A 55217-nucleotide genomic window follows, 5' to 3' on the forward strand; every position below is an offset into this window, starting at 1 on the left:
TGATGACCGCCCCCGGAGAAGCCCCGGCCGGCCGGCCGGCGTTCCAGCGGCCGGTCGTGATCGGCGCGACCGTGATCGCCGTGCTGCTGGTCGGCGCGGTGGTCGGCATGTTCCTCACGCAGCTCGCGACACGGGACGACGCGGCATCGGCCACACCCGCGGCGGGCTCGGTCGAGGTCGGGTTCGCGCAGGACATGTCGGTGCACCACCTGCAGGCCGTGACGATGGCGAGCTGGGAGCGGGACCACACCGCCGACCAGCAGCTCAGGCAGCTGGCGTTCGACATCGAGTCCACGCAGCGCGAGCAGGTCGGGCGGATGAAGGGCTGGCTGATGCTGTGGGGCCAGCCCGAGCAGGCCACCGGCGAGTACATGACCTGGATGAACTCCGGCGCCGGGCACGGGCACATGGCGATGGCGCCTTCGGTCGCGGGCACGGGCGGTTCGGACGGCGCGGTGATGCCCGGGATGGCGACGAACACGGAGCTGGCGAAGCTGCGGTCGCTGTCCGGGCAGGAGCTGGACGTGTACTTCCTGCAGCTGATGCTGCGCCACCACCAGGGCGGCACGGACATGGCGCAGTACGCGCACGACAACTCGCCGAACCCGGCGGTCAAAGCGCTGACGCAGAGCATCCTCACGTCGCAGGGCGCGGAGGTGACGCTGATGCGCGACATGCTCACCGCGCGCGGCGCGCAGCCGCTGCCGTTCCCCTGACGCTCCCCCGCGAGTCCCACGCTCCCGCACGCGAGTCCCGCGCCCCGGTGCGCGAGTTCCGCGTTCAGCGGTTCGCGGTGGTCACCAGCTGAGTTCCTGACAGCGGGCCGCGGATTCGCGGGGCTCGCACTGCAGGGTGGCGTGCTCGATCGAGTAGTGCTCGGCGAGCAGGCTCTGCGCGGCGGCCAGCACTTCGGCCGGTTGCGCGGCGCGCTCCAGGGTCAGGTGCGCGGAGGCGACCTCCATGCCGGAGGTGAGGGTCCACACGTGCAGGTCGTGCACGTCGCACACGCCGGACAGCCCGGCGAGGTCGGCGCTGATGCGTTCGACGTCGACCTCCGCGGGGGCGTGCTGGAACAGGATGCGCAGCGCACGGCGGGCGAGCGTGAAGGTGCGCGGGAGCACGAACAGTCCGATCGCGACACCGATGAGGGCGTCGGCGTAGCGCCAGCCCGTGGTCAGTGTGACGAGGCCGCTGACGAGGACGCCGATCGAGCCGATCATGTCCGCGAGGACTTCCAGGTAGGCGCCGCGAAGGTTGAGGCTCTCCTTGGAGCCGCTCCGCAGCAGCGCGAACGCCACGAGGTTCGCGGCGAGCCCCCCGACGGCGACGAGCAGTACGGGCAGCCCGGGCACCTCCGGCGGGTCCTGGAGGCGTTGGATCGCCTCGAAGAGCACGTACGCGGCCACCCCGAACAGCAGCACGGCGTTGGCCAGCGCGGCGAGGACCTCGGCCCGGTACAGCCCGAAGGTCCGCCGGTAGGTGGGTCCGGACCGCCGCGCCAGGACGATCGCCGTCAGCGCCATCCCCAGCCCCAGAACGTCCGTGAGCATGTGCCCGGCGTCGGAGATGAGCGCGAGCGACCCGGTCGCCACACCGACGACGACCTCGGCGAGCAGGAACGCGACGCCGATCCCGAGCGCCGCCGCGAGCCGCGGAAGGTACCGGGCGGACGCGCTCGCGGGCGGCTGGTGCCCGTGTCCGTGTCCCATGCGCGTTCCTCCCTTTTCCCCGCATGCGGAATATATAGTGATATGCGCATGTCTGCAAGAGAAAGTTAGGCTACCCTTCCTCTGCCGAGTCTAGCCGATCACGAGATTCCCCGCCCTGCCCGAAGGGGTGCCGCTCACGGGGTGGAAACGCGGTGCGCTAGGCTGTGTCACGTCGCCCAGCGATGGGCCCTCGTAGCTCAGGGGATAGAGCACTGCCCTCCGGAGGCAGGTGTCGCAGGTTCGAATCCTGCCGAGGGCACCCTTCCCGAAATGCGAAAACCGGCCCCTACCAGCGAAAACGCGGTAGGGGCCGATTCATGTTCTTCACGGTCCGCCGCGGACCGTGATCATCCGCGGAGCAGGTCCGGCGCGGCGGTCAGAGGTTCCCGGCGCGGTCGTAGAGTTCCTTCACCTCGTCGGTGAAGGCAGCCGCGGCCAGGGACGTCGTTTCGAGGTCTTCGTTGACCGTGCCCTTGCTCGTGACCCCGAAGATCGTGCCGGTGCCGGTGGCGTCGTCGAAACCGGTCAGCCACGGGCCGCCGCTGGAGCCGCCCGCCAGATCGCACGGGGAGGTCCAGCTGTCGGCCACCGAGTTGGACGTCAGCTACGCCGTCACGTCGCACTGCTGGACCTTCTGGCCGTGCGCGAGGCGGGACACCGGGTAGCCCAGGATATCCGTCGCCACCGGGGACGGCGGGCGGTCGAACGACACCTGCTGGGTGCCGGCCGCGTCGGCGACGTGCGTGCCCCGCACCGGGTCCAGCGCGAGCACCGCCACGTCGTCGCGGGAGCTGCTGGGGCCCCGGTAGGTGCCGGGCCACGCGAACGCGCGCACCGGATACACCCCGTGCGGTGCGGAACCGTCCGCATAGGACGGTACGAACACCAGGTTCGTCACCTCGACGGGCACGCCCTGCGGAGTCAGCCCGCCGTTGACGCAGTGTCCCGCGGTGAGTACGACATCCTTGCTGGCACTGGGCACCGCGGTCGCCGTGCAGGACGAGTCTCCCCTGGGAACGGAGGTGAAGTACAGCTTGCCGACCCCGGCGGGCACCGGGCCGGGCCGCACCGTGCCGATCGTCTCGGGCGGCGGCTCGGTCGAGGGATCGGACGCGGTCATCCGCTCGGGCGTCCAGTACGCCAGCGCCGCCGCGCGGTCCCCGGTGCTGACGGTCGTCACCACGTCCTCGTCCGCGACCGCGGCCGGTGCCGCCACCGCGACGAGCGCGGCCGCACCGGCCACAGCGATCAGGCTCCGCTTCACCGGCCGACACCCTGCACGTAGGAACCGGGATGCGTCGCGCCGTCCTGGCGCAGCACGGGCAGGTCCGCGGGCCACTCGGAGATCAGCGGGCTCGTCTGCCCCGGAGGCGTGACCTGAATGGTCCGCGGCGTCCAGGTCTCACCGCCCGGCCCCGGGGTCAGCACGGTCACTTCGGCGACCGGCTCGGCCTCCCCCGGCACCAGCGCGACGAAGTCGCCCTTGTCCGCACCCTCGGTCAGCCGGAAGGTGCCGCCGAACGTGGGGTCTTCCGGGCCCACCAGGTCGACGGTGGGCAGACCGTCGACACCGCAGGTGCCACCGGAGATGTTCTTGAGCGTGAGCGTGGTGGCGTACTGCGAACCCGTGCCCGCGACCGGCTGGGGCGCGGCGACCGACACCTTGAGCTGATCGCTCGTGCACGGCGGCACCTCGCCGCCCTGCTGCGGAACGGTCCACGATCCCACGGCCCCCAGCGCCAGAACCCCTGCTGCTGAGGCGGTGATGATCCCCGACATCTCATCCCTCCACAATGGTCTGTTCAACTGTCCACAATGGCTCATCTGGACTGAACCACACACGGGAGACGTGTGCTCGCGCCACAGGGTTGACCGGGAGTGACCCGGGCCACAATCACCGGGAACCGTGCAACCCGGCAGAATCGGCGCATGGGAACACCCGCATTCCGCCAGGTCGTGCTCGACTGCACCGACCCACGGCGACTGGCCGAGTTCTACCGGCACCTGCTCGGTCTCGTCTACCGGCCGGGCGACGAGGAGGGTGACCGCGACTGGCTGGTGCTGCGGACGGCCGACGGCATCCCCCAGCTGGCCTTCCAGCAGGTCGACCGCCTGCCCGAGGTGACCTGGCCGGACGGCGCCGTGCCGCAGCAGCTGCACCTCGACCTCACGGTGCCCTCGGTCGGGGAGCTGGACGAGCAGCACCGGCGGGTCCTGCGTCTCGGCGGCCGTCTGCTGCGCGACCGCAGCGACGACCCCGAGGAGCCGTTACGCGTGTACGCCGATCCCGCCGGACATCCGTTCTGCGTCTTCGTCGGCTAGACCGTCAGGACGATCTTGCCGCGGGTGCGGCCGGACTGGCTCAGGCGCCACGCCTCGGCTGCTTCGGCGAGCGGGAGGGCCCGGTCGACGTGCACCGTCAGCTTGCCGTCGTCGGCCAGGCGGGCCAGGTCGGCCAGCTCGTCGCCGTCGGGGCGCACCCACACGTAGTGGCCGCCCTTCGACTCGACCTCGGCGTTGGCGATCGACGCGACCCGGTCCGGCGATACGAACTCCAGCGACACGTCCGCCGCGTCGCCGCCGACGAAGTCCACCGCGGCATCGATCCCGCCGACGGCGCGGAGGCGGTCCGCGAGCCCGTCACCGTAGGCCACCGGTTCGGCGCCCAGAGACCGCAGGTAGTCGTGGTTGCGTTCGCTCGCCGTGCCGATCACCCGTGCACCCAGCGCGACCGCGATCTGCGTGCCGAACGAACCGACGCCACCGGCCGCCGCGTGGATCAGCACCGTGTCGCCTGCCCCCACGCCGACCCGCTTGAGCGACCGGTACGCCGTCTGCCCGGCCAGCGGCACGCCGGCGGCCTGTGCCCAGTCGAGCGCGCGCGGCTTCTTCGCCAGCATCCGGACGTTGGCGGACACCAGCTCGGCGTACGCACCCTGCTGCACCCAGTCCTTGCGGATGTAGCCGAAGACCTCGTCACCGACGGCGAACTCGCCGGCGTCGAAACCGACCTGTTCCACGACGCCTGCGACGTCCCAGCCGGGCACCAGCGGGAACCGGACCTCCATCACGGCGTCCAGTCCCCCGGTGGCGAGTTTCCAGTCGACCGGGTTGATGGCGGCGGCCTTCACCCTGATGAGGACTTCGGCAGGCCCGACCTTGGGGTCGGGAACGTCGATCAACCGGAGGTCGTCCGCCGATCCGTACTCGCGCAGTGCAATTGCCTTCATGCTCTGCGCAACGAGGACCACGCGGAGCGGTATTCCGCGGATCCGGGGTTTCGCGCGTCCGTGGCCGGGGCACTCCACACGCGGGCCGTCCAGCCTCTCCGAGTGAGACGATGGGGCCATGAAGGATGCATCAACCGCATCGGACGACCGGTATCGCGCCGCGGACGCACGCGATACGGCAGCTGACGCGCGCGACCGGGCGGCCGAACTCCGCGACCGGACCGCTCTCGACCGCGACGAGGTGGCCGGGATCCGCGCGAGGCACGGCGCGGTGGAACGCCACGGGCTCCGCGACAAAGCCGCCGCCGCACTGGCGCGGGACGCGGCGGCGGCCCGGCGGGACGAGGACGCCGCGAAGCGCGCCGCCGACCTGCGCGGCGACGATCCGCAGGCGCTGGACGACCTGCTGGAGCGGGCCCGGGAGGACCGGGACGCCGCCGCGGCGGACCGGGTCGAAGCGGCGGACGACCGGGCCGCGCTGCGGACGTACCTCGACCGGATGGGGATCGAGCAGGACGCCGCTGAGCAGGCACGACGGCGGACGGCGTGGGAACGGGGACAGTCCCGGGCGGATCGCGCCGCCGCGCGCGGGGACCGCGAAGCGGCGGCTTCCGACCGCGAGCAGAACGCGATCGACCTGAACACGACCAGCTACCCCGAGATCCCCCCGCTGCCCTGACCCGGCGGGCGACGGCACGGATATCGTCCACCGGGTGAGCAAGGATGAGCCCGTCACGCTGATCGCCGTGGCGCGAGTGGCCGGGGTGTCGAAGACGACGGCCTCCGACGCGCTCCGCGACTCGGGGCGAGTGTCGGAGCGGACGAAGCAGCACGTGATCGCGGTGGCGCGGCGCCTCGGCTACAGCCCCAACCCGGCGGCGCGGTCCCTGCGGCGCGCCAGCACCGGCGTGATCGGACTGCACCTGCCCGAAATTCTCACCCGGTCCGAGTACTACATGTCGTTCGTGTTCGGCGTGGTCGACGAGGCCGCCCGGCACAACCACGACGTCACCCTCCTCACCTCGAACCACCTCCCCGGCTCGTTCCACCGCGTCGACGGCGTGATCCTGGGCGATCCGCTGGAGACCGATCCGGTGGTGCGCGGCCTCATCGATTCGAGCGTGCCGGTGGTGACCTGCGAACGCTTCACCGGCGAGGGTGCACCGGCGGGTGTTGTCCTGTCCGATCACGCCGCGATGCTGGAGGAACTGCTGGACCACCTGGTCGCCGCCGGGGCGCGGCATGTCGCGTTCCTCGCCTCCAGCACGGTGACCGACTGGGGCCGCACGCTCCAGCGCACGTACCTGGACTGGTCGGAGCGCCACCGGCGGCGGCCGCGGTTGCGTGAGATGGCGTTCGGCTCGCCGAGCACCGTGACGCAGGACAACGTCCGGGCCCTGCTCAACGCCGATCCCGAGGTCGACGCCCTGGTGTGCGCGCCGGACGGCGCCGCGGCGGCCGTGCTGCCCGTCGTGCGCGCGGCGGGACGGACGATCGGCCGCGACCTACTACTGGCGTCCTGTGTGGACAGTACCGCGCTGGCGCACACCGACCCGCCGATCACCGCCATCGACCTCCGGCCCCGCGACGCGGGCAGCGAGTGCGCGCGGCTGCTGTTCGACCTGCTGTCCGGTGAGGCGGAGACGGGCACCGTCCGGACGCAGCCGATCGGGCTGGTCGAACGCGCCTCGACCCGGATGGCCTGACCGCCACCGGACCGCGGGGTCAGCGAGGGATAGCGGTGAAGGTGTGCCAGGAGTCCGCTGTGACGGTGCATGGTCCGCCGGTGTGGACGTGCATCCGGGCCGCTGTCACGTCCAGGGACACCGTCGCCAGGCTTTCCCAGCGTTCGTGGGGCGGCAGACCCGGGTCGGGGTGCGCGCAGACCGCCGCGCCGTCCTCGGTGTGCGCGCACAGTGCCCGTGCGCGGGCGGTCCGATCGGAAACAGCCAGCGCGTCCGCGTGCGAGCGCAGCCAGCCGGCCCGGGCCAACGTCGTCGAGACGGCCACCGTCGTGCGTTCGCCCGGGGACAGCGCGGGGTCGAGGAAGTGGTTGGTGTGCACCAGGAATCCGTCCACCGGGTCGATCACGCCGATGCCGGCCGGGCTCAGCTCCAGGCACCGCGCCCGCCCGCCGGCGACGACCGTGACCACCGACGACGCCGACATCCGGGCCGAGCTGGCCAGCTCGGTGGCCTCCTCGACCGTCCGTGCCTCGTCCAGGATCCGCCGCGCCACGACGTGCACGGGGACCCCGATGTCCGGGCTGTCCGACTGGTGCCGCAGCACGTTGAAGTGCACGCCCAGCCCGGCGCTGTTCACGCCGATCTTGCCGACCAGCCCGAACTCGGTGAACGTGCACAGCCCCGGCCACGCCACGACGGTCATCCCGCCACGCAGCGTGTCGTGCCAGTCCCAGGTCTGCACGGTCCGCGGCGGGCCGTCGGCGGGCAGCACGACCGACGTCGAGCATTCACCCTCGCCCGTCACCGCCGCGGCGGCCAGGATTTCCGTGCGGCCGTTGAGCGCGCCGAGCTGCCACGGCTCCAGGCCGCTGCCCTCCGCGACACCGGTGATCTCCGCCGCCAGCGAGGGCGCCCACGAACGGGTCGCCTCCAGCGCCGCGTCACCCCACTCTCGCACCTGCCCGGCGCCGACGCCGTGCGCCGCGAACAACCCCAGGTATCCCTCGAAGGTCGCCCGAATCTTCGCGGCGCACTCAGCGCCCAGAGCCTTCGGATTCTCCGGCGTCACGAGCTTCATCGCGTGCTCGCCAGCACGGCGTCCCACGCCACCTCCGAGGCCAGCGCGCCGAGCCCGGTCGCGGGGATGCCTTCCAGGTCGACCGCGTCGGTGGTCAGCGCGTACAGCGTGTCGCCGTCCAGCTCGGTGTGGAACGGGTGGATCGCGCGGTGCATGGAGCTGTGCACCTGCGTCGCGAACTGCCGCAGGGCAACGTCGGTCAGGCGCGCGTTGGTGATCACCACGGTCAGCGTAGTGTTCCCGGACGCCGTTCGCGTCGTTTCCGTCCCTCCGCACGCCGATTCGTAGTCGAACGCGGGCATCCGCCGCTCCCCCGTGTCCGCGTGGTAGTTGCCGCGCACCACGTTCCCGGACCGGTCGACGATCACGCCGACCGCGTTCACCACGGTCGCGACCAGCACTTTCACTGCACCGTAGGACGCGAACGCCGCGCCCTGGCCGGCGAACTCGGCGCGCGTGAAGTCGACCTTGCCCACCGACGCCGAACGCCCGGCCCCGCAGCGCCCGACCGGGAATTCACCCTCCACGGCGTTGCGCAACGCAGCCCGGCCGAGCGCGGTGTCCGGCGCGATCGCGGTGTCGCGCACGGAGAAATCGTAGATCACCGAGCCGGACACGTGGGCCAAAGCCGCCCAGTGCGTCCGGTTTTCGGCGCGGTGCAACAGTTCCGTCGACACCCCGGCCGCGGCCTCCAGGCCGTAGACCGATCCGCCCGCCAGCACGATCGCGTGGTGGAAGTTGTAGCCGCCGCTGATCCCGACCGCGCCACCGCGCGCGTCGACCGCCGTGCGCGCACCCTCGGGCAGATAGATCACCGTGCAGCCGGTCGGGCCCTCCGCGTATTCGGCGGTGCCGACGTGCACGCCCGGGATGTCGAACGGCACGACCGCGCTGCCCGGACTGGGCTGCGGGACCAGGTCCAGGTCGTCGTTCGTCAGCGCACCCGGCGCGTACTTCGACGGTGCGACGGTCACAGTGCCTCCACTAGTTGTCGCGAATACTCGTGTTCCGGCCTTCCGTAGAAGACCCGAGCGTCGGCGGTTTCGACGATCTCGCCGTGCCGCATGACCGCGATCCGGTCGGCGACGTAACGCACCGCACCGATGTCGTGGCTGATGAACAACGCGGCGAAGGAGAACTCCGCCCGCAGGTCCTTGATCAGGTTGAGGATCTGCGCCTGCACCGACACGTCCAGCGCGCTGACCGCCTCGTCGAACACCACGAACGGCGGCCGCGTGATCAACGCGCGGGCGATGGACACGCGCTGCCGCTGCCCGCCGGACAGCTCGTGCGGGTAGCGCCGCGCGAACGATTCCTCCAGCCCGACCTGGGCGAGCGCTTCGCGCACGCGGCCGGGCAGATCGTCCTTGCGCCCCAGCACGACCAGCGGTTCGGCGACGCTCTGGCCGACGCGCAGACGCGGGTCGAGCGACCACTGCGGGTGTTGCAGCACCGCCTGCATCCGGCCGGCCAGCGCGCGGCGCCGCTTCGGGAACGGCTCACCCGCGAAACGCACCGTGCCGCTGTCCGGGGCGCGCAGGCCGAGCGCCACCGTGCTGGTGGTCGTCTTGCCCGAACCGGATTCGCCGACCAGGCCGAGCACCTCGCCCTCGGCGATGCTCAGCGACACCCCGCGCATGGCGTGCACCGCCCGTCGTTTCCAGGGCGCGCCGGAGGCGAAGGTGACGTGGACGTCGTCGAGTTCCAGGATCATCGGCCCGCTCCCGCCAGGTGGCACAGCACGTCGCGTTCGTCCACCGATACCAACGGCGGCCGGTGGGTGCCACAGGTTTCCAGCGCCTGGAGGCAGCGCGGGGAGAACGCGCAACCCGCCGACGCGCCGGTGAGGACCGGTGGCTGCCCCGGAATCGGCTCCAGGCGCTGCCCGTCCGAGGCCGCGGCGGGCACCGCGCGCACCAGTGCCGCCGTGTAGGGGTGGCGCGGTTGCGCCAGAACGGGGGCCGCGGCGCCGGACTCGACCACCCGCCCGCCGTACATCACCACCACGTGTGAGCACCGTTTGGCGACCGCGGGCAGGTCGTGGCTGAGCCAGAGGATCGTCGTCCCGGCCTCCGCGGCGAGGGTGAAGATCACGTTCAGCACGTCCTCGCGCACCTGGCTGTCCAGCGCGGCCGTCGGTTCGTCGGCGACCAGGATGTCCGGGCTGCTCGCCATCGCCATCGCGATCGCCACGCGCTGGGCCATGCCACCGGACAGCTGGTGCGGGTAGGACCGGGCCACCCGCTCCGGATCGGTCAGCCGGACGCGTGCCAGGTGCTCCAGAACCCCGTCGCGGGACCCGAGCACCAGCGCCATCTGCTTCCCGACCCGCATCGTGGGGTCGAGCGAGCCGATCGGTTCCTGGAACACGAACCCCAGCCGCTCCCGCCGCACAGTGCGCAACTCCTTGGGGCGCAAGCGGTGCACGTCGGCGCCGTCGATGCGGACCGTGCCACCGTCGATCCGCGCCGAGCGCGGCAGCAGGCCACCGACCGCCGAACCGAGCGTCGACTTGCCGGACCCGGATTCGCCCACGACGCCGACGGTCTCGCCGCGCGCGACGGTCAGTGCGGCGCCGTCCAGCGCGCGCACCGCGCCGTAGGAGACCGTGAGGTCCTCGACCTCCAGCACAGGTGTCATGTCAGCGACCGCGCCTCCCTCGGTTCGAGGCTGTCCCGCAGCCCGTCGCCGATCACGTTGATGGCCAGGATCGCCACGACGAGCACGATCCCCGGCACGATGACCAGCCACGGCGCCGTGAGCAGGTAGGTGATGCCCTGCTGGATCAACGCGCCCAGCGACGACTGCGGCGGCTGCACCCCGAACCCGAGGAAGCTCAGCCCGCCCTCGACCAGGATGCCGACCGACAGCGCGTAGGTGCCCTGCACCGCGATGGTGCCGGAGATGTTGGGCAGCAGATGCCGGAACAGCACTCGCGGCCACCGCGCGCCGCTGATCACCGCGGACGTCACGTAGTCGCGCCGCGACACGGTCACCGCGGCCGCCCGCACCAGCCGGGTCATCAGCGGGATCGTCACCAGCACGATGCTGCACAAAGTGGCCGTCTGCCCCGGCCCGACCACGGCGGCGACCAGGATCGCCAGCACGATCGTCGGGAACGAGTACAGCACGTCGGTCAGCCGCGACACGACTTCGCCGAGCCAGCCGCCCCAGTAGCCCGCGGCGAGCCCGAGCAGCGTCGCGAGGACGGCCGTCACCACCACCGCGATCGCCGACAGCAGCAGTGTCGTGCCGACGCCCTCGAACAGCCGCGGCAGCAGTGAGCGGCCGAGCTGGTCCGTGCCGAGCAGGTGATCCCCGCCGGGCGGGGACAGCCTCGGACCGGTCATCGCCTCCGGATCGCCACCGGCCAGACGGCCGGCCACGGTGCCGAGCACCAGCACCGTCAGGCACACCACGCCGGTTCGCGTCAGCCAATCGACCCTGCGCCACCAGTTCATCGCTTGCCCTTCGCCGTACCGAACCGCGGATCGAGGACACCGGCCACCGCGTCGGTCAGCACGTTGAGCACGATGAACACGAACGCCGCGAGCAGCACCCCGGCCTGCACGACGGCGTAGTCGCGGCGCCCGACCGCCTGCACCACGTAGGACCCGACACCGGGCAGGTTGAACAGGTACTCGATGATCACCGCGCCGCCCAGGAGATACGCCGTGACGGTCGTGAGCACGGTCAGCACCGGGATCGAGGCGTTGCGCAGCACGTGCCGCACCACGATCGACCCGGGGCTCTCGCCGCGCGCGACCGCCGCCGTGATGTGCGGTTCGACCAGGACGTTCAGCACCGCGTCCCGGGTCGTGCGGGCCGTGGCCGCGATGACGAACACCGACAGCACCGCCGCCGGCAGCACCATCGCCCGCAGGTTGCCGCCCGGATCCCGGCCGAACGGCACGTACCCGCCGACCGTCAGGCCCAGCGCGTAGCGGGAGAACAGGAACACGACGATGCTGCCCAGCACGAACTCCGGCACGCTGACGCCGAAACCGCCCGCGAGCCGTCCCGCCGCTCCCCCGCCGCCACCGGAGCGCACCGCCGTCCAGACCCCCAGTGGAATCCCGATCAGGACGGCGGCGCCGACACCCAGCAGCGTGAGTTCCGCGGTCACCGGCAGCCGCAGCCCGAACTCGGTGGTCACCGGCTCACCGCTGATCATCGAGATACCGAAGTCGCCGGTCAGCGCGGTGGTCAGCCACAGCCAGAACTGCACCGGCAGCGACGAGTCCAGTCCGTACTTGGCGGCGACCTCGGCCTTCTCGGCCGGTGTGGCGAACGGGCCGAGCACGACGTCGGCGAAGCTGCCCGGCATCAGCCGGGACGCCGCGAAGATCAGCACGGCGATCAGGAACAGCGTGACCGCCGCGCTGAACACCCGGCGGGACCACCACGACAGCAGGCGCATCACTTCGTCAGCAGCCGGAAGTCGCTGATGCCGCGCAGCACGTTGCCGTAGCCCTCGGTGGCGTAAACGGTCGGGCTCAGCGCGTCCTTGCGGTAGCCGACCAGCGCGGGACGGGTGACGAGCGGGATCATCTGCGCGTCGGTGTCGACCGCCGCGCACAGGTCCTGCAACGCGCTCCGCCGCTGCGGGCCGGAGGTGGCGATCGCCTGGTCGATCTTCGCGTTGAGCGCCGGATCGGGCTTCATGAAGCCCGCGTTGAACCCGGCCTGCTCCGGGTTCCACCACTTCGCGGCCATCCCGGCGTCGGCGTACCCGGCGAACCAGGACATCGCGGCGTCGAACGTCGCGGGCGCCGCGCCGTAGACCTTGCCGGACCAGCTGCCCTCGTCGAGCTGCTCGATCGTGACGGTGATGCCGATGCGTGCCAGGTTCTGCTGGATGACCTGGGCGATCGCGGGCGCGGGCTCGGTGTTGAAGATCGTCAGCTGGAACGCCAGGTTCTCGGCACCGGCGTCCTGGAGCAGCTGCTTCGCCTGGTCCAGGTTCGAGGTCGCGGACGGCAGCCGCGCCGGGTCGCACGCGCCGGGCAGCCCGGCCGGGGTGACGCCGGTCGGTTTGCCGAACCCGCCGAGTGCGGTGGTGGCGATGGTGTCGCGGTCCATCGCGATGGTGATCGCCTGCCGCACGCGCGGGTCGGCGAACTTCCCGCCGGGCGCGTTGCCGTTGAGCATCAGGTAGTAGAAGTCGGTGGTCGCCTGGGTGGCGACGGCGGCCCCGGGCAGTCCCTGCACCAGTCGTGGCGAGTCCACATTGCCCAGTGTCACCAGGTCCGCGCTGCCGTTCTGCAGCGCCGCCATCCGCGCCTGTTCCTGTGCCGCGATGGTGATGTTGACGGTGTCGACGGACGGTTTGCCCGCGGCCCAGTAGCCCTCGCGGCGCGTGAACCGCCACGACACGTCCTGCCGGTGCGACTCGACGACGAACGGGCCGGTGCCGAGCATCGTGGTGGCCAGGTCGAGCGAGCCGTTCCGGATCTCCTGCATCGGCAGGATCGCGGCCGGGACGTTGGCGAGCGAGGCCAGGAACGGTTCGTAGGGTGCGGACAGCTTCACCTCGACCGTCCGATCGTCCACCTTGGACACCTGCCGCACGGGGCCGATCTGCGCGCGCCAGATGCTCTGGCTCCCCAGCAACCGCTCGAAGCTGCCGACGACGTCGTCGGCGGTCATCGCGCGGCCGTTGGAGAACGTGACACCGTCACGCAGGTGGAAGACGTAGGTGGTCGGGTCCGGAGTGTCCCACGAGGTGGCCAGCTGCGGCTGGATGCTGAAATCCGGGCCCACGGTCACCAGCGTCTCGTAGACCAGCGACATGATCTGCCATGAGGTGGCGACCTCGGCGAGCTGCGGGTCCAGCCCGGTGGCGGCGCCGTTGTCGACGGTCATCTGCACGTCGAGGGTACCGCCCGCGGTCACCGCCGGGTCGGCGAGCGCGAGGTAGCCGGGCGCGACCTGTGCGTTCGGGGTGGCCCGCGGAGCCGCCGAACACGCGGCGAGCACGACCGCCGCGGCGGCGAGGGGAAGAACTCGGGGAATCCGCATGGCGCCTCAGCTTTCGGCGGGACGTGGGGCCGACCGGAATGCCGGAACGTTCCGACATGGGCAGTGATTCAACCGACAGCCCCACGCTCAAGTCAAGGGTCTTTTTCCGTCATTGACCGAATGCAAGCCGCGAACTAACCTCCGAACGCAGTGCCGGAACGTTCCGGCACCCTGCGACCTCAGGAGAGTCACGTGACGGATCGTCGCTCCCCGCACCCGCTCGCACCGCTCACCGCGGACGAGTTCACCACCGTGCGAAACATTCTGGAAACAAGCGGAGCCCTGCGGAATTCGACGCGGTTTTCCTATGCAGGACTGGTGGAACCGCCGAAAGCCGCGGTCGCACGGTACGAAACGGACGGTGTGCCGGTGCCGCGGACGGCACGGGCACTGCTGCTCGACACCGCCACCGGCGACGCCGAGGAGGTGCTGGTCGACCTCACCGGCTCGATCGCCGCCCGGACCCCGGTCACCGGCGAGCACGGTCAGGTGCCGGTGCTCGCCGGTGAGCACGACCTGGTGCGTGAAATCGTCGCCGCCGACGAGGAGTGGTGCGCCGCGCTGCGCAAACGGGGCATCGACGATCCGGCGCATGTCTACCTGGCGGCGCTGTCGGCGGGCCGGTTCGACGGCGACGGGGGCAGGCGGCTGGTCCGCGTGCTCGCCCACCACCGCCCGGAGCCGTCCACCATGGTCTGGGCGCATCCGGTGGACGGACTGGTCGCCTACGTGGACCTGATCGCGCGTGAGGTGGTGGACCTGGTGGACACCGGCGCGGTCCCGGTCCCGCGGGAGTCGGGCGACTACGACGATCCGGCGGTGTCCGGTCCGGCGCGCACCAGTCAGCGGCCGATCGAGATCACCCAGCCGGAAGGCCCCAGCTTCACCCTCGACGATGGGCTGCTGACCTGGGAGAACTGGCAGGTCCGGCTCGGGTTCGACATGCGTGAGGGGCTGGTGCTGCACCAGCTGGGCTTCACCGACAGCGGCCGGCTGCGGCCGGTCGTGTACCGCGCGTCGGTGGCCGAAATGGTCGTCCCCTACGGCGATCCCGGCCCGATCCGCTTCTGGCAGAACTACTTCGACACCGGCGAGTACCAGCTGGGCAAGCTGTCGAACTCGCTGGAGCTGGGGTGCGACTGCCTCGGCGATATCACCTACGTGGACGCGATCGTCGCCGACGACGAGGGCCGCCCCGTGACGCTGGCCAACGCGATCTGCATTCACGAGGAGGACGCCGGGATCCTGTGGAAGCACACCGACCCGGCCAACGGCAGCAGGCAGACGCGGCGGCAGCGGCGGCTGGTGGTGTCGTTCTTCGTCACCGTCGGCAACTACGACTACGGGTTCTACTGGTACCTCTACCTCGACGGCACGATCGAGCTGGAGTGCAAGGCGACCGGCATCGTGTTCACCGCCGCCTACGACGAGCGGATCGCGCCGTACGCGTCGCAGGTCTCCCCCGGCGTCGCGGCGCCCTACCACCAGCACCTGTTCAACGTGCGCCTCGACATGGCGGTGGACGGCGACGTGAACGCGGTGGAGGAGGTCGAGGTGTCGCGGGTGCCGATGGGGCCGTCGAACCCGCACGGCAACGCGTTCACCCGGTCCGCCCGGCGGTTGACGAGCGAGTCCGCGGCGCAGCGGATGGCGGCACCGGAGCGCGGGCGGGAGTGGCACATCGTGAACCCGTCACGACGCAACCGGATCGGTGAGCACCCGGGGTACGCGCTGGTGCCGGAGGGGTTGCCGGTTCTGCTGGCCGACGAGGGTTCGTCGATCCACGGCCGCGCGACGTTCGCGACGAAGCACCTGTGGGTCACGCGGTACGCCGAGGGTGAGCGGTATCCGGCGGGCGAGCTGGTGAACCAGAGCCCGCCCGGGCAGGGCTTGCCCGCGTACACCAGCGGCGACCGGGATCTCGACGGCGCGGATCTGGTCGTGTGGCACACGTTCGGGCTGACGCACTTTCCGCGGGCCGAGGACTGGCCGGTGATGCCGGTGGACCGGTGCGGGTTCACGTTGAAGCCGTCCGGTTTCTTCGACCGCAACCCGACGCTGGACGTGCCCGCACCGGGCGGACACTGCCACGCGCACGGGGGCTGAGGTGCACGAGTTCGCCCGGTACGCCGCACCGTCGGTCGCGGACGAGATCGATCTGGTACGGCGCAACCCGTTCGCGCTACTGGTGACTCCGTCGTCCGGCGCGCCCGTCGCGACGCACCTGCCGGTGGTGTTCCCCTCCGGTTCAGTACCTTCGTCGTGGGATGACGTGGTTCTGCTGGGCCATCTGGCGCGCGCGAACCCGCAGTGGGAGGTGTTCGCCTCGCGTCCGCCGGTGCTGCTGGTGTTCTCCGGCCCGGACGGCTACGTCTCCCCGAGCACCTACGGTTATACCCCGGCCGTCCCGACGTGGAACTACGCGGCGGTGCACGTGACGGGCGAGCTGGAGCCGGTTCCGGATACCGCGTCCACTTTGGACGTGGTCGAGCAGACGGTGCAGCGGGCGGAAGGGTTGCGGGCGTCTCCGTGGGACATGTCCTCGTCGCGGGGACGGTTCGAGTCGCTGATCGAGCACGTGGTGGCGTTCCGGGTGCGAGTGCGGGAGGTGCGCAGCGTGTTCAAGCTGAGCCAGGACATGTCCGCGGACGTGCGGGCGAGGGTGCGCGCTGACGTGGGCGGCTCGCTGGCGGAGATCATGGAGCGCTACGACGGACCTCCGCGATGATCCGCACGCCCTCCTCGATCTCGCCCGGTGACCGGGCGCCGTACCCCAGCACCAGGCCCGGCTCACCGGGGAGCTGGCGGTGCCAGGACAACGGCTGCACCTTGACCCCCTCCGCCAGCACCGCCACGGCCAGATCCACATCGGACAGACGCGCGTCGAACGTGATCATCAGGTGCAGGCCCGCTGCCGCACCGTGCACGCGCGCGTCGGGAAGGTGCCGGGACAGCGCGGCGATCATCGCGTCACGGCGCTGGCGGTGACGGCGCCTCAGGAAGCGCAGGTGGCGTTCCAGCTCTCCTGAGGCCATCAGATAGCCGAGCACCAGTTGGGGCAGCACCGCGTTGCCGAGGTCGGCGTAGCGCTTCGCGTCCACCAGGTCCCGCTGGTACCGCGCCGGCACCAGCATCCAGCCGATGCGCAGCGCGGGCGCGAGCAGCTTCGAGATGCTGCCCGCGTACACCACCCGCTCCGGCAGCATCGCCCGCAGCGCGGGCACCGGCGGGCGGTCGTAGCGGTGTTCGGCGTCGTAGTCGTCCTCGACGATCAGCCCGTCCCACCGCATCAGCTCCCGCCGCCGCTCGCCGCCGAGCACCACACCCGTCGGGAACTGGTGGGCAGGCGTCACCAGCACCGCGGGCGAGCGCAGCGCGTCCACCCGGATGCCGTCCCCGTCGACCGGGACCGGCGGCGTGACCAGGCCACCGTGCCGCAGGTGCTGCCGCGTGCCCAGCGAACCCGGCTCCTCCACCGCGATCTCGGAGATGCCGTCCGCGCGGAGCACCGCCGCCAGCAGCCCCAGCGCCTGCGCGACCCCGGCCACCACCACGACATCGCCGGCGTCGGCGCGGATGCCGCGGTTGCGGGCCAGCTAGTTCGCGACGGCCAGCCGGAACGACGGGGCGCCGCGAGGGTCGCCGTAACCGAAGTCCGGCGCGGACAGATTGTTGAGCACCGCGCGTTCCGCCCGCAGCCACACGGCCCGCGGGAACGCCGCCAGGTCCGGCACCCCTGGCGTGAGGTCGATGCGGGCCGGCGCCGCCCGCAACCGGTCGAAGACATCGGGATGCGGCTCGAACCCCACGTCCTCCGGCGCCCGCGGTGGCGAGGGTGACGCCGCGACCGGCACGGCCACCACCACCGTCCCGGCCCGTCCCCGTCCGGCGACATGCCCGTCCTCCACCAGCCGCTGGTACGCCTCGGTGACCATGCCCCGAGACACGCCCAGCTCCGCCCCCAGCGTCCGCGTCGCGGGAAGACGGCTGCCGACCGGCAGGCGCCCGTCGGCGATCGCGTCCCGCATCCGGGCCGCCAGCCACGCCGACCGCGCACCGGCGGGCGCTTCGCCGATGTCCAGCTGGAGAAAGTCCGAACCCGTTATGGTCCGGTGAGATGCCCCGGGTTTGGACCTGTTCACCGGACCAGTATGGGGTCAGAGTGGGTGCCATGTCCTTCGAGTTCCTGCTCACCGCGCTGGTCGTCGTGGCCACGCCGGGCACCGGGGCGCTACTGACGATGAGCGCGGGCCTGGCCCACGGCACGCGGGCGAGCGCGATCGCCGCGCTGGGCTGCACGCTCGGCATCGTCCCGCACGCCGTCGCCGCGATCACCGGGCTCGCCGCGCTCCTGCACACCAGTGCGGTCGCGTTCCAGGCGATCAAGTACGCGGGCGTGGCGTACCTGCTGTACCTGGCGTGGTCGGCGCTGCGGGAGAAGGACCAGCCGCCGGAGGCCCCGGCGCCACGGTCGGCGGTTCGCGTGATCGTGTCGGCGGTGCTGGTGAACGTGCTCAACCCGAAGCTCACCCTCTTCTTCTTCGCGTTCCTGCCGCAGTTCGTTTACACCGCCGATCCGCACTCGCTGCTCACGATGATCGAGCTGAGCGGGGTGTTCATGGCACTGACGCTGGTGGTGTTCCTCGGTTACGGCGCGGGTGCCGCGGCGATGCGGGACCGGGTGCTGTCCCGGCCGCGGGTGCGGGCGTGGATGCGGCGGGTTTTCGCGGGCACGTTCGTCGCCCTCGCCGCGCGGCTGGCGGCGGAATGATCACCTTCCGGCACCCCGAGCGAGTGCGGCCGGACTTCCCGCGGCGTTCTCCGGCGAGACCGAGCACCCGGCTCGGCAGCCGCGACGTGTCGGAATTCCGGGTCCCGGCCCGCCGTTGACGTCGCCGTGGTTCAGTGCCCCGCATGGACCTTGAGCCCTCCCCGGACACCACGACCGACGTCCTCAGCCGCGACACCCCACCGGTGCTGACGGTCGACCCCGGCGAGACCGTGAGGGTCCGGTCGCTCGACGCGCACGGCAACCTCGAACCGCAGCGGACGCCCGGTGAACGCTGCCCGCGGATGTTCCCCGAGTCGCGAGGACACTGCCTCACCGGCCCGATCGCGGTCCGCGGCGCCCGGCCCGGTGACGTGCTGGCCGTGCGCCTGCGGTCGTTGCGCCCGGACGGCTGGGGCTTCACGGTGGCCGCCGCGAAGGAGAACTGGCTGACCCGCCGATTGGGTGTCGCCGGTGGTGACCCGGCCTGGCTGCTGTGGGAGCTGCGGGATGGTACCGGCACGAACCAGTTCGGCCAGCGGGTGCGGCTGGCGCCGTTCCTGGGCGTCATCGGGCTGCCGCCGGACGAGCCGGGCGAGCACTCCACCATCCCGCCGCGGCCCGAGGGCGGCGGCAACATCGATTGCCGCGAGCTGGTCGCGGGTTCGACGCTGTACCTGCCGGTGACGGTGCCGGAAGCGTTGCTGCACCTCGGCGACGGCCATGCGGCCCAAGGTGACGGCGAGGTCGCGGGCACGGCGATCGAATGCGGGATGACCACCGAGGTGACCCTCGACCTGCTCACCGAGGCGGCCGTGCCGGGAATCCACGCGGAAACCCCGGCAGGCCGCGTCACGTTCGGCTTCCACACCGACCTCAACGAGGCGAGCGCGACCGCCCTCGACGCCATGCTGACCTGGCTGGAGGCGCTACACGGCGTCGACCGGACGACCGCGCTGGCCCTCGCCGGCCCGACGGTCGACCTGCGGGTCACGCAGATCGCCAACGGCACCTGGGGCGTGCACGCCCTCCTCCCCTGGGATGCGATCGGTTAGGCGTTGGCCAGCAGGCCGTGCGGGTCGAGGACGTACTTGCGTGCCGCGCCCTGGTCGAATTCCTGGTAGCCCCGTGGAGCCTCCGCCAACGGGATCGGCGTCGCGTTGACGGCCTTCGCGATCTGGACCCGGTCGTGCAGGATGGCCATCATCAGTCGGCGGTGGTAGCGCATCACGGGGCACTGCCCGGTGGCGAAAGCGTGCGATTTCGCCCAGCCCAGGCCGATCCGGATGGACAGCGAACCCTGACGTGCGGCTTCGTCGGACGCGCCCGGGTCGCCCGTCACGTACAGGCCCGGAATGCCGAGCGCACCACCGGCGCGGGTGATGTCCATCAGCGAGTTCAGCACCGTCGCCGGGTGCTCGGTCGCCGCCTCCCTGCCGTGCCCGCGTGCCTCGAACCCGACGGCGTCGACACCGCAGTCGACCTCGGGCTCGCCGACGATCTCCGCCAGCTGCTCCTTCGGATCGCCCTTCGAGACGTCCACCGTCTCGCACCCGAAGCTGCGGGCCTGCGCCAGCCGCTCCTCGTTGAGGTCGCCGACGATCACCACGGCCGCGCCGAGCAGCTGCGCGGACGCCGCCGCCGCGAGTCCGACCGGGCCCGCGCCCGCGATGTACACCGTCGAGCCGACGCCCACGCCCGCGCTGACGCACCCGTGGAACCCGGTCGGGAAGATGTCCGACAACATGGTCAGGTCGAGGATCTTCTCCATCGCCTGGTCACGGTCCGGGAACTTCAGCACGTTCCAGTCGGCGTAGGGCACCAGCACGTACTCCGCCTGCCCGCCGACCCAGCCGCCCATGTCGACGTAGCCATAAGCCGACCCGGGCCGGTCCGGGTTGACGTTCAGGCAGATCCCGGTCTTGCCCTCCTTGCAGTTGCGGCACCGCCCGCAAGCGATGTTGAACGGCACCGACACCAGGTCGCCCTGCTTCACGAACTCGACGTCGCGGCCGACCTCCACCACCTCGCCGGTGATCTCGTGCCCCAGCACCAGACCTTCCGGCGCGGTCGTGCGGCCCCGCACCATGTGCTGGTCACTGCCGCAGATGTTGGTCGCGACGTTCTTGAGGATGACCCCGTGGTGCACCTCGCGCCCCACGTTGGCCCGGTTCACGCCGGGGCCGTCCTTGAGGGAGAAGCCCGGGTAGTCGATCGTGTCGACCTCGACCTTGCCCGGTCCGAGATAGGTGACCGCTTTGTTGCCCGCCATGGCTGTGCGCCTCGATTCGTTCGCCGTTGAACGCCGGAACCCTTGATGCTAGGAACCAGCGGGGCGCACGGGAAGGGCCGGAAGACCGATCCGCGGGGCGCGGGCGCTCAGGGCAGCAGGACCACCTGGATCGCGGTGAGAACGCCGGCCGCGGCGACCGCCAGGGTGGCCGCGGCGAGAATGCGCCGCGCGCTGCCGGTCGTGGACGGGCGGCGCACCGCGATGAACCACAGCACGACGACCGCGGCGGCACACCCGGCGGCGGCGATCTCCAGCGGCGCACCCCGCACCAGGCCGCTGCGCAGCAGCAGTACGGCCGCGACGGCGGCGGACAATGCGGTGCGCTGCCAGGCCAGCGCGGTCCGTTCGGGCTGGAGCCCCGGATCCCTCATCGCACGGTGGCCAGCACGACCACCACCACGATGGCCCCGGCGATCGCGGCCGCCCAGCCGACGACGAACGGCAGCCACGTCATCGGCAGCGGGCGCTTGTGACGCATCGCGCGCTGCACCCGCGCCCACCGGCGGTAGGCGAAGGCGGCGAGCAGGGTGCCGGTGACGGCGAGCAACGCGGCGAGCGCCGCGCGCAGCCCGGAGATCGAGAACTGCGGGACGAACTGCATGAGCGCCACGGCCCCGGCGACGAGCGCGAGAGCGGTCCGCAACCACGCGAGGAACGTGCGCTCGTTGGCGAGCGTGAACCGGTAGTCGGGTTCCTCTCCCTCTTCGTACCAGCGGGGGCTCATGCTTCTCACGTTACTGTTCGCCCTGGTGACGCACGCCGGGGGTGGCTCGCCTGTCAGCGGGCCCGCGGAAGCTTCACCGGGTCTTCGTGGAGGTCGCCGAGCAGATCGCCGAACTCGTCGACCCGGTCGAGGACGTCGTCGCTGAGGAACTTCAGCTGAGCGGGTTTCGTGCAGGCCGCGACCTCGTCCCAGGTGAGCGGCGTGGACACGGTCGGCTCGTCGCGGCCGCGCAGCGAGTACGGCGCCACGGTGGTTTTGTGCGGGTTGTTCTGGCTCCAGTCGATGAACACCTTGCCGGGGCGCAGGTCCTTCTTCATGACGGCGGTGACCTCGGCCGGCGTCTCCCCGGCGAGCTTCTTCGCCGCGGCCTTGGCGTAGCTGGAGGTGTCCTCGGGAGTTGTCGTCTTCACCGCGGCGTAGAGCTGCATGCCCTTCGAACCGCTGGTCTTCGCGTACGGCCGGAGTCCGTCGGCCTCCAGCAGGTCCCGCAACCGCTCGGCGACACGGCAGCACTCGACGATCGAGGCCGGCTCGCCCGGGTCGAGGTCGAACACCAGCAGGTCGGGGTTGCGGCGCGCCCCGCGCGGGCCGACCTTCCACTGCGGCACGTGCAGCTCCAGCGCGGCGAGGTTGGCCGCCCATATCAGCGTCGGCACGTCGTTGACCAGCGGATACAGGTTGACGTCGTCGCTCTGGCCGCGTCCGCCGCCCGCGATCTTCGCGGTCTTCACCCACGACGGCGCGTTGCGGCCGGCGTTCTTCTCGTAGAACGGGTTCGAGCGGACGCCGCCCGGCCAGCGGCGGAAGGTCAGCGCCCGGTCGCGCAGGTGCGGCAGGATCACCGGGGCGATGCGGGCGTAGTAGTCGATCACCTGCCCCTTGGTGAACCCGGCGTCGGGGTAGAGGACCTTGTCCAGATTGGACAGCGAGAGGCGGCGCCCGTCGACGTCCACGGTCACCCTGTCCTCGGCCATGCTCCCCACCCTGCCTCAGCGCCGCTGCGCCTGCACGCCGGACAATGTGTCGCTCAACGGAACATTCCTTGCTTCGAACCGGTACAGTGGGGGCGAAGCTGCACCAATACCGTTCCTTTCAGCGGAACGCTACCCCGAGGACCTTCGGCTTTGACGACCAAGAGTACCGCCGGACGCAAGCCCGCACCGGCCACCGACAACACCGGCACGGAAGCCGCCGCCCGGGTCGCCGACGTTCTCCTGCTCTTCGCCGGCGGTCCCCGTTACCTCGGGGTGAGCGCGATCAGCCGCGAACTGGGCCTGTCGAAGGCGGTGGTGTTCCGGATCCTGCAGTCGCTGGTGTCGCGTGAGCTGCTGGCCACCGATCCCGACGTGAACGGCTACCGCCTGGGTCAGGCCGCCGCCGCGCTGGGAGCGAGCGCCCTGCGCCGCTTCGACGCCCGAACGGTCGCGACGCCCATACTGCGCCGGCTGCGGGACGAGACCGGCGAGACCACGACACTGTCGGGCCTGGTCGGTGACGAGCGGGTGTACCTGGACCAGTTCGAAAGCCCGCGCGAGATCAAAATGACGGTGGAAATCGGCCGACGTTTCCCGTTGCACGCGGGCTCGTCGGGCAAGGTCATCTTGGCATTCCTGCCCGAGGAGCGCCAGGAAGCGCTGCTCCACCGCCCGCTGGACTCGTTGACGGACAAGACGATCACCGACCTGGGCGCACTGCGAACGGCTCTGGCGGAGGCAGCACGCGAAGGCGTGGCGGTGTCGTTGGGCGAACGTCAGGCCGGCGCCGGTTCGGTGGCCGCGCCCCTGTTCGGCCCGGACGGCGAGGTGCACGGTTCGATCAGCATCTGCGGACCGCAGTACCGCTTCACCCCCGAGGCGATCGACCGATACCGGGGTCTGGTGCGCGCGGCCTCGGACGAGATCCGCGACAACTGGACCTGGCTGCGGGAGTCGAACGCGAACGGGTAGCGCGGGCCAGCGAGCTGCAGTAAACACCCGGAGCTGGGTGGTCATCCCGTCGCCTGACACTGGACGATCACCTTGAGCCAGGGCCGCAACCTTTGTGCTCGCGTGAGTTGACATGCCGACCTTGCGGCCCTGGCTCAAGGTGATATGCACAAACCGGAAGGCGACGGGATGACCGCACAGCGACCCCCTGCCCGAGGTGAGCCGGACTCGAAACCCCTGATCATCCCGGAGCCTGACTGTCCGGCGAGGACGCTTTTGATCTTGAGAGCCGCGCCTTCGGCTGGCGGGGAAGCGCCTCCGGCGCTGACCGCTGGGCTCGCCGCCGCGCAGTAGTCGGTCGGCTCGTGCGCGACCTCCCCCACCCCTCCTCGCGGAGGGTTCCAGTCGCCGAGCAGACGCGTCAAGGCGGGAAAGAGTACCTTGACCCGCCTGATCGGCGACCGAAGCAGGCTGGGGATGAGGGGCGGGGAAGGTCCGGGCACGTCTTGGGTCGGCTTGCGTTGCCGGGTGGCGGTTTCCGGGGGGGGCGCCGGGCTTGCGTTGCCGGGTGGTGTGTCCCGGAAGGGCAAACACGCCAGCGGGAACAGCCAACACGCTGCCCGGAAGGGCCAACACGGCGACGGGAACGGCCAACACGCGCGTGTTTGCCGCTCCGGGCGGCGTGTTTGCCGCTCCGGGCGGCGTGTTGGCTGCGGCGGGCGGCGGGGTGGCCGCGTTGCCCGTGCCGCAGTCGGCTGGAGCAAGTCGTCAGATCTGTGAACCGCCTCCGTCGACGGGCAGTTCGGCACCCGTTGTGAAGGTTGCTTCGAAGGCCAGGAATGCCACGCCCTTCGCGACCTCCTCGGTGGTGCCCATTCGCTGCATCGGGCTGTCAGCCGCCATGTGCGTCTTCATCTGCTGCGTCTGCTCGGCGGGCATCGATTTTTCCAGGATTCCGGAGTCGATCGGGCCGGGGCTGATGGCGTTCACCCGGATGCCCGCCGGGAGGAGTTCCCTCGCCAGGCTGCGGGTCATCGAGCGCAGTGCGGCCTTGCTCGCGGCGTAGGCGCTGAGCATCGGCAGGCCGAGGACGTTCGCGACGGAGGTGGTCAGGACGATGCCCGCCCCCGAGGTCAGCAGCGGGGCCAGCTTCTGGACCGTGAAGTACGGGCCCTTCGCGTTGACCCTTTGAATTTCGTCGTACAGCTCCTCGCTCGTGCCCTCGAACGGAGCGAAACCGTTGATGCCGGCGTTGACGAACAGGGCGTCGACCGTCCCGAGCTCACTTTTCACCCGGTCGGCCAGGTCCTCGATCTCCGCCACCGACGATGCGTCACTCCGCACCGCGATCACGTTGTCGCCCAGCTTGGCCTTCGCGGCGTCCAGCCTGGACTGGTCTCGGCCGGTGATCAGGACGCGTGCACCTCCGGTCGCGAGCAAGGCCGCGGTGGTGAAACCGAAACCGCTGCTGCCCCCGGTGATCACGACGTTCTTACCGTCGTACTGTCCCATCGTCATCTCCTCGAATTCTCGTCCGTTGGGGACAAGATCGAGTCAACGCCGCCGGAGCGCGGGCGTCCAAGACCTGTTCGGCACCCCGTCATGCACCGGGCGTATACCGTGGACGACATGGATCTCGACCTGCGGTTGGTGCGTTACTTCACCGTCGTCGCCGAGCACCTGAACTTCGCCAGAGCCGCCGGGGCACTGCACGTCGCCCAACCGTCGCTCAGCAGGCAGATCCAGCGGCTCGAAGACGAAGTCGGGGTGCGGCTGCTGGAGCGCACCCCACACGGCAGCAGGCTCACCGCGGCCGGTGCGGCGTTCCTGCCGAAGGCACACGCGGTCCTGCGCGCGGCCCACGAGGCGGTGGCCACCGCACGAGCCGCCGCGCCACCCCGCACGGTCATGATCGGCTACACCGAGGACCTGGTGATCACACCCGCGGTCCGCGACCTGCGCCGCCGCCACCCCGAGGCCCACGTCAGCACCCGGCACCTCGACTGGAACGACTCCCGCGCCCTCGCCGACCACCGGGTGGACGTGCTCGTCGCCCGCGCGCCGCTGCCCTTCGACACCGACGGCCTCGACGTCACCACCCTCTACGACGAGCCGCGTGTCCTCCTCGTGCCCGCCACACACCCGCTCGCGGGCAAGGAATCGGTCACCCCGGACGACTTCGCCGCCGAACCCCTCGTCCCCTGCACCGGCGGCGGCGCGCCGTGGACCGGGTTCTGGCGGCTCGAACCGCGCCCCGGCGGACAACCGGCACCGCTCGGCCCCGAGGTCGTGGAGACCCACGAGGACAAGCTCGAACTGGTCGCCGAGGGCCGGGCCGTCGCCGTCCTGCCCGCGCACGACCGGCGCAGCACCCTGCGCGACGACCTCGCGGTGATCCCGGTCGAGGACGTCGAACCCGCCCGGGTTGTGGTCGTCAGCCGGGCCGACGACCACAACCCGCTCGTCACCGGGTTCCGGGAATCCGCGGAGGCACTGCTCAGCGGCCCCGCTTGAGGAACCGGCCCACCGGCTCCCCCACGACCTTGCCGTCGGCGAAGACGTGGTTGCCACGCACGAACGTGTCCGTCACGCGCGCCGTCATCGGGAAGCCCTCGAACGGCGTGTACTCCTGCGTCGACTCCGATTCCGCGGCCCGCACCGTCCACTGCACGTCCGGGTCCACGAGCGCGAAGTCCGCATCGTAGCCTTCGGCGATCGTGCCCTTGCGCAGCAGGCCGTAGCGCTGCGCGGGGTTCCACGACAGCATCTTCGCGATCTTCTGCAGCGACAGGCCCCGCTTCGTGCCCTCACCGACCAGGCCGGGCAGCAGGTACTCGGCACCGCCGAAACCGGACTTCGCCAGGAAGACGTCGCCGCGGTCGGAGCCGAACTTCAGCTCGTCCCGGCAGCACGCGTGGTCGCTCACGACCCAGTCGACCTCACCGGCCAGCACGTGCCGCCACAGCGCCTCGACGTCCTCGCGCTCGCGCAGCGGCGGGTTGACCTTGCCACCGATGCCGGACGCGGTGTCCACATCGGCGAGCAGGTGCCCGATGGTCACCTCGCGGCGGAAGTCGATGTGCGGGAACGCCTTCGCCATCGTCAGCGCGGCCGACAGCGCCTTCTCCGACGACAGGTGCAGCAGGTTGATGTTCGGCAGTCCGGTCTCGTGCGCCAGGTACGACGCGATGGTGACCGCCAGCCCCTCCGAGTGCGGCGGCCGCGAAGCGCTGTAGGCGCGCAGGCCGGTCAGCGAACCGTCCTGCTCCACCAGCTTCGTGTAGGCGGTCATGATCTCGGCCGTCTCGCAGTGCAACGACAGCGACAGGTGCGGCGCGTACTCGGTGAGGATCTCGCGTGCCTTCTGCACCCCGCGCATCACGAACTCGAAGTGCGCGATGTCGTAGCGCTCGTCCGGCGGGATCATCAGGAAGTCGCTCTGGCTCGTCGACCGGCCGTGCAGCCCGTGCGAACCGTAGAACATGAAGATCTTGAACGAGGTGACGCCGTGTTCCTCCACGAGGTACGGGATCTCCTCGATGTGCTGCGACGACATCGGCGCCAGGTGGAAGGCGTAGTCCACATAGGCGTTACCGGCCGACTTGCTCAGCACCTCCGGGAAGAAGTCCCGGTAGCTGCCGCCCTTGTTGAGGTAGTACTGCCCGGTCCGCATGTAGGTGAGCGACGTCGTGACGCCACCCTGCGCGCTCGCGCGGCTTTCGGTGCGGGTGTCGGTGGACAGCTCGTTGTAGATGCCCCAGTGCTGGTGCGCGTCGACCACACCGGGGAAGGCCAGCAGGCCACGGCCGTCGATCACGCGCGCGGCGTCGTCGGCGGGCAGGCCGGGCGCCACCCGCGTGATGGTGCCGTCGTCGACCGCGATGTCCAGCAGTTCCGGCTCGCCGTCGGCGGCATCGGGCCGCACGACCCGGACGCCCTGGACGAGCAGTTCCGTCGTTGCCATTTCTTCGATTCCTCCGCGTGATCGTTCAGGCCGGGCGACGTGCGACGTCGTTCGCGGCCAGGTAGGCCAGCCCGAAGGCAGGCAGGAGCCCGTTGCCGGGCAGGTATCCGGCGGCGCCGTGACCCGAAATGCTCGCCGCGGCGCCTCCCGCGGCGTAGAGGCCGGGGATCGGCCGGTCGCAGGCGTCGACGACGGCGGCGTTCTCGTTCACCCTCAGGCCGCCCTGGGTGTGGAAGAGCGCGGGCACGACCCGGACCGCGGCGTACCGGCCGGACAGCGGGCGCTCCCAGTTGGTGCGGCCGAACGGGTCCTCGCGCTCGCCACGCGCGATCGCCGCCGCGGCGGCGAGTTCGTCGGCCAGCTCCGGTAGTCCGAGCGCCTCTCCCAGCCCCACCGCGTCGTCCGCCCACACCAGCGCACCGGACTCCACGGTGTTCCGGAAGTCCTGGAACGGCTGGCATTGCTCGAAAATCGTCTCGTCCAGCACGATCCAGCCGGTGGCACCGGGCCGGGCCGCGAGTTCGGCGGCGTACTCGGAATAACCGCGGGTCTCGTTGCCGAAGCGCCTTCCGCCTGCGTCGACGAGGATCGCGCCGTGGATGATCGTCGCCCACCCGACCAGCGTGCCCGCGTTCGCGGCGACCGCGCCGTGGCCCTGGTAGGCGTCCAGGTAACCGGTGGCCGCGCCGAGCTTCTCGCCGATGCGCAGCGCGTCGCCGAGCGACTGGTCGCTGCCCTGGTACAACGCGTCCGCGATCTCCGGCAGGTGCCGCGCCACGAGGTCGCGGTCGGCGCCGAAACCGTTGGTGGCCAGCAGGACCGCGCGCGTCGGGATCTCTTCCTCGGCGCCGTCCGGATAGCGCACGACGGCGGCCCGGACACCGTCGGGGTCGGTCAGCACGTCGACCAGCTTCGCCGGGGCGAGCAGCTCGATGTTCTCGTGCTCGGTGACCCGCCGCGCGAGGTGGTCGATGACGCCGGAGCCGTGCCGACCGGGGATCGAGTGGCAGCGCGGCACCGCGTGGCCCGGGTAGTTGAAGTCCGTGACCAGCGACAACGGCAGACCGGCCGAATCGGCCAGCCACTCCACCAGCGGCGCGCTCACCTCCGCCAGCGTACGGGCCAGCCTCGGATCGGCCTGTCCCTTGGTCTTGGTCATGATGTCGTCGACGAACCGCTCCGGCGAGTCGTCGATGTCCGCTTCGACCTGCCAGCGCGAACCGGCGCCGGGAAACATCGCGGTCGACATCGACGTGTTGTTGCCGCGCCGGAAGTGCTCGCTGGCCTCGACGACCAGCACGCTCAGCCCCAGTTCGGCGGCCCGCAGCGCACCGGCCAGGCCGCCACCGGCACCAGCGACCACCAGATCCATCACGGCTGCACCGCCAGCAGCCGCAACGCCAGCTCCGTCGGGTCGACGATGCGCGCGGGCAGGTCGGCGGGTTCGACGTCGACCGCCGAGCAGCCGTTGATCACCGCGGTCGCGCCCAGCGACGCCAGCTCACGCACCGCATCGCCGAGCGCCCGGTTCCAGGTGGCGGTGTCCGCGATCGCCTCGAACGGCAGGTCCAGCACGCGCGTTCCGGCGAAGTACGCGGTCAGGCCGTAGTCGGCGACGCGCTTGTCGAACTCGGCACGGATCGCCTCATTGCGCACGACGGCGCCGAACCGCACGCCCTTGCCCGCGAGGTGGGTCGCGGACAGCTTGAGCAGCCCGTGCACCGGAAGCGGCTGTGCGGCAACGGTGTCCGGCACGGCCGGGTCGAGCACGCAGTCCGGGAAGGCCAGGTCGAAGCCCTCCCCCGCGCGACCCAGCGCGGCGGCGACCTCCCGTTCGGACGCCCGCACGGACTCGCCCGTGTCGAGCGAAGCCGGCGCGGCCGCGCCCACGTCGACGAGTTCGATCTCCAGGTCCGGCGGGGCGAGCCGGTCGTAGCGGTCCTGCCGCCGCCGGATCTCCTCCGGCGGCAGGTGGATGGGCGTCACCGCGAGGGCACGCATCAGTTCAACTCCTTCTCTGCTCCGCCGGCCAGCCCGCGCAGCGCGTCACCGACACGGGGCAGGCCGGGCAACTCGTGACTGACCGCGACGGCGCGGTCCACGAGCCCTGGCTGCCGCGGCAGCCACGTCTTCAGCATCGCGACCAGGTCGGGTTCGCTCAGCGGGTGGTGGTCGGCGTCGCCCACCGGGTTGGGCACCTCGCTGGCCAGCGTGGTGCCGTCGTCGAAGCCGATGCTGACCCGCGCGGCGCGTTCGGCGGGCAGCCGGGCGGTCAGGTCGTCGGCCGCGACCAGTCGTACCCGTCGCGCAAGCGCTTGCACCTGCGGATCGTCGAGCGCGCTGTCCGGGGCGACCTGTCCGGTGAGCGCGGCGGTGGCGACCACGAACGGTGTCGAGAACATCGCGGACAGCCGGTTCGACCAGGTTTCGCTCGTCAGCCCGGCGCCCAGGACGTGCGATTCCACCAGGATCGAGGTGATGGCGGCCGCCGGGAACTCGGCGCGCAACGCCAGGACCGCGTCGGCGGCCGGGTGCGTGAACGAGCAGGACGCGTGCCGTTTGAAGTAACCGTGCGTGATGTCCCAGCGCACACCCAGCTCAGCGGTCAGCTCCCCGACGTCGAACGAGCCCAGCAACGTGCCCAGCGACAACGCGGCGGTGCCGGTGTTGCGCGCCATCCCGGCCGCGGCCATCCGCGCCGCGGCCAGGCCGGACGACTGCGAAGCGCCCATCCACGCGTTGCGGACGGGGTTTCCGGTGGTCGCCGAGTCGAAGTGGCCCGCGATCGCCATGCCCGCCCCGGTGTCGATCGCGGCGGCCGTCGCATCCGGACCAAGCCCGAGCAACCGCGCACACCCCGCCGCCGCACCGGCCACGCCCCAGCTCCCGTGTGGATGCGCGCCGGGCTTCAACGACGTCGCACGGCCGAACCGAGAAGCCACCTCGTAGGCCGCGAGCAGGGCCGCCGCGGTGTCTTCGCCACTGCTGTCCAGCTCGGCCGCCAGCGCCAGTACCGCCGGGAACCCGTGCGCCGCGGGATGCCCCTTGGCGTACTTGTTGCCCTCGTCGAGTTCGAGCGAGACCAGCGCGATCCCGTTCAGCCACGCCGCCGCGTCGGTGGACACACACGTACCAGCCCCGACCAACGGCGCCGGGCCGTCCGGCGCCCGCCACGCCGCGCGCAACGCCCGCTGCTCCGGCTGAGCCGCGCCCACCGCGGTGACGCCGAAGACGTCCAGCAGTACCAGGGAAAGCCGGTCCAGCACCTCCTCCGGCACGTCCACACCGGACACCCAGGCGCCGAGTTCCGCCGTCGATTCCGCCGCTGTCACAGTCCCAGATACGCCTTCCTGACGCGGCTGTCCTCCGCCAGCTCACCGCCGGTGCCGGACAACACGGTCGATCCGCTCTCCATCACGTACGCGCGATCCGCGATCGCCAGCGCCTGCTTGGCGTTCTGCTCGACCAGCAGCACCGACACCCCGTTGTCCCGGATCCGCCGCACTGCCTCCAGCATCGTCCAGGTCAGCTTCGGCGACAGACCGGTCGAGGGCTCGTCGAGCATCAGCAGCTTCGGCGCCGCCATCAGCGCGCGGCCGATCGCCAGCATCTGCTGCTGCCCACCGCTGAACGTCTGCGCGATCTGCGTCCGCCGCTGCGCCAGGACCGGGAACAGTTCGTAGACCTCGGCCAGCGACTTCTCCGCCTGCGCGGACGTGCGGGTCCACGCGCCCATCCGCAGGTTCTCCTCGACGGTGAGCGTGCCGAACAACGCGCGATCCTCCGGCACGTGCACCAGCCCGTCGCGGACCAGCTGGTCGGGACGGCGGCCCGCGGTGGGCGAGCCGCCGAAGGTGATGCTGCCGGACAACGTCTTGAGCTGACCGCAGATACTGCGCAGCGTCGTGGTCTTGCCCGCGCCGTTCGCACCGACCAGCGCGACGATCTCACCCTCGCCGAGATGCAGGTCGATGTCGTGCAGGATGCGCATTCGTCCGTACCCGGCGCACACCTTCTCAAGCGTCAGCATGGGTCGGCTCCTCACCGAGGTAGGCGTCGATGACGCGGGCGTCGCTGGTGACCTCCTGCGGCGAGCCGACCGCGATCACGCGTCCCTGGTCCAGCACGAGCACCCGGTCGGCCAGGCGCATGACGGCGGCCATGATGTGCTCGATGAACAGCAGGGTCACGCCCTCCTGATCACGCAGCAGCGCGAGCAGGTCGAGCACCGGTTCCCGTTCGGCGGGCACCAGCCCCGCCAGGACCTCGTCGAGCAGCAGCACCTTCGGCCGCGTCGCCAGTGCCCGCGCCAGCTCCAGCCGCTTGAGCCCGGCGGTCGGCAGTTCGGGCGCGATGCGGTGTGCCCACGGACCGAGCCCGACGCGCTCGACGACGTCCAGCGCGTGCTCACGCAGCTTCCGCCGTCCGAAGCGGTGGTGCTGCGCGGCGAGGCTGACGTTCTCCAGCACGGTCATGCTCGCGAACGGCCGCATCAGCTGGAACGTGCGCACCATCCCGGCCCGCGCGATCCGGTCCGGCGAGGCGCCCGTGACGTCCTGCCCGGCGAACCCGACCCGGCCCGTGTCCGGCGTCAGCGCGCCCGAGACGACGTTGAACAGCGTGGTCTTGCCCGCGCCGTTCGGGCCGATGATGCCGAGGATCTCCCCCTCGGACACCTCGAAGTCCACATCGGACAGCGCACGCAGACCGCGGAACGCCTTGCCGACGCCGCTCACTTCCACCATGCTCATCGACGCCACCTCGCCGCGATCGTTCCGACGATCCCCTTCGGCAGCAGCCGCACGATCAGGATCAGCAGCACCGCGTAGAGCACCACGTCCAGGCCACTGCGGCCCTGCAGGAAGCTCAGGAACTCCGGCGGGGTGCGCAGCATCGTCGCGGTCACGTCGTTGAGCGCGCCGACGATGATCGCGCCGACCACCGGGCCCCAGACCGTGCCGATGCCGCCGATCACGACCGGCACGATCGCCTGGATCGACACCGACGAACCGAAGCCGAGTTCGGGGTTCACGAACAGGTAGTACTGCGTGTAGAAGGCGCCCGCGACCGCGGTGATCGCCGCGGACAACGCGACCGTCATCAGCTTGTGCCGCATCACCGGCGTGCCGAGCGAGGCCGCGGCCAGCTCGTCGTCGCGGATCGCGGTCACGTACTTCCCGGCCCGCGAGTGCAGGAACACGATGCTGATCGCGACCGCGGCCCCGGCCAGCACCAGCGCGACCCAGAAGTACGCGGGCGAGTCGGCAGGGAACTGGATCATCCACAGCGACGAGTCCGGGATCAGCGGCACGCTGAACCCGACTGCCTTGTTGGCGAACTCGCTGCTCGTCACGACCAGCCGCAGCATCTCGGCGAAGGCGAACGTGGCGAGCGCGAAGTAGGCGCCCTGCAGCTTGTAGCGGAAGGAGAAGTACCCGATCAGCACCGCCGCCGCGGCGGCCACCGCCATCCCGGCAAGCATCCCGATCCACGGCGACACGTTGTGCTTCACCAGCAGATACGCGCTGGTGTAGGCGCCGAGGCCGAAGTAGGCCGCGTGCCCGAAGCTGAACATGCCGCCGAAACCACTCATGATGTTCCAGCCCACCGCCATGAGCAGGAAGATCAGGATCCGCACGGCGACCGCGCCCTGCGCGGCGGGCAGGATGAGCGGCAGCGGGATCGCGATCAGCACCAGCACGGCGAGGATGGCGAGCTGCCGGTTCTGCGGGCGCAGCGGCGGTGCCTTGACCTTCTCAGCGCCGGCCGGCCCGGCGATCGTGATCGCACTCATGCCGTCTTCCTTCCGAAAAGTCCCTGCGGCCGGAGGAAAAGCACGAGGATGAACACGACGAACACACCCAGCAGCGAGCTCTGCCCGCCGAGGTAGATCGTGGTGAGCTGCTCGACCAGCCCGATCAGCAGGCCGCCGACGAGCGCGCCCACGACGTTGCCCATCCCGCCGAGCACCACCACCACGAACGCGGTGATGTTGAACTGCTCGCCCAGCGTCGGCGTCACCGTGACCAGCGGACCCGCCAGCGCGGCGGCCGCACCGGCGCACGCGGTGCCGATCGCGAAGGTCAGCGTGTGGATGCGGCGGACGTTGATGCCGACCAGTTCCGCGCCCGGACCGTTCGCCGCGACCGCGCGGATCGCGGTACCCAGCCGGGTGCGGCGCAGCAGCCAGAACAGCAGCGCGCCGAGCAGGATCGCGCCGAGGAAGGCGTACAACCGCGAACCGGCGACCACCGCGCCCAGCAACGGGAACTGGAAGTCACCCGGCAGCGCGATCGTCTTCGGCTCGGCACCGAAGAACATCAGCAGACCGTTCTCCAGCAACAGCGACAGGCCGAGTGTGATCAGCAGCTGGTTCTCCAGCGACTTGCCACCGGTACCGGACAACAGTCCACGGTGGACGGCAGCGCCGATCAGGAACAGCGCCGGGATGGCCACGACCAGCGTCAGGTACGGGTGCATACCGGTCGCGGAGATCATGCCGAAGGAGATGAACATCGCGACCGCCAGCAGCGCGCCGTGCGCGAAGTTGACGATGTCCAGCACGCCGAAGATCAGCGTCAGGCCCATCGCGATGAGGCCGTAGAGACCGCCGGTCAGGACGCCGGTGACCACCGACTGCCAGACCACCAGCCCGCTGCCGGACTGCAGCAGCGCGACCACGATCGCGACGACGAGAACGACACCGACGACGCCCGCGCGGCCGAGGAAACCGCGATCCTTCTTCTGGGGAGGGGAGATTTCGGGGGCGAGTGGCGCCCCCTGCGTTGTGTTGGTCATGGCCGCCACGTCACCTGGTACTCGGGCCGGGATTCGGCTTTCTCCGGGGGATAGACCTGCTTGACCTGGCCGTTCTGGATCTGCATCAGGACCGCCAGTGCGTTGCGGTTGTCGCCGTTGGGGGCGAACTGGATCGGGCCGTTGCCCACGGTCAGGGGTTGGACCCGGGCGGCGGCGATGGCGTCGCGGACCTTCTCCGGATCGGTGCTGGCGGCCTGCTCGACCGCCTGCGCGATCACCTGGACCGCGTCGTAGGACAGCACCGCGCCGGTGCGCATCGGATCGCCGTAGGTGCGCTGGTACTGCTCGCGCAGCGCGACGGTCTGCGGGTTGGTCGCGTCGTAGTGATAGTTCGTGCTGAAGTACAGCGCGCCGAGGTCACCGGCGTCCGCGACGAACTTCGGCTGGTCGTAGGCGCCGTTCGAGACGCCCCAGACCGCGTTGAGATCCGGTTTGACCGAGGCGATGGCCTTGGCCGCCAGCAGGCTGTCGCGGTAGTAGCCGGCGACCGCCAGCACGTCCGCGCCGGACGCCTTGACCTGCGTGACCTGGGCGGTCAGATCGCTGACGCTGGCCGCGTCGTAGCTGATGTCCGGCCCGACCTCGATCCCCAGCTGCCGCGCGGCCTCGGTGAACGCCTCCGCGGCGCCGCTGCCGAAATCGCTCTGCTCGTGCAGGAACGCGACCTTCTTGACCGGTTTGCCCGCCTGCTGCGACACCTGCCGCAGGTACTGCGCGGCGGCGGTGGCGATCACCTCGCTGCCCGGCTGCACCCGGAAGGCGTACTTGTAACCGTGCGCGTAGACCTGATCGGACGCCGTGACGTCGGCGACGAAAGGCACGCGGTTGCGTTCCGCGACGACGGCGACGTTCGTGCTGACCGCGCTCTGGTAGGTGCCGACGATCCCGACGGCACCGGCGGAGATCAGCCGCTGCGCCTCACTCTGACCGATGTCGGCCTTGCCCTGGGTGTCCCCGGTGACCAGCTCGACCTTGCGGCCGCCGAGGGATGCGATACCGCCCGCCGCGTTGATGGCGTCGACCGCCATCTGCGCGCCGCGCCGCATCTGCTGCCCGTCCACCGCGTTCGAACCGCTGACCGGGTGCAGCGCGCCGATCTTGACCGGGCCCTCGTCGCGCCCGGCGGCCGCGCCCCCGGCTCCCATCGGGGCCGAGCCCCCGCAGCCGGTCGCGAGCAGGGCGCACGCACCGAGCGCGGCGATGAGCTTTCGCGCGGCCATGTCACCTCGTTCCGCTAAGAGAAACAACTTGTGTGATGCCGGTTATCGTGACACTGCTTCCATCGTCAGGTCAACATCTAGCCATAACTTGACGGATGGCTGTTATCAGTGCGAACTTGGTGACCAGCGAGAGACGTCGGCAGGAAACACGGCGTTCACAGTCGTTCCCTCTAGCGAAACACTACGGCTGGGGGAGAGGAAAGGCAGGTACGCCCCATGACGGGCGCATTGTCCGGGGTCCGGGTACTCGACACGGCCACCCTGTTCGCCGGCCCGCTGGCCGCGACTCTGCTCGGCGACTACGGCGCCGAGGTCATCAAGATCGAGCATCCGAAGGGCGATCCGGTGCGCAGCCACGGCGCCCAGCGCGACGGCGTCGGCCTGTGGTGGAAGATGCTCGGCCGCGGCAAGAAGGCCATCACCCTCTACCTCGGATCGCCCGAGGGGCAGGAAGTGTTCCGGAAGATGGTCGCCGACGCCGACGTGGTGATCGAGAACTTCCGGCCGGGCACGCTCGAACGCTGGGGCCTCGGCTACGACGAGCTGCGCGAGATCAACCCGCGCCTGGTGCTGGCGCGGGTGACCGGGTTCGGCCAGGTCGGGCCGTACGCGAAGCGGCCCGGGTTCGGCACGCTGGCCGAGGCGATGAGCGGGTTCGCCGCGATCACCGGTGAGCCGGACGGGCCGCCGACGCTGCCGCCGTTCGGGCTCGCCGACGGTATCGCGGCCCTGACCACGGCGTACGCGGTGATGACGGCGCTGCGGGCACGCGAGCAGACCGGGCGCGGCCAGATCGTCGACCTGGCCATCATCGAGCCGATCCTGACGCTGCTCGGACCGCAGATCATCGCCTACGACCAGCTCGGGCAGCTGCAGGAACGCACCGGGAACCGGTCGGTCAACAACGCGCCGCGCAACACCTACCGCACCCGTGACGGCGGCTGGGTCGCCATTTCCACGAGCGCGCAGTCGATCGCGGAACGCGTGATGCGGCTGGTCGGCCGGCCGGAGTTCATCGACGAGCCCTGGTTCGCCTCCGGCGCGGAACGGGCCGAGCACGCGGATGAGCTCGACGACGCCGTGGGTTCGTGGATCGCCGAGCGGGACCGTGACGAGGTGGTCAAGGCGTTCGAGGAGGCGCAGGCGGCGGTCGCGCCCATCTACACCGCGGCCGAGGTGATGACCGATCCGCAGTTCGAGGCGCTGGGCACGATCGCGACGGTCGACGACGACGAACTGGGCCCGGTGAAGATGCAGAACGTGCTGTTCCGGCTGTCCGACACGCCGGGACGGATCACGTCGGCTGGCGCGCCGCTCGGGGCGCACACCGACGAGGTCCTGGGCCGGTACGGCGTGGACGTCGCGGCGTTGCGGGACAAGGGCGTCGTGTGATTCCCCGCAGCTGGCTCTACGTGCCGGGCGACCGGCCGGACCGGATCGGCAAGGCGCTGGCCGGGCCCGCGGACGCGGTGGTGATCGACCTGGAGGACGCGGTTTCTCCCGCTGACAAGGATTCCGCGCGACGGACGGTGCTGGAGACGCTGGCTTCGTCGTCGGCCTTCGTCCGCATCAACGCACCTGGATCCGAGGCCGGGGAGGCCGACATCCGCGCGCTCGCCTCGGCCGAGGCGCTGGCCGGGGTGCGGGTGCCCAAGTGTGAGGACCCGGCTGAGGTGCGGCGGATCGCGGATGCGCTCGGGGTGCCGGTGTATCCGCTGCTGGAGTCCGCTCTGGGGGTGGAGAACGCGCTGGCGCTGGCTTCCGCGCACCCGCTGGTGGCCGGGATTTCGCTCGGTGAAGCGGATCTGCGGGCCGACCTGCGGGTGCGGGCCGCCGAGGCGCTGGTGTGGCCGCGTTCGCGGGTGGTCGTCGCGGCGCGGGCGGCCGGATTGCCGAGCCCGGTGCAGAGCGTGTGGACCGCGGTGCGGGATCTGGACGGGTTGCGTGCCTCGACCGTCGAGGGGCGGGACGCCGGGTTCTTCGGCCGATCGGTGATCCACCCCGCGCAGATCCCGGTGGTGCACGAGGTGTGCGCCCCCGATCCGGCCGAAACGGCGTGGGCGCGCGAGGTGCTGGCGTCCGGCGAAGCGGCCCGGATCGACCACAACGGACAGTTCGTCGACGCCGCGATCGTGGCGCGGGCCCGGTGGGTGCTCGATCTCTCGACTCAGTACAGCAAGGAAGGCAAGGGTTCATGACACAGGATGCGTTGCTGGCGGCGGTGTCCGGCGGGGTGCGGCTGATCGAGCTGGGTCAGCCGTTCTTCACCGGCATGCCGACCTCGCCGAACCATCCCGGGTTCCGGATGACGCTGATCCGCCGCCACGGCGACATGCAACGTCCCGACGGCGGTTCGGCGGCCAACGAGATCATCGTCACCGGCGGGCACGTCGGCACGCACATCGACGCGTTGTCGCACGTGAGTCACTGCGGCAAGCTGCACGGCGACGTCGACGCCGCGGAGGCCCAGCAGGGCGGCGTGTTCACGACGCACGGCGCCGAGAACCTGCCCGGCCTGCTGCGACGGGCGGTGCTGCTGGACGTGGCGGCGGTGCACGAGGTGCCTGTTCTTCCCGCGGGTTACGGCGTGACGGCGGAGGACCTGGACGCGGCGGCGAAGCTGGCCGGCACCGAGCCGGGGCCGGGCGATGTGGCGCTGATCCGCACCGGGTGGGCACGGAACTTCTCCGATCCGGCGGTGTACATGGGCAAGGAGTCGGGCGTGCCGGGCGCTGACGTGTCGGCCGCGTCGTGGCTGGCCTCGCGCGGAATCGTCGCGACGGGCGCGGACACCACCGCGTACGAGCAGATCCCGGCCGGGGCGGGGCACGCGGTGCTGCCGGTGCACCGGGTGCTGCTGGTGGAGTCCGGGATCTTCATCCTGGAGCACCTGAACCTGGAGGAGATCGCCGAATCGGGCGTGCGGGAGTTCGTGTTCCTGCTCGCACCGCTGCGCATCGTCGGCGGCACCGGTTCGCCGGTGCGCCCGCTCGCGGCGGTGTCGGCATGAGCCAGACGATTGTGCAGCGGCTGGCGGAGTTCGCCGCTTCGGTGCGGGCGAAGGGGTTGCCGTCCGAGCTGCGGGAGGACGCGGCCCGGCGGGTGCTCGACGTGCTGGGCAACAGCCTGGCCGCCACGTCGGAACGCCCGGCCGCCGCGGTCGGCGCGCTGGTCCGCGAGTGGGGCGGTTCCGGCCGGGCCACGGCCATCGGCTCGGGCGACCGGTTGCCGGAGCCGAGCGCGGCGCTGGTGAACGGAACCCTGGCGCATTCACTGGATTTCGACGACACGCACCTGCCCTCGGTGCTGCACCCGTCGGCTTCGGTGGTCCCGGCGGCGCTGGCCGTCGCGGAGGCTCGGGGCTGCTCGGGCGCGCGGTTGCTGGACGCGATCGGCGTCGGGGTCGAGATCACGGTGCGGCTCGGCATGGCCGGGTACGACGAGGCGTTGGGCAACTCGGTGTTCTTCGAGCGTGGCCTGCACGCGACCGCGATCTGCGGCGCGCTCGGCGCGGCCGTAGCGTGCGCGATGCTGTCCGAAGTAGACGAAGAGGGCATCGCCGACGCGCTCGGGATCGCGTCGAGCATGGGTTCGGGCCTGCTGGAGGCGAACCGCACGGGCGGCACGGTGAAGCGGGTGCACTGCGGCTGGGCTGCTCACGCGGCGGTGACGGCGGCCGGCATGGCGCGGCATGGGATCACCGGTCCGCCCACGGTGCTGGAGGGCCGTTTCGGTTTGCTGCAGGCGTTCTGCGGCACGCAGTCGGACGCGGAGGCGATCGTCCGCGGGCTGGGTGAGGACTGGGAGCTGCCGGGGATATTCTTCAAGCCGTACCCGTGCAACCATTTCACCCACGCCGGCATCGACGCCGCCCGGCGCCTGCGTTCCCGGGTGGACATCGCCGAGATCGAATCGCTGGAACTGGGCGCGCCGACGGCCGTGTTGCGCACGATCGGCGAGCCGAGGGAGGACAAGATCCGCCCGCGCTCGGGCTACCACGCGGCCTTTTCGGGCCCGTACACGGTCGCGGCGGGCCTGTTGGGTGGCGGCGGGCTGGGCGTCTTCCACGACGACTTCACCGACGAAGCGGCATCCTCCCCGGCACGCTTGGCCCTGGCGGCCAAGGTGACCTGCGTCCCGGACGCTCGCTGCGACGAGATCTTCCCGCACCAGTTCCCCGCCGTACTGAGGGCCCGCCTCCGCGACGGCCGCGAGCTGGAAGAACGAGTGGACGCCAACCGCGGCGGCGCGGCCAACCCGCTGTCCGCCGAGGAACTGGCCGAGAAGTTCCGCCTCAACGCCACCCGGGTGGTGACGGCGGAGGCAGCTGATCGCATCACGGAACTGACCTACGGTTTGGCTGGGCTGACAGAATTGGGTGAGCTGACGCGGTTGCTGCGGGCCTGAGGTTCGTTCTCAGGTTGCCCCCTGTGTGCGCTCACGCTCGTGGGCGCACGGCCCGCGTCCGTTGGTGGCTGCGCTTGCCGTGCTGTTTCGCGCTCCGGATTCGCCGCCCACACTGCCCGCGCCCGCTCGGGGACCACGCCCGGGCGGTGGAGCAGCTCGGGCTGGCAAGCGGGCCGGGCTGCGAAACTGCCTCGGGCAAGCACCGCGGCCCGGGTGACGAAGCAGCCTGGGCCTGGACAAGGTGGCCCTGGCGGCGAAGCCCGCCCGAGCAGGCAACGCGGAGCGGGCGGCGAAGCCCGCTCGGTCGAGCAAGGCGAGCGCGAGCGGCGAAGCGGGCACGGCAGCGGATGAACCTCGGCGAGCGGAGCAGGCCCGAGCGGTGAACCCGGCTCGGGCGGGCGAGCCGGGCGCACAGGAACGGCATGGCGTGGGAGTGACCAACTGTCTGCGTGCGCCAGTGGTGCGAGGTGTTCCACGGGGCCGCTGTCCGGGGCCACCGCCGCCGTTCCGTGGTCGCCGTGGTCTGTTCGCCCACTGTGTTCTTCGTGCGGTCAGGGCACCAGGACGAGGCGAACGGGGTTGCCTTCCTTGCGTTCCAGGTGCTCCACGGCGGTCGCGGCGTCCGCCAGGGGGAACGTGCCGCTGATGGAGCGGCTCCACTCGACGCGGTGGTAGCGTGCCAGTTCGATCAGCTGCTCGACCGCGCCCGCAGGGGAGCCGTAGTGGCCCAACAGCCGGCGCCCGCGGAAGCTGAACCCGATTCCGTCGGTGACCGTGAGCGGTTCCGGTGTCAGGCCGACCAGCACCAGGCGCCCGCGCATGCCCAGGCAGCTCACCGCCTGCTCCCGCACGGCGGGAACGCCCGCCATGTCGAACGCGACATCCAGTCCCGCCCCGGCCGTGACGGCGAAGATCTGCCGCCGCAATGTCGGGTCCTCCGGGTCCAGCGCCAGGTCGGCACCGAACTCCAGGGCACGCTCACGCGCCGCCTCCAGCGGATCGACCGCGACGATCGGCGCGGCGCCGATCAGCCTCAGCAGCTGCACCGCATGCACGCCGAGCCCGCCCGCACCCCACACTCCCGCCGGCCTGGCGGGTTGCGCCTCACCGGTCCCGGTGACCGCGCCCCACGGCGTCGACACGGCGTCCGGCACGATCGCGGCCTGCACGAACGGCAAGTCGTCGGGAATCGGGATCAGCGTGTGCTGGCCGGCGAGGGTGTACTCGGCCCAGCCACCGTCGTAGTCGACGCCACGAGTGCGGATCTGCAGGCACGGCTCGCGGAACCGGACGCAGTTCGGGCACTGGCCGCACCGCTCGCCCGCCTCCAGCGCCACCCGCTGCCCCTCCTGCCACCGGGGCGGCACACCCGGGCCGAGCGCATCGACCACGCCCGCGACCTCGTGCCCGAGCGTGACCTCGGGCGTTTCCAGGAACAGCGGCGTGAGGGTGCCGTCGATGAGGTGCACGTCGGACAGGCAGACCCCAGCCGCGTGGACCTTGATCCGCACCTGCCCCGGACCGGGCTCGGGGACCGGCACCTCCCGGACATCGAACTTGCGCGTGCTGATCTCCAGCCGGCCGGCCAGCATGGTGGCCATCCCAGTCCTCCCGTCGTCGCCGCGTGATCCCCCACATGGTGACCCAGTTGCGCGCCGTTCACACCCGGCTCCGCCCATTTCGCGAAGAAGTGGTGAAGATCCAGGGGCACAACCGCGCTGAGTGGTCCCGCCGGGTAGGACTTCGGCCGCTCGGGGACCGCGCACCTCGGCAAATTCGGCTGAGCTCGCGTGAATGACCTCCACGACCGCGGCGACCCACTAACGTGAGCGCGGGTCATGGAATGGGGGTCGCGAAATGGAACGTCCGAGACGAATCGCCCGCGCGGCAACGGTCCGCAAACCTGTTTCGCCAGCGCGTCCGATGGGCGGGATGGCGGGCTACGAGGAACCACCCGTCGCCGTCGTGGACGAGTTGCTGGATCCGCTCGCCGACGCGGTCGCCGAGGTGTTCCCCGCCATCGTCGCGCGGATCCCGTCCGCGCCCGCGGCCATGCTGGGGCGGACGGCGGTATCCACGCCGTCAGGCGCATCCTTCCCGGGACGTCCGCAGGCGAGGCCGGCCCCGCCCATGTCGCGACCGCCGTCGGTCGCCGAACTCGAATCGATCGACCCCTTTCTCGCCGAGCGGTTGCTCGGCGCGTTGGAACTGACGGTGGGCATGGTTGCCGTGCCCGCGCCGGAAGGGCTCACCGCGGGCCTTCCGGTTCCTACGGGTCCAGCCGCTTTCGCCACCGTCCGGCAGGACAGCGCGGTTCGCGGCGCGGTGGCCGTACTCGATCAGGTCCGGCCGGGTATCACCTCCCTGGTGCTGGTGTATGTGCGGGCACTCGCCGCGCACGACCGGATCGTCCCGTTGCTTCGCGTCGCGGCGGCGGGGACGGACGAGGAGGAGATCGCCGCCGCCCATGGCGCCGTTCATCTCGCATTCGCGGTGGCCACGGCGAGCGCGGTCCTCCGTGAGCAACCGTCACCCCTCGGCGATCCCGCCGCCGCGGTCGTCGGCGCCGCGCTCGGCGCGGTGTCCCTCCTCCTCCGCGACACGGCCATGCCCCCCGCCTACGACGCAGCCCTCCTCGACAAGCGCCGCTCCGAGTACCTCCTGCCGCGCCGGACCCATGGTCACGCGAGAGTGCACGACCACCGGCTCGTCCTGTCGGAGGGCGGGTCCCCGGAGCCAGGCGACTTCCGCGCCAACGGACTGGTCGAAGCCATGCCCGGTGGCGCGGCCATCCGCACCGGGATCGCCGACGGACAGGTGCAGGTCACGGTCCGCGTCGTCGAGGACCCGCCCGGTCCGGCCGACCCCCTGGGCTGGGACGAGATCGTCGAGGTCAGCTGGACCGCGGCCCGCGGCCTCGCGTCGGTTCTCGACGGGCAGGACCACCTGCGCGAGGTGACCCCGCCCTGGCCCGGCGACTACCGGCTGCGCGTACACGCCCGCAACCGGGACGACGAGGACGAGACCGAGCACTACGAGCTGGTGGTGTGGAGCGCAGCGAGCGCCGCCGCGGTCGTGCACAAACGCTCCGACCGGCTCGGGTACCGGTTGCGTGGCGAAGAGGCACCGCCGGAGCGGCCGAAGCCGGAGGCCGCTTACCGCTGGGTGCGCAAGCAGCTGGGCGAGGCCGCGACGATCACCGTGGTGACAGGCTCAACGCTGGATGAGGTGCTGCAGGCTTGTCGTGCGGATACCGAAAACCCCCTTTCGCCGAAGGATCTGGCTCGCGAGTTCGGGCTGCGGGCCGGTGCTGTGGTTGCCGAGGCGGATGACGCGGTGTTGTTGCTGGAGACCAACGGCTGGCAGGCGAGCCGACCGGAGTTGCTCACAGCGCTCTCGGCCAGGGGTAAGGCGGCCAGCATGTTCTGGAACGTCAACGCGCTGACGCGGCTCTCCCTCGCCGAGAGCGGACGGTTGATCGCCGGTTTCGAGCCAGGGTTGGAGCGCACGCCCGAACTGCCCGTCGAGTGGGAGGACCTGGACCTGCGGGACTACCGGGACCGCGTCGCCAAAGCCATGGTGCTCGTCGAGCGCTTCACCCAGCGGAGCCTGACGCCCGCCGATCTGGAACGCCTGCACACCGAAGGTGTCGGTTACCACCTCGGCGAGTTCTGACCGGCAGCGCAAGGTTCAGCGCGGGCGAGGACAACGCAGGGGGACCGGGCCCGCACGCACCCGAGGTGCTGCTGCCGCTGCGGGCGCACGCGGCGTCCGTCGTAGGGAACATCGGCTGCTTCGGGATCGTCGGGTGTGGGAAGGAGAAGCTAGGCGCCGGGCGGGTCGGCTGCTCGCAACAGGGCCGCACCGGCGCGGGGACCCAGTACCGGTTGGCGTCCGCCGGGGCCGTGCCAGCCAGGACGCCAGGGCCAGCGGCCGTGGGAGTCGGCGTGAACGAGCTGGGTGGCGCGGACTTCGGGGCCGAACAGTTCCACCGCGGTGGGCAGGTGGACCGACGGGACCTCCACGTGCACCGCCTCCAGCAACAGGTTTCCGGGGCCCGGCAACCGCTCGCCCGCCGACAGGTCCGGCTCTCCGGTGCGGAGGAGGTGCCCAGCGATGTCGTTGAGCACTCTGCAGGCTCGTCGCGGCGCCATCGCGGTGACGACCAGCTCCGGCCTGCCCCGGCCGGAAAGTCCGACCGTGTAGGCCCATGGCGGCCGGGATCGGTTGCCCTCGAAGGACATCACCGCCCAGCCGTGTTCGCCGATGAGCTCGCACAGGTGCCGCACGGCACCGCCCTGCCGTTCGCACGTTCCGCACATCGTGGTCCCCTCTCGTGGTCGCGTTCTCTGCGATCGACTATGCAGGGGGGCACCGACAAAAAGACAGTCCGCGACACGTCGCTTTCACTCGATCGTGGCAAATTGTCGCATTATGGCGGGGGAAAACGACGTCGGACGCCAGACGGGTTCCGACGCCGCAGTTCAGTACGTTCGTCCACACCGGACGAACCCGGCGAGCAACGTCTAGATGACACGCAGAGCGTAGTGCCGGATAGTCCGGGACGGAGCTTCGGGCTCCGCGGCGGGACGGACGGTCTCGGCGAGAACTCGTGCGGCATCACGGTCTTCGATGTCGAAACTGCCGGACAGGCGGGGCGGTGCCTGTCGGCGGTGGTTGCGGTTGAGGCCCCACACGACCAGGGCGATGAGCAGGAAAACGAGGATCAAAGCGGCCATGGCAGAAATTATTCGCCGCGCAAGAAGCGGCCAGAAGTGGCTGGACAGACCTTGTGCGACAAAATCCTGCCAGCTATCGTGAGGCATGCTCCGAACCGTCGCCTCCGTGCTCGTCGACCAAGCCGCCGTGTTCGAGTTCGGTGTCGTCTGCGAGGTCTTCGGCATCGACCGGACCGAGGACGGGGTTCCGCCCATCGAGTTCCGGGTGTGCGGGGAGCGGCCGGGTGAACCGATCCAGGCTAACGTCGCGGTTCAGCTCGTGCCCACCCACGGCCTCGACGGACTCGAGGGCGCCGACCTGGTGACGATTCCGGCGCTGACGATCCGGGACCAGTATCCGCCGCCGGTGTTGGATGCGATTCGCAAGGCTCACGCGAACGGCGCAACTCTGCTCACCGTGTGCAGCGGGGCGTTCCTGCTCGCCGACACCGGACTGCTGAACGGGCGACAGTGCACCACCCATTGGAAGCATGTCGACGAGTTCAAGCAGCGCTTCCCCGAGGCGATCCTCGACCCGGACGTCCTGTTCGTCGACGACGGGGACATCATCACCAGCGCCGGCACGGCCGCGGGCATCGACGCGTGCCTGCACCTCGTCCGCCGCGAGCTGGGTTCCACCGTGGCCACCGCGATCGCCCGGCGCATGGTGGTGCCGCCGCAACGGGACGGCGGCCAGCGCCAGTTCGTCGATCTGCCGATACCGGAGTCCACAGGGGACAGTCTGGAACCGTTGCTGGCGTGGATGGTCGAGAACCTGACCGTGGAACACACGATTCCGGCGCTGGCCCGGCGCGCGCAGATGTCCGAGCGCACGTTCGCCCGCCGGTTCGCGGCCGAGACCGGCACGACACCGGTGCGCTGGCTCACCACCCAGCGCGTCCTGCACGCCCGCACCCTCCTCGAAGAAACCACGTTGAGCGTCGAGGAGATCGCGCACGAGTGCGGGTTCAGCACCGGAGCCCTGCTGCGGCACCACTTCCACCGCGTGGTCGGGGTGTCGCCGCACGACTACCGTCGCACGTTCGCCGGCGCGTGAGGCATGCTGGGAGCCGTGGCCTATGACGTGACCGCAGTACGCAAGCACTTCCCCGCGCTCGACGAGGGCGCCGCGCACTTCGACGGCCCCGGCGGATCGCAGGTGCCGGACGTGGTCGGCGAGGCCGTCGCCGCCGCGTTGTGCGCCGCGATCGCCAATCGCGGCTCGACCACGCCCGCCGAACGCCGGGCCGACGGTCTCGTGACCGGGGCGCGTCAGGCGGCGGCCGACCTGCTCGGCGCTCGGCCCGGCGGCATCGTGTTCGGCCGCAGCATGACGCAGCTGACCTACGACTTCTCCCGCACGCTGGCCAAGACGTGGCAACCGGGCGACGAAGTCGTGGTGACCCGTCTCGACCACGATGCGAACATCCGGCCGTGGGTGCAGGCGGCGCAGGCGCGTGGGGTCACCGTGCGGTGGGCCGACTTCGACCCGGTTTCCGGTGAGCTGCCGGTCGGCGCCGTGGCCGGGCTGCTCTCGGACCGCACCCGGCTGGTCGCGGTCACCGCCGCGTCGAACCTGCTGGGCACGCGGCCGGACGTCCCGGCGATCGCGGCCGCGGTGCACGAGACCAACGCTCTGCTCTACGTCGACGGCGTGCACCTGACGCCGCACGCGCCGGTCGACGTCGCCGCTCTCGGCGCGGACTTCTACGGCTGCTCGCCCTACAAGTTCCTCGGCCCGCACCTGGGCCTGGTCGCGGCGGAGCCCGCGCTGCTGGAAACCCTGCACCCGGACAAGCTCGCCCCGTCCACCGACGCGGTGCCGGAGCGGTTCGAGCTGGGCACCCTGCCCTACGAACTGCTCGCAGGCACGACCGCCGCGATCGACTTCCTGGCGGACCTGGTGCCGGGTGACGGCTCACGCGGGGAACGGCTACAGCGGTCGCTGTCCGCCCTTGAGGAGTACGAGCAGGCGCTGCTGAACCGGCTCGACGCGGGCTTGGCGGAGATCCCCGGCATCACCCGGTACGGCGATCCCGCGCGACGGCGCACGCCGACTGTGCTGTTCTCGGTCGACGGCATGCCCTCGGCGGAGGTCTACGCGAAGCTGGCCACGCACGGCGTGAACGCGCCCGCGGGCAGCTTCTACGCGCTCGAATGCTCGCGTCGCCTGGGGTTGGGCGATACCGGCGCGGTCCGGGCCGGTATCGCGCCCTACACCACCGTCGCGGAGGTCGACCGGCTGCTGGACGCCCTCACACGCTGACGCGGTACTCGCTGTCGCGGTGGTCGGTGATGAACATGTGGCCCGGCGAATGCGTGATCGCGAACGGCGGGCGGGAAGCCATCAACGCCGCCTGCGGGGTGACTCCGCACGCCCAGAACACCGGCACGTCACCGGCGGCGGGTTCGACCGCGTCGCCGAAATCGGGACGGCCCGGATCGGCGATGCCCAGATCGGCGGGGTCACCGGCATGCACAGGGGCGCCGTGCACCGCCGGCATCGCGCCGCTGATCCTGATCGCCTCCGCGACCCGGTCCGCCGGGATGTACCGCATCGACACGACCATCGGACCGTGCAGGCGTCCGGCGGGACGGCACTGCCGGTTCGTCACATACATCGAGACGTTGCGGCCCTGTTCGAGGTGCCGCAGCGGAACGCCGGCCGCGAGCAACCCGGTTTCGAACGTGAAGCTGCAGCCGATCGAGAACGCGACCAGGTCCTCCGGCCACAGCCCGCTGACGTCGCCGACCTCCTCGGCCAGTTCGCCGTCGCGCCACACCCGGTAGCTGGGCAGGTCACGGCTGAGGTCCGCGCCGGGCGCGAGCACCGTGGACGTGCTGCCCGGATCGGTCACGTCGAGGACCGGGCACGGCCGCGGATTGCGCTGGCAGAACAGCAGCACGTCGTACGCCCAGTCGCGCGGGACGGCGATCAGGTTGGTCTGCGTGAAACCGGTGGCCCACCCGGAGGTCGGCGCGACAGTGCCGTCACGGAAGGCCGCACGGGCCCGGTCCGGGGTCAGCGCCGCGGGATCGTCAACCGTGGTCATGACTCCAGCTCAGCACACGGAGGCGGCCCCGCGCATCACGGCCGTCCGCCCGAGCGCAGGGTGGTCAGGGGGTGAGTTTGCGGAGCAGGCGGTCGAGTTCGGAGAGGTCGTCAGGGGACAGCGCGGCGAGGAGCGGCGGCGGCTCGCTCAGGATGCGGTTCGCGGTTGCCGCCGCCTCCGCGCCCGCGGGGGTGACCGCCACCAAGCGGCGGCGGCGGTCGCCGGGGTGGACGGTCCGGGACACCAGACCGCGTTGTTCGAGGTCGTCCACCACGAGTGTGGTGTACGGCCGGTCGGTGGCCAGCCGTTCCGCGAGTTCGCCCAGCGTCAACGGCCCGGGTGCGAGCCGCCGCAACGCCTTGGTCTTGAAGAAGCTCAGCCCGAGCGTCTCGGTCACCACCTTGCGGCGGTCGTACCCGTGCAGCACCAGGTCCGACATCCGTGCCCACACGTTTTCCGCCGAGGTCATGCCCGCGCTCCCACCGGTTCCTCGAACAGGTCCGTCGCCCGCCGCGCCGTCGCCTTCGCCCAGCGGCCGGTCGTCAGCAGGCCCAGCGCCGTCACCACCACTCCGCATCCGGCCATGATCCACCACGCGAGGTGACTCGCCGCGGGGAAACCCGCCTCGAACGATCCGGAGATGTGCGAGGTGACGACCGCGCCGAGTACGGCGACCCCGAGTGAGGCCCCGACCTGCCTGCTGGTCGACGCGACCGCCGCGGCCACCCCGGCCTGCGCCCGCGGCATCCCGGACACCGCGGTATTGGTGATCGGCGGGTTCAGCATCCCGAACCCGATACCGAACACGACGTAGGACAGCACCAGCCAGCCGATCGAGGTGTCCGCGCCGATTCGCGTGAGCAGCACGCCGCTGGCCGCGAGCGCCGCTCCCCCGGTGACCAGCGGGATCCGGGCGCCGCGCGCGGCCACCAGCCGTCCCGAGAACGGCGCCAGCGCGAAGATCGCGAGCGCGCTCGGCAGCGTCAGCAGGCCCGCGTGCAGCGGCGTGTAGCCCCGCGCGTCCTGCAGGTACAGGGCGTTGAGGAACAGGAACCCGCCCAGCCCGGCGAACCCGCACACGGCGATCACCGTCGCGCCGGAGAACGGCACGCTCGCGAAGAACCTGGGGTCCAGCAACGGTTCCGCGCGCCTGCGCTCATAGGCGAGCAGACCGGCCGCGGCGACCACCGCGACCGCGAAGCACCCGACGGTCAGCCCCGACAGCCAGCCGTGGTGCGGCGCCTCGATGATCCCGTAGGTGAGGCTCGCCAGCACCACTACCACCAGCAACTGTCCGACCGGGTCCAGCCGCCGCGCGCGCGGGGCCTTCGACTCCGGCACGAACACCGCGGTCAGCACGAGCGCGGCGACACCGACCGGAATGTTGATCCAGAAGATCGACCGCCAGCCGACCGCGTCCACGAGCACACCGCCGATCACCGGTCCGAGTGCCATGCTGAGGCCGACGATCGCACCCCACACGCCGATCGCCTTCGCCCGCTCCCGTGCGTCGGTGAAGGTGTTCGTGATGATGGACATGGCAACCGGGTTCAGCATGCTGCCGCCGACGGCCTGCACCATCCGGAACACGATCAGCAGGCCGATGCCCGGCGCGATACTGCACAGCAGCGAGCCGAGCGTGAACAGCACCAGCCCGGCCTGGAAGGTGCGCCGTCGGCCGATCCGGTCCGCGGTGGAGCCGGACAGCATCAGCAGACTGGCCAGCACCAGGGAGTACGCGTCGATCGTCCACTGCAGGCTCGACACGCTGGCGGAGAAGTCGCGCTGGATGGCGGGCAGCGCGAGGTTGACGATCGTCGTGTCCATCGACACGACGAAGAGACTCAGGCAGCAGATCGCCAGCACGAGAAGGCGACCGCGGCGGGTCAGCTCCGGCACGAGCAGCCTCCGAAAGTTTGTAGGTCTATAACAGTTATAACTCTACAACTTTCTGACCGGCGAAACCACTGTGACTCAGCACTCCTCTGGACTTGAATCATCTAATGATTTAACGTTCGAACTCACCGGCACTCGACGGAGAGGAACAGCTCGTGACGGGGCAGAGGCGCAGCGCGGCGTGGTTCGGGGCGACCGGCCGGGCGGGGATGATCTACCGGTCCTGGATGCGCAACCAGGGCTTCGGGGCCGAGGTGTTCGACGGCAGGCCGGTCATCGGCATCGCGACCAGCGCGTCGGAACTGGCGCCGTGCAACGCCCACCTGACCCGGGTCGCCGAGGCGGTCAAGCGCGGCGTGTGGCAGGCGGGTGGTTTCCCGCTCGAGTTCCCGACCATGGCCACCGGCGAGACGCTGATGCGCCCGACGGCCATGCTCTACCGCAACCTGATGGCGATGGAGGTCGAAGAGCTGATCCGGGCCAACCCACTCGACGGTGTGGTGCTGCTTTCCGGCTGCGACAAGACGACCCCCGCGATGCTGATGGCCGCCGCGAGCGTCGACCTGCCCGCGATCATGGTCACCGGCGGTCCGATGCTCAACGGCAAGTACCGCGGCACCGACGTCGGTTCCGGGACCCACGTGTGGAAGTTCGAAGAGGAACTCAAGGCCGGGCGCATGACCCAGGAGGAGTGCTTCTTCGCCGAAGGCTGCATGGCCCGGTCGAACGGGCACTGCATGACGATGGGTACCGCGTCGACGATGGCGTGCATGGCCGAGGCGCTGGGCATGCAGCTGCCCGGTTCGGCGGCCTGGCCCGCGGTCGACGCACGGCGGTTCGAGATCGGGCAGTCCGCCGGGCAGCGGATCGTGACGATGGTCGAGGAGGACCTGCGCCCGTCACGGATCCTCACGCGCGAGGCGTTCGAGAACGCGATCCGCGTCAACGCCGCGATCGGCGGCTCGACGAACGCGATCATCCACCTGCTCGCGATCGCCGGGCGCGCCGAGGTCGACCTGTCGCTCGACGACTTCGACACCCTCATCCGCGAGGTCCCGACCCTGGTGAACCTGATGCCGTCGGGAAAGTACCTGATGGAGGACTTCTGCTACGCCGGTGGCCTGCCGGTGGTGATGCGGCAGCTCGCCGAGGCCGGTTTGCTGCACACGGAGAGCGTTTCGGTCACTGGCAAGCCGCTCGCCGAGAACGTCGCGACGGCCGAGAACTTCGACACCGACGTGATCACCCCGATGGACTCGCCGTTCCAGCCCGCGGGCAACGGGACCGCCGTGCTGCGCGGCAACCTGTGCCCCGGCGGTGCGGTGATCAAGCAGTCGGCCGCGTCCCCGCACCTGCTCAAGCACCAGGGGCGGGCGCTGGTGTTCGACACGGTCGAGGACTACCACGCCGTGGCGGACGACCCGGACCTCGACGTGGACGAGACGAGCGTCCTGGTGATCCGCGGCGCCGGGCCGAAGGGCTACCCGGGGATGCCGGAAGTCTCCAACGTGGCGCTGCCGGCGAAGCTGCTCAAGGCGGGCGTGACGGACATGGTGCGGATCTGCGACGGGCGGATGAGCGGCACCGGCTACGGCACGGTCGTCCTGCACGTCACCCCGGAGTCGGCGGCCGGTGGTCCGCTCGCGCTGGTGCGAACGGGCGATCTCGTGACGCTCGACGTGACGGCGCGAACGCTGAACGTCGAGGTGACCGACGAGGAACTGACCGCGCGCCGGGAGGTTTGGCCGGCTCCGGAAACGGCCTACACCAGCGGATACACCTGGCTTTACACGCAGCACGTGCTGCAGGCCGACCAGGGCGCCGACTTCGACTTCCTGCGTGGTTCCCGCGGCCATTCCGTCCCGCGGGATTCGCATTAGGCCGCCAGACAGCACTCGACGAAGTCGCGAACGAGCGGGTTGCCGTCGTCGGCCGGGGACCAGGCGACGCCGACCCGCGTCGGGCCGATGCCGCGCACCGGGCGGTAGACGATGCCGGGCCGGGCGTAGAACCGCGCGGCCGATTCGGGTGCGAGCGCGATGCCGTAGCCGTTCGCGATGGCGCCAAGCCACTCGTCCGGGTGGTCGGTGACGGCGCCGATGCGCGGCTCGCCTTCGCGTTCGTCCGCGCCGAGCCAATAGTCGCGGAACCAGCCGGTCTCCACCGGCGCGGCGACGAACGGATCGTCCCACAGCTCGCGGAACTCGATCTCGTCGCGGTCCGCCAGCGGGTGCGACGCGGGCAGCGCCACCCAGCGCGGTTCGCTGAACAGCTCGTGCACGCGCAGCTCGTCCTGACCGGGAAAGGGAAGCCGGAGCAGCGCGGCGTCCACTTCCCCGTCGGCGAGCCCGGCGGTGGGGTTCGACCAGGCGGCCTGGCGCAGGTCGACGCGCCAGCCCGGACGGCGGCGGCCGAACGCGGCGATGATCTCCGGCGTCGCCTCGTTCGCGGCGCTGGCCAGAAAACCGACGCGCAGCACCCGGGCGGCCCGGCTCGCGGCCGCGCGGGTTTCGCGCACCGTGCGATCGTGCGCGGCGAGCAGGGACGGCACCCGTCCGGCGAGCACGCGGCCGGCCTCGGTGAGAGCCATGCCGTGCCGGGAGCGGGTGAACAACGGCGTGCCGAGCAGCGTTTCCAGCTGCCTGATCTGTTTGGTCAGCGCGGGCTGGGACACGAACAACCGCTGCGCGGCGCGCGTCAGGTTCCCCTCCCGCGCGACCGCCGCGAAGTACCGCAGCAGCCGGGTGTCCAGGTCCATGCCGCCAGGTTATGGAAGGAGGTATTGGACGCGCTGCCCCCGGTGCCGCGAGGCTCGGTGCATGCAGACCGTCTCCCTGGTCGTCACCGTCGTGACGATCGTGCTCAACGCCGGCATCGCGGCCGCGGACTTCGCGCGGGCGCCCTTCGTCCTCGCGAACTCGACGGCCGTCGAGGTGCCGCACTCGTGGATCCCGATGCTGGCGTCGCTGAAAGCCGCGGGCTCGGCCGGTTTGCTGCTCGGCCTGCTGGGCGCCGAGTGGCTGGGCGTCGCCGCGGCGGCCGGGCTGGTGTTGTTCTACCTCGGCGCGGTGGCCGCGCACGTGCGGGCGCGCCGCCTGAGCACCACCGGCCCCGCGGCCGTTCTGCTCGCACTCGCCGTGGCGTGCCTGGTGCTGGGGCTCAGGTGAGGACGCGGAACCGCAGGCCCGGCTCCCGCCGTTCGTAGATCCGGTGCCCGGAACCGGGGATGCGCAACCCCCGCTGCACCGGTCCGCCCGCCCTCAGCCGGTGAGCTGAGGCAGCACCTTCGACGACCAGGCGTCGAAGAACTTGTCCTTCTCCGGGCCGATCTGCGACACGTACACCTCGTCGAACCCGGCGTCGGCGAACTGGCGTACCGCCTGGGCGTGCGCGTCCACGTCCGGTCCGCACGGGATCTGACCGGCCACCTGCTCCTCGGTGACCACCGGCACGGCCTGCTCGAAGTCGCGCGGCGTGGGCAGGATCCGACCGAGGCTGCCGGGCAGCAAATCGCTGGCCCAGAGCCGGTGCGCGGTCCCGCGGGCGTCCTCCGCCGAATCGCCCCAGCACACCTTGAACCCGCCCTGGATGGGGCCGCGCCCGCCGGCTTCGCGGTAGGAGTGCACCAGTTCGCCGTCCGGCATGACCGTGGCGAAACCGTCGGCGAACCCGGCGACGCGTCGCGCCGTCTTCGGCCCGAACGCCGACACGTAGATCGGCACCGGCTGCTCCGGCAGTGTGTAGAGGCGGGCCTGCTGCACCGTGTAGTGCTTGCCGTAGTGGGTGATCTGTTCGCCGGTGTGCAGCTTGCGGATCACCTCGACCGCCTCCTCCAGCATCTCCAGCCTGCGCGGCCCCGGCGGCCACGGATCGCCGAAAATGTGCTCGTTGAGCGCCTCACCGGACCCGACCCCGAGCACGAACCGGCCCTCACACTGCACCGCCGCCGTCGCCGCGGCCTGCGCGATGATCGCCGGGTGGATCCGCACCGTCGGGCACGTCACGGCGGTCGTGATCGGCACCGACACCGCCTGGGACAGCGCCCCGATCACCGACCACACGAACGGGCTGTTGCCCTGCTCGCCGGTCCACGGGTGGAAGTGGTCGGAAATCCACAACCGCTCGAACCCGGCCTGCTCCGCCCGCTTCGCCTGCTCGACCAGCTCGCGGGGTCCGTGCTCCTCGCTGGACAGGAAGTAGCCAACACTCACCATGAGCGGGGACTACCCGCGAACCTCACCCCTCACGCACCCGCTCCAGCGGTTCGAAGCCCGACATCTCCAGTACCCGCCGCACCGGCGACGCGGGCGCGACCGCCAGATCCAGCCGCATCTGCAGCACCTTGAGACGGCCGGCGAGCGTGAACAGCACCCGCAGACCCGAACTGTCCAAATAGCTCACTTCGGAGAGGTCGATCGAGACCCGCACCGCGTCGTTGTCGATGGCGGCGTAGATCTGGTCCTGCACGAGCTGGGCGTTGGCGAGATCGATCTCGCCGCTGACGGTGAGCAGGACGTGCCCGCCGTCGGCCTCGGCGGCGATGTTCGCTGCCGTCATCCGGGATGCCCGGTCCTGATTCCGCGGCGGATCACGACCTCCGTTCCCTGTGGGCGATGGTCGATCCGGACCTCGTCCCCGCACCGGTGCATGAGCAGAGTCCCCCGGCCCCGGTTCTCGCCGCGCGGCGGACGCCAGCGGCCTTCGTCGCACACGGTAGCGATGACGTCGTCCCCGTGCAGGACGAGACGCACCTTGACCACGCCGCCCGCGGGACCGTAGGCGTGCTCGACCGAGTTCGACGTCGCCTCCCCGACCGCCACGAGGAGATCGGAGGTGGCCTCCGCGTCCGCGCCGACGAGCGCCAGCCACCGGCGCATCGCGGAGCGGACCTCCTTCAACGACTCCGGGACCGCGGGCACCGCCATGTCCATCGGCCCGATGTCGGAGTTGTCCTGGCGCCGCACGGTGAGCAGCGCCACGTCGTCCTCGGGGCTGTCGTCGCCGATCAGCGACACCATCACCTCGGCGCAGACCGCCGCGGCGTGGTCCGGCTGCACCGCGTCGCAGAGGCGTTCGAGCCCGTCGTCGAGCGGAACGCCGCGCCGCTCGACCAGGCCGTCGGTGTAGAAGCAGACCACGGACCCCGGAGGCATCTCGACCACGCTCACCCGGCGCCGCACGTCGCGCAGCGCTCCGATCGGCGGGTCGACGGCGACGTCCAGCAGCCTCCCCCGCCGGCCGTGCCTGCCCTGGACGGGCACCAGGTGCCCGGCGGAGGACACGTGTAGCCGCTCGAAGTCCGGTTCCACCACCGCGTAGAGCACCGTGGCCATCATGCCGGGCTCGAAGTGCTGCATCTTGCGGTCGAGCTTCGTGAGCACCTCGCCCGGGTCGCCGCCCTCGAGCGCGAAGGCCCGCAGCGCGCTGCGCATGCGCCCCATGACGATCGCGGCGGGCAGGCCGTGCCCGACGACGTCGCCGATCACCACGCTGAGCCAGCCGTTGGGCAGCACGAAGACGTCGTACCAGTCGCCGGCGATCGCGCCGTCCTCACCGGGCACGTACCGCGCCGCCAGTTCCAGCCCGGGAATCCTGGGCAGCTCGCCGGGAAGGAGGCTCCGCTGGAGTTCCGCCGCCGCGGCACGCTCGGCCTGCGAACGCTGGGCGTGCGCGGCCAGCGCGACCCGGTCACCCGCGAGCTGGAGCA

At 71.0% G+C, this 55217-nt stretch carries 56 protein-coding genes, 1 tRNA gene and 1 pseudogene (2 of these 58 only partly in view); 21 read left to right on the plus strand and 37 right to left on the minus strand.

The annotated features are described in order from the left end of the window. Positions 1-3 carry the end of a thioredoxin-like domain-containing protein gene (locus HNR02_RS02500; RefSeq protein WP_179771608.1) on the plus strand. 804 nt of this gene lie to the left of the window's left edge, so the window shows 3 of its 807 coding nt (coding positions 805-807); its start codon lies beyond the left edge, outside the window; it ends in the stop codon at positions 1-3. Beyond that, positions 3-716: a DUF305 domain-containing protein gene (locus tag HNR02_RS02505; RefSeq protein WP_179771609.1), complete on the plus strand. Its 714-nt coding sequence runs from the start codon at positions 3-5 to the stop codon at positions 714-716. The genes HNR02_RS02500 and HNR02_RS02505 overlap by 1 nt, the downstream gene beginning before the upstream one ends. 81 nt (positions 717-797) lie before the next feature. Here HNR02_RS02505 and HNR02_RS02510 read toward each other — a convergent pair whose 3' ends face one another. Continuing rightward, positions 798-1709, minus strand: coding sequence for a cation diffusion facilitator family transporter (locus HNR02_RS02510; protein WP_179771610.1), 912 nt, complete (start codon positions 1707-1709; stop codon positions 798-800). 186 nt (positions 1710-1895) lie between these two features. On the opposite strand from HNR02_RS02510, the gene HNR02_RS02515 reads away from it, so the two are divergent. Beyond that, positions 1896-1968 (plus strand) — tRNA-Arg (locus tag HNR02_RS02515). A gap of 117 nt (positions 1969-2085) precedes the next feature. On the opposite strand, the gene HNR02_RS35240 is transcribed toward HNR02_RS02515, so the two are convergent. The 3 genes from HNR02_RS35240 to HNR02_RS02525 are packed head-to-tail and all read right to left on the minus strand — an operon-like array spanning position 2086 to position 3488. Beyond that, complete coding sequence (locus HNR02_RS35240) at positions 2086-2298, minus strand: trypsin-like serine peptidase (protein WP_246338481.1); 213 nt, start codon at positions 2296-2298, stop codon at positions 2086-2088. 15 nt (positions 2299-2313) lie between these two features. Then, positions 2314-2973 (minus strand): trypsin-like serine peptidase, encoded by a 660-nt coding sequence (locus tag HNR02_RS02520; protein WP_246338482.1) that lies wholly within the window; start codon positions 2971-2973, stop codon positions 2314-2316. Beyond that, positions 2970-3488, minus strand: coding sequence for a DUF4232 domain-containing protein (locus HNR02_RS02525; RefSeq protein WP_179771611.1), 519 nt, complete (start codon positions 3486-3488; stop codon positions 2970-2972). The genes HNR02_RS02520 and HNR02_RS02525 overlap by 4 nt, the downstream gene beginning before the upstream one ends. A 150-nt stretch (positions 3489-3638) precedes the next feature. On the opposite strand from HNR02_RS02525, the gene HNR02_RS02530 reads away from it, so the two are divergent. Continuing rightward, positions 3639-4031: a VOC family protein gene (locus tag HNR02_RS02530; protein ID WP_179771612.1), complete on the plus strand. Its 393-nt coding sequence runs from the start codon at positions 3639-3641 to the stop codon at positions 4029-4031. Here HNR02_RS02530 and HNR02_RS02535 read toward each other — a convergent pair. After that, positions 4028-4939, minus strand: coding sequence for an NADP-dependent oxidoreductase (locus HNR02_RS02535; RefSeq protein ID WP_179771613.1), 912 nt, complete (start codon positions 4937-4939; stop codon positions 4028-4030). The genes HNR02_RS02530 and HNR02_RS02535 overlap by 4 nt on opposite strands. A 118-nt stretch (positions 4940-5057) precedes the next feature. Between HNR02_RS02535 and HNR02_RS02540 the strand changes: the two genes are divergently transcribed. Then, positions 5058-5618 (plus strand): hypothetical protein, encoded by a 561-nt coding sequence (locus tag HNR02_RS02540; RefSeq protein ID WP_179771614.1) that lies wholly within the window; start codon positions 5058-5060, stop codon positions 5616-5618. Between the two features lie 34 nt (positions 5619-5652). After that, on the plus strand, positions 5653-6645 hold the full coding sequence (locus HNR02_RS02545; RefSeq protein ID WP_179771615.1) for a LacI family DNA-binding transcriptional regulator: 993 nt from the start codon (positions 5653-5655) through the stop codon (positions 6643-6645). 19 nt (positions 6646-6664) lie between these two features. Here the strand turns inward: HNR02_RS02545 and HNR02_RS02550 are convergent, their stop codons facing one another. The 7 genes from HNR02_RS02550 to HNR02_RS02580 are packed head-to-tail and all read right to left on the minus strand — an operon-like array spanning position 6665 to position 13723. Further along, positions 6665-7729 carry a C45 family autoproteolytic acyltransferase/hydrolase gene (locus tag HNR02_RS02550; protein ID WP_312860882.1) on the minus strand — a complete coding sequence of 355 codons (1065 nt, stop codon included), beginning with the start codon at positions 7727-7729 and terminating at the stop codon, positions 6665-6667. After that, the gene (locus HNR02_RS02555) at positions 7699-8676 is read right to left on the minus strand and encodes a P1 family peptidase (protein WP_179771616.1); all 978 of its coding nucleotides are present in this window, start codon (positions 8674-8676) and stop codon (positions 7699-7701) included. Before HNR02_RS02555 ends, HNR02_RS02550 begins: the two co-directional genes overlap by 31 nt. Next, a complete protein-coding gene (locus tag HNR02_RS02560) occupies positions 8673-9416 on the minus strand; it encodes an ABC transporter ATP-binding protein (protein WP_179771617.1) in 744 nt (247 codons plus the stop codon). The genes HNR02_RS02555 and HNR02_RS02560 overlap by 4 nt, the downstream gene beginning before the upstream one ends. Then, complete coding sequence (locus HNR02_RS02565) at positions 9413-10342, minus strand: ABC transporter ATP-binding protein (protein ID WP_179771618.1); 930 nt, start codon at positions 10340-10342, stop codon at positions 9413-9415. Before HNR02_RS02565 ends, HNR02_RS02560 begins: the two co-directional genes overlap by 4 nt. Next, positions 10339-11163: an ABC transporter permease gene (locus tag HNR02_RS02570; RefSeq protein WP_179771619.1), complete on the minus strand. Its 825-nt coding sequence runs from the start codon at positions 11161-11163 to the stop codon at positions 10339-10341. Before HNR02_RS02570 ends, HNR02_RS02565 begins: the two co-directional genes overlap by 4 nt. Beyond that, positions 11160-12122: an ABC transporter permease gene (locus HNR02_RS02575; RefSeq protein ID WP_179771620.1), complete on the minus strand. Its 963-nt coding sequence runs from the start codon at positions 12120-12122 to the stop codon at positions 11160-11162. Before HNR02_RS02575 ends, HNR02_RS02570 begins: the two co-directional genes overlap by 4 nt. After that, the gene (locus HNR02_RS02580; protein WP_179771621.1) at positions 12122-13723 is read right to left on the minus strand and encodes an ABC transporter substrate-binding protein; all 1602 of its coding nucleotides are present in this window, start codon (positions 13721-13723) and stop codon (positions 12122-12124) included. Before HNR02_RS02580 ends, HNR02_RS02575 begins: the two co-directional genes overlap by 1 nt. Before the next feature lie 192 nt (positions 13724-13915). Here HNR02_RS02580 and HNR02_RS02585 point away from each other — a divergent pair, with 192 nt between their 5' ends. Both HNR02_RS02585 and HNR02_RS02590 read left to right on the plus strand, forming a co-directional pair. After that, entirely contained in the window at positions 13916-15829 is a 1914-nt protein-coding gene (locus tag HNR02_RS02585) for a primary-amine oxidase (RefSeq protein WP_179771622.1), read from the plus strand. Position 15830: 1 nt separating this feature from the next. Continuing rightward, positions 15831-16451, plus strand: a complete 621-nt coding sequence (locus HNR02_RS02590) for an FMN-binding negative transcriptional regulator (protein ID WP_179771623.1) — start codon at positions 15831-15833, stop codon at positions 16449-16451. Here HNR02_RS02590 and pdxR read toward each other — a convergent pair. After that, positions 16420-17865, minus strand: a pseudogene (gene pdxR / locus HNR02_RS02595) (MocR-like pyridoxine biosynthesis transcription factor PdxR). The gene HNR02_RS02590 and the pseudogene pdxR overlap by 32 nt on opposite strands. Before the next feature lie 29 nt (positions 17866-17894). Here pdxR and HNR02_RS02600 point away from each other — a divergent pair. Together HNR02_RS02600 and HNR02_RS02605 are read left to right on the plus strand one after the other, a co-directional pair. After that, positions 17895-18494, plus strand: a complete 600-nt coding sequence (locus HNR02_RS02600; RefSeq protein WP_179771624.1) for a LysE family translocator — start codon at positions 17895-17897, stop codon at positions 18492-18494. 143 nt (positions 18495-18637) lie between these two features. Beyond that, on the plus strand, positions 18638-19546 hold the full coding sequence (locus HNR02_RS02605) for an acetamidase/formamidase family protein (protein WP_179771625.1): 909 nt from the start codon (positions 18638-18640) through the stop codon (positions 19544-19546). Here HNR02_RS02605 and fdhA read toward each other — a convergent pair. The 4 genes from fdhA to ligD all read right to left on the minus strand — a co-directional run bounded on the left by fdhA (position 19543) and on the right by ligD (position 22482). After that, the gene (gene fdhA / locus HNR02_RS02610) at positions 19543-20763 is read right to left on the minus strand and encodes a formaldehyde dehydrogenase, glutathione-independent (protein ID WP_179771626.1); all 1221 of its coding nucleotides are present in this window, start codon (positions 20761-20763) and stop codon (positions 19543-19545) included. The two genes, HNR02_RS02605 and fdhA, sit on opposite strands and share 4 nt — an antisense overlap. 107 nt (positions 20764-20870) lie before the next feature. Continuing rightward, the gene (locus tag HNR02_RS02615; protein WP_179771627.1) at positions 20871-21155 is read right to left on the minus strand and encodes a DUF202 domain-containing protein; all 285 of its coding nucleotides are present in this window, start codon (positions 21153-21155) and stop codon (positions 20871-20873) included. Further along, positions 21152-21508, minus strand: a complete 357-nt coding sequence (locus tag HNR02_RS02620; protein WP_179771628.1) for a YidH family protein — start codon at positions 21506-21508, stop codon at positions 21152-21154. The genes HNR02_RS02615 and HNR02_RS02620 overlap by 4 nt, the downstream gene beginning before the upstream one ends. Before the next feature lie 53 nt (positions 21509-21561). Next, on the minus strand, positions 21562-22482 hold the full coding sequence (ligD, locus tag HNR02_RS02625) for a non-homologous end-joining DNA ligase (RefSeq protein ID WP_179771629.1): 921 nt from the start codon (positions 22480-22482) through the stop codon (positions 21562-21564). Positions 22483-22632: 150 nt separating this feature from the next. On the opposite strand from ligD, the gene HNR02_RS02630 reads away from it, so the two are divergent. Then, complete coding sequence (locus HNR02_RS02630) at positions 22633-23454, plus strand: IclR family transcriptional regulator (RefSeq protein ID WP_179771630.1); 822 nt, start codon at positions 22633-22635, stop codon at positions 23452-23454. Positions 23455-24201: 747 nt separating this feature from the next. On the opposite strand, the gene HNR02_RS02635 is transcribed toward HNR02_RS02630, so the two are convergent. Further along, on the minus strand, positions 24202-24945 hold the full coding sequence (locus HNR02_RS02635; RefSeq protein ID WP_179771631.1) for an SDR family oxidoreductase: 744 nt from the start codon (positions 24943-24945) through the stop codon (positions 24202-24204). Positions 24946-25062: 117 nt separating this feature from the next. On the opposite strand from HNR02_RS02635, the gene HNR02_RS02640 reads away from it, so the two are divergent. Next, a complete protein-coding gene (locus tag HNR02_RS02640; protein ID WP_179771632.1) occupies positions 25063-25947 on the plus strand; it encodes a LysR family transcriptional regulator in 885 nt (294 codons plus the stop codon). Here HNR02_RS02640 and HNR02_RS02645 read toward each other — a convergent pair. The 9 genes from HNR02_RS02645 to HNR02_RS02685 are packed head-to-tail and all read right to left on the minus strand — an operon-like array spanning position 25931 to position 35436. Then, positions 25931-27397, minus strand: a complete 1467-nt coding sequence (locus HNR02_RS02645) for a dihydroorotase (RefSeq protein WP_179771633.1) — start codon at positions 27395-27397, stop codon at positions 25931-25933. The genes HNR02_RS02640 and HNR02_RS02645 overlap by 17 nt on opposite strands. A gap of 25 nt (positions 27398-27422) precedes the next feature. Then, positions 27423-28769, minus strand: coding sequence for an FAD-dependent oxidoreductase (locus HNR02_RS02650; RefSeq protein WP_179771634.1), 1347 nt, complete (start codon positions 28767-28769; stop codon positions 27423-27425). Next, entirely contained in the window at positions 28769-29398 is a 630-nt protein-coding gene (locus HNR02_RS02655) for an aspartate/glutamate racemase family protein (RefSeq protein ID WP_179771635.1), read from the minus strand. The genes HNR02_RS02650 and HNR02_RS02655 overlap by 1 nt, the downstream gene beginning before the upstream one ends. Beyond that, a complete protein-coding gene (locus HNR02_RS36405) occupies positions 29398-30729 on the minus strand; it encodes an MmgE/PrpD family protein (protein WP_312860883.1) in 1332 nt (443 codons plus the stop codon). Before HNR02_RS36405 ends, HNR02_RS02655 begins: the two co-directional genes overlap by 1 nt. Continuing rightward, positions 30726-31427, minus strand: a complete 702-nt coding sequence (locus HNR02_RS02665; RefSeq protein WP_179771636.1) for an ABC transporter ATP-binding protein — start codon at positions 31425-31427, stop codon at positions 30726-30728. The genes HNR02_RS36405 and HNR02_RS02665 overlap by 4 nt, the downstream gene beginning before the upstream one ends. Beyond that, entirely contained in the window at positions 31414-32148 is a 735-nt protein-coding gene (locus HNR02_RS02670; RefSeq protein ID WP_218902602.1) for an ABC transporter ATP-binding protein, read from the minus strand. Before HNR02_RS02670 ends, HNR02_RS02665 begins: the two co-directional genes overlap by 14 nt. Further along, on the minus strand, positions 32145-33191 hold the full coding sequence (locus HNR02_RS02675; RefSeq protein WP_179771638.1) for a branched-chain amino acid ABC transporter permease: 1047 nt from the start codon (positions 33189-33191) through the stop codon (positions 32145-32147). The genes HNR02_RS02670 and HNR02_RS02675 overlap by 4 nt, the downstream gene beginning before the upstream one ends. After that, positions 33188-34195 (minus strand): branched-chain amino acid ABC transporter permease, encoded by a 1008-nt coding sequence (locus tag HNR02_RS02680; RefSeq protein ID WP_218902604.1) that lies wholly within the window; start codon positions 34193-34195, stop codon positions 33188-33190. Before HNR02_RS02680 ends, HNR02_RS02675 begins: the two co-directional genes overlap by 4 nt. Beyond that, complete coding sequence (locus tag HNR02_RS02685) at positions 34192-35436, minus strand: ABC transporter substrate-binding protein (RefSeq protein ID WP_179771640.1); 1245 nt, start codon at positions 35434-35436, stop codon at positions 34192-34194. The genes HNR02_RS02680 and HNR02_RS02685 overlap by 4 nt, the downstream gene beginning before the upstream one ends. Before the next feature lie 216 nt (positions 35437-35652). On the opposite strand from HNR02_RS02685, the gene HNR02_RS02690 reads away from it, so the two are divergent. The 4 genes from HNR02_RS02690 to HNR02_RS02705 are packed head-to-tail and all read left to right on the plus strand — an operon-like array spanning position 35653 to position 39843. Then, on the plus strand, positions 35653-36828 hold the full coding sequence (locus tag HNR02_RS02690) for a CaiB/BaiF CoA transferase family protein (RefSeq protein WP_179771641.1): 1176 nt from the start codon (positions 35653-35655) through the stop codon (positions 36826-36828). Further along, a complete protein-coding gene (locus tag HNR02_RS02695) occupies positions 36825-37634 on the plus strand; it encodes an HpcH/HpaI aldolase/citrate lyase family protein (protein WP_179771642.1) in 810 nt (269 codons plus the stop codon). The genes HNR02_RS02690 and HNR02_RS02695 overlap by 4 nt, the downstream gene beginning before the upstream one ends. Further along, positions 37631-38446 (plus strand): cyclase family protein, encoded by an 816-nt coding sequence (locus HNR02_RS02700; protein WP_179771643.1) that lies wholly within the window; start codon positions 37631-37633, stop codon positions 38444-38446. The genes HNR02_RS02695 and HNR02_RS02700 overlap by 4 nt, the downstream gene beginning before the upstream one ends. Further along, positions 38443-39843: an MmgE/PrpD family protein gene (locus tag HNR02_RS02705; protein WP_179771644.1), complete on the plus strand. Its 1401-nt coding sequence runs from the start codon at positions 38443-38445 to the stop codon at positions 39841-39843. Before HNR02_RS02700 ends, HNR02_RS02705 begins: the two co-directional genes overlap by 4 nt. A gap of 551 nt (positions 39844-40394) precedes the next feature. Here HNR02_RS02705 and HNR02_RS02710 read toward each other — a convergent pair. Next, a complete protein-coding gene (locus tag HNR02_RS02710; protein WP_179771645.1) occupies positions 40395-41444 on the minus strand; it encodes a zinc-binding dehydrogenase in 1050 nt (349 codons plus the stop codon). Positions 41445-41775: 331 nt separating this feature from the next. Here HNR02_RS02710 and HNR02_RS02715 point away from each other — a divergent pair, with 331 nt between their 5' ends. Continuing rightward, positions 41776-43518, plus strand: a complete 1743-nt coding sequence (locus tag HNR02_RS02715) for a DUF6461 domain-containing protein (protein WP_218902605.1) — start codon at positions 41776-41778, stop codon at positions 43516-43518. A gap of 149 nt (positions 43519-43667) precedes the next feature. Here HNR02_RS02715 and HNR02_RS02720 read toward each other — a convergent pair whose 3' ends face one another. Together HNR02_RS02720 and HNR02_RS02725 are read right to left on the minus strand one after the other, a co-directional pair. After that, positions 43668-44165, minus strand: coding sequence for a DUF4262 domain-containing protein (locus HNR02_RS02720; RefSeq protein ID WP_179771647.1), 498 nt, complete (start codon positions 44163-44165; stop codon positions 43668-43670). A 204-nt stretch (positions 44166-44369) separates the two neighbouring features. Then, complete coding sequence (locus tag HNR02_RS02725) at positions 44370-44582, minus strand: hypothetical protein (protein ID WP_179771648.1); 213 nt, start codon at positions 44580-44582, stop codon at positions 44370-44372. Between the two features lie 85 nt (positions 44583-44667). On the opposite strand from HNR02_RS02725, the gene HNR02_RS02730 reads away from it, so the two are divergent. Next, positions 44668-45618, plus strand: a complete 951-nt coding sequence (locus HNR02_RS02730; RefSeq protein ID WP_179771649.1) for a helix-turn-helix domain-containing protein — start codon at positions 44668-44670, stop codon at positions 45616-45618. Between the two features lie 15 nt (positions 45619-45633). Continuing rightward, complete coding sequence (locus tag HNR02_RS02735; protein ID WP_312860884.1) at positions 45634-46827, plus strand: cysteine desulfurase-like protein; 1194 nt, start codon at positions 45634-45636, stop codon at positions 46825-46827. Here HNR02_RS02735 and HNR02_RS02740 read toward each other — a convergent pair. From HNR02_RS02740 to HNR02_RS02750, 3 genes are all read right to left on the minus strand, one after another. Continuing rightward, a complete protein-coding gene (locus tag HNR02_RS02740; protein WP_218903298.1) occupies positions 46817-47587 on the minus strand; it encodes a putative hydro-lyase in 771 nt (256 codons plus the stop codon). The genes HNR02_RS02735 and HNR02_RS02740 overlap by 11 nt on opposite strands. Before the next feature lie 91 nt (positions 47588-47678). After that, positions 47679-48083 (minus strand): MarR family winged helix-turn-helix transcriptional regulator, encoded by a 405-nt coding sequence (locus tag HNR02_RS02745; protein ID WP_179771652.1) that lies wholly within the window; start codon positions 48081-48083, stop codon positions 47679-47681. Beyond that, positions 48080-49513, minus strand: coding sequence for an MFS transporter (locus HNR02_RS02750; RefSeq protein WP_179771653.1), 1434 nt, complete (start codon positions 49511-49513; stop codon positions 48080-48082). The genes HNR02_RS02745 and HNR02_RS02750 overlap by 4 nt, the downstream gene beginning before the upstream one ends. A gap of 206 nt (positions 49514-49719) precedes the next feature. Here HNR02_RS02750 and HNR02_RS02755 point away from each other — a divergent pair, with 206 nt between their 5' ends. Further along, positions 49720-51390 carry an IlvD/Edd family dehydratase gene (locus tag HNR02_RS02755; protein ID WP_246338701.1) on the plus strand — a complete coding sequence of 557 codons (1671 nt, stop codon included), beginning with the start codon at positions 49720-49722 and terminating at the stop codon, positions 51388-51390. On the opposite strand, the gene HNR02_RS02760 is transcribed toward HNR02_RS02755, so the two are convergent. Then, positions 51387-52268 carry a LysR family transcriptional regulator gene (locus HNR02_RS02760; protein ID WP_179771655.1) on the minus strand — a complete coding sequence of 294 codons (882 nt, stop codon included), beginning with the start codon at positions 52266-52268 and terminating at the stop codon, positions 51387-51389. The genes HNR02_RS02755 and HNR02_RS02760 overlap by 4 nt on opposite strands. Before the next feature lie 61 nt (positions 52269-52329). Between HNR02_RS02760 and HNR02_RS02765 the strand changes: the two genes are divergently transcribed. Beyond that, a complete protein-coding gene (locus HNR02_RS02765) occupies positions 52330-52677 on the plus strand; it encodes a DoxX family protein (RefSeq protein ID WP_179771656.1) in 348 nt (115 codons plus the stop codon). Positions 52678-52770: 93 nt separating this feature from the next. Here HNR02_RS02765 and HNR02_RS02770 read toward each other — a convergent pair whose 3' ends face one another. The 3 genes in view from HNR02_RS02770 to HNR02_RS02780 are tightly spaced (at most 22 nt apart) and all read right to left on the minus strand, a layout consistent with a single transcriptional unit that may run on beyond the window. Then, the gene (locus HNR02_RS02770; protein ID WP_179771657.1) at positions 52771-53724 is read right to left on the minus strand and encodes a TIGR03557 family F420-dependent LLM class oxidoreductase; all 954 of its coding nucleotides are present in this window, start codon (positions 53722-53724) and stop codon (positions 52771-52773) included. A 22-nt stretch (positions 53725-53746) separates the two neighbouring features. Beyond that, positions 53747-54067: an STAS domain-containing protein gene (locus tag HNR02_RS02775; protein WP_179771658.1), complete on the minus strand. Its 321-nt coding sequence runs from the start codon at positions 54065-54067 to the stop codon at positions 53747-53749. After that, on the minus strand, positions 54064-55217 hold the 3' portion of the coding sequence (locus tag HNR02_RS02780; protein ID WP_179771659.1) for an ATP-binding SpoIIE family protein phosphatase. The gene runs 457 nt beyond the window's last position; 1154 of the gene's 1611 nt are visible here — the last part of the coding sequence; its start codon lies beyond the right edge, outside the window — the gene reads right to left on this strand; the stop codon is at positions 54064-54066. The genes HNR02_RS02775 and HNR02_RS02780 overlap by 4 nt, the downstream gene beginning before the upstream one ends.

Source organism: Amycolatopsis endophytica (genome assembly GCF_013410405.1).
GTDB classification, from domain to species: Bacteria; Actinomycetota; Actinomycetes; order Mycobacteriales; family Pseudonocardiaceae; genus Amycolatopsis_E; species Amycolatopsis_E endophytica.

Excerpts from the sequence above, each read along its gene's own strand:
- HNR02_RS02505 (WP_179771609.1), top strand. The coding sequence starts at position 3 with ATGACCGCCCCCGGAGAAGCCCCGGCCGGCCGGCCGGCGTTCCAGCGG.
- HNR02_RS02510 (WP_179771610.1), bottom strand. The coding sequence starts at position 1,709 with ATGGGACACGGACACGGGCACCAGCCGCCCGCGAGCGCGTCCGCCCGG.
- HNR02_RS02525 (WP_179771611.1), bottom strand. The coding sequence starts at position 3,488 with ATGTCGGGGATCATCACCGCCTCAGCAGCAGGGGTTCTGGCGCTGGGG.
- HNR02_RS02530 (WP_179771612.1), top strand. The coding sequence starts at position 3,639 with ATGGGAACACCCGCATTCCGCCAGGTCGTGCTCGACTGCACCGACCCA.
- HNR02_RS02535 (WP_179771613.1), bottom strand. The coding sequence starts at position 4,939 with ATGAAGGCAATTGCACTGCGCGAGTACGGATCGGCGGACGACCTCCGG.
- HNR02_RS02540 (WP_179771614.1), top strand. The coding sequence starts at position 5,058 with ATGAAGGATGCATCAACCGCATCGGACGACCGGTATCGCGCCGCGGAC.
- HNR02_RS02560 (WP_179771617.1), bottom strand. The coding sequence starts at position 9,416 with ATGATCCTGGAACTCGACGACGTCCACGTCACCTTCGCCTCCGGCGCG.
- HNR02_RS02565 (WP_179771618.1), bottom strand. The coding sequence starts at position 10,342 with ATGACACCTGTGCTGGAGGTCGAGGACCTCACGGTCTCCTACGGCGCG.
- HNR02_RS02570 (WP_179771619.1), bottom strand. The coding sequence starts at position 11,163 with ATGAACTGGTGGCGCAGGGTCGATTGGCTGACGCGAACCGGCGTGGTG.
- HNR02_RS02575 (WP_179771620.1), bottom strand. The coding sequence starts at position 12,122 with ATGCGCCTGCTGTCGTGGTGGTCCCGCCGGGTGTTCAGCGCGGCGGTC.
- HNR02_RS02580 (WP_179771621.1), bottom strand. The coding sequence starts at position 13,723 with ATGCGGATTCCCCGAGTTCTTCCCCTCGCCGCCGCGGCGGTCGTGCTC.
- HNR02_RS02600 (WP_179771624.1), top strand. The coding sequence starts at position 17,895 with ATGTCCTTCGAGTTCCTGCTCACCGCGCTGGTCGTCGTGGCCACGCCG.
- HNR02_RS02605 (WP_179771625.1), top strand. The coding sequence starts at position 18,638 with ATGGACCTTGAGCCCTCCCCGGACACCACGACCGACGTCCTCAGCCGC.
- fdhA (WP_179771626.1), bottom strand. The coding sequence starts at position 20,763 with ATGGCGGGCAACAAAGCGGTCACCTATCTCGGACCGGGCAAGGTCGAG.
- HNR02_RS02615 (WP_179771627.1), bottom strand. The coding sequence starts at position 21,155 with ATGAGGGATCCGGGGCTCCAGCCCGAACGGACCGCGCTGGCCTGGCAG.
- HNR02_RS02620 (WP_179771628.1), bottom strand. The coding sequence starts at position 21,508 with ATGAGCCCCCGCTGGTACGAAGAGGGAGAGGAACCCGACTACCGGTTC.
- ligD (WP_179771629.1), bottom strand. The coding sequence starts at position 22,482 with ATGGCCGAGGACAGGGTGACCGTGGACGTCGACGGGCGCCGCCTCTCG.
- HNR02_RS02635 (WP_179771631.1), bottom strand. The coding sequence starts at position 24,945 with ATGGGACAGTACGACGGTAAGAACGTCGTGATCACCGGGGGCAGCAGC.
- HNR02_RS02640 (WP_179771632.1), top strand. The coding sequence starts at position 25,063 with ATGGATCTCGACCTGCGGTTGGTGCGTTACTTCACCGTCGTCGCCGAG.
- HNR02_RS02645 (WP_179771633.1), bottom strand. The coding sequence starts at position 27,397 with ATGGCAACGACGGAACTGCTCGTCCAGGGCGTCCGGGTCGTGCGGCCC.
- HNR02_RS02650 (WP_179771634.1), bottom strand. The coding sequence starts at position 28,769 with ATGGATCTGGTGGTCGCTGGTGCCGGTGGCGGCCTGGCCGGTGCGCTG.
- HNR02_RS02655 (WP_179771635.1), bottom strand. The coding sequence starts at position 29,398 with ATGCGTGCCCTCGCGGTGACGCCCATCCACCTGCCGCCGGAGGAGATC.
- HNR02_RS02665 (WP_179771636.1), bottom strand. The coding sequence starts at position 31,427 with ATGCTGACGCTTGAGAAGGTGTGCGCCGGGTACGGACGAATGCGCATC.
- HNR02_RS02670 (WP_218902602.1), bottom strand. The coding sequence starts at position 32,148 with ATGAGCATGGTGGAAGTGAGCGGCGTCGGCAAGGCGTTCCGCGGTCTG.
- HNR02_RS02675 (WP_179771638.1), bottom strand. The coding sequence starts at position 33,191 with ATGAGTGCGATCACGATCGCCGGGCCGGCCGGCGCTGAGAAGGTCAAG.
- HNR02_RS02680 (WP_218902604.1), bottom strand. The coding sequence starts at position 34,195 with ATGACCAACACAACGCAGGGGGCGCCACTCGCCCCCGAAATCTCCCCT.
- HNR02_RS02685 (WP_179771640.1), bottom strand. The coding sequence starts at position 35,436 with ATGGCCGCGCGAAAGCTCATCGCCGCGCTCGGTGCGTGCGCCCTGCTC.
- HNR02_RS02690 (WP_179771641.1), top strand. The coding sequence starts at position 35,653 with ATGACGGGCGCATTGTCCGGGGTCCGGGTACTCGACACGGCCACCCTG.
- HNR02_RS02700 (WP_179771643.1), top strand. The coding sequence starts at position 37,631 with ATGACACAGGATGCGTTGCTGGCGGCGGTGTCCGGCGGGGTGCGGCTG.
- HNR02_RS02705 (WP_179771644.1), top strand. The coding sequence starts at position 38,443 with ATGAGCCAGACGATTGTGCAGCGGCTGGCGGAGTTCGCCGCTTCGGTG.
- HNR02_RS02710 (WP_179771645.1), bottom strand. The coding sequence starts at position 41,444 with ATGGCCACCATGCTGGCCGGCCGGCTGGAGATCAGCACGCGCAAGTTC.
- HNR02_RS02715 (WP_218902605.1), top strand. The coding sequence starts at position 41,776 with ATGGCGGGCTACGAGGAACCACCCGTCGCCGTCGTGGACGAGTTGCTG.
- HNR02_RS02720 (WP_179771647.1), bottom strand. The coding sequence starts at position 44,165 with ATGTGCGGAACGTGCGAACGGCAGGGCGGTGCCGTGCGGCACCTGTGC.
- HNR02_RS02725 (WP_179771648.1), bottom strand. The coding sequence starts at position 44,582 with ATGGCCGCTTTGATCCTCGTTTTCCTGCTCATCGCCCTGGTCGTGTGG.
- HNR02_RS02730 (WP_179771649.1), top strand. The coding sequence starts at position 44,668 with ATGCTCCGAACCGTCGCCTCCGTGCTCGTCGACCAAGCCGCCGTGTTC.
- HNR02_RS02745 (WP_179771652.1), bottom strand. The coding sequence starts at position 48,083 with ATGACCTCGGCGGAAAACGTGTGGGCACGGATGTCGGACCTGGTGCTG.
- HNR02_RS02755 (WP_246338701.1), top strand. The coding sequence starts at position 49,720 with ATGATCTACCGGTCCTGGATGCGCAACCAGGGCTTCGGGGCCGAGGTG.
- HNR02_RS02760 (WP_179771655.1), bottom strand. The coding sequence starts at position 52,268 with ATGGACCTGGACACCCGGCTGCTGCGGTACTTCGCGGCGGTCGCGCGG.
- HNR02_RS02765 (WP_179771656.1), top strand. The coding sequence starts at position 52,330 with ATGCAGACCGTCTCCCTGGTCGTCACCGTCGTGACGATCGTGCTCAAC.
- HNR02_RS02770 (WP_179771657.1), bottom strand. The coding sequence starts at position 53,724 with ATGGTGAGTGTTGGCTACTTCCTGTCCAGCGAGGAGCACGGACCCCGC.
- HNR02_RS02775 (WP_179771658.1), bottom strand. The coding sequence starts at position 54,067 with ATGACGGCAGCGAACATCGCCGCCGAGGCCGACGGCGGGCACGTCCTG.